This window comes from Rhodococcus sp. ACS1, from assembly GCF_002300155.1.
GTDB classification, from domain to species: Bacteria; Actinomycetota; Actinomycetes; order Mycobacteriales; family Mycobacteriaceae; genus Rhodococcus_F; species Rhodococcus_F koreensis.
This window is the reverse complement of the sequence record NZ_NSDZ01000004.1, coordinates 401584-459254: the sequence shown is the minus strand read 5'-3', so window position 1 is coordinate 459254 and position 57671 is coordinate 401584. Positions and strand designations below refer to the sequence as shown.

51 protein-coding genes (1 of these 51 running past the window's edge) are annotated in these 57671 nt (G+C 64.8%); 17 read left to right on the top strand and 34 right to left on the bottom strand.

The features are described 5' to 3' along the window. Window positions 1–115, top strand: partial view of an HpcH/HpaI aldolase/citrate lyase family protein gene (locus tag CJ179_RS14430; protein ID WP_241031347.1) — the end only. It extends 629 nt beyond the left edge of the window; only the last 115 of its 744 coding nucleotides appear in the window; its start codon lies beyond the left edge, outside the window; the stop codon is at window positions 113–115. A gap of 93 nt (window positions 116–208) precedes the next feature. Here the strand turns inward: CJ179_RS14430 and CJ179_RS14425 are convergent, their stop codons facing one another. Next, the gene (locus CJ179_RS14425; RefSeq protein WP_257015525.1) at window positions 209–1351 is read right to left on the bottom strand and encodes a mandelate racemase/muconate lactonizing enzyme family protein; all 1143 of its coding nucleotides are present in this window, start codon (window positions 1349–1351) and stop codon (window positions 209–211) included. Between the two features lie 366 nt (window positions 1352–1717). On the opposite strand from CJ179_RS14425, the gene CJ179_RS14420 reads away from it, so the two are divergent. Beyond that, window positions 1718–2218 carry a flavin reductase family protein gene (locus CJ179_RS14420; RefSeq protein WP_072936881.1) on the top strand — a complete coding sequence of 167 codons (501 nt, stop codon included), beginning with the start codon at window positions 1718–1720 and terminating at the stop codon, window positions 2216–2218. 37 nt (window positions 2219–2255) lie between these two features. Continuing rightward, window positions 2256–3083, top strand: coding sequence for an IclR family transcriptional regulator (locus CJ179_RS14415; RefSeq protein ID WP_072936880.1), 828 nt, complete (start codon window positions 2256–2258; stop codon window positions 3081–3083). 43 nt (window positions 3084–3126) lie between these two features. Here CJ179_RS14415 and CJ179_RS14410 read toward each other — a convergent pair whose 3' ends face one another. From CJ179_RS14410 to CJ179_RS14400, 3 genes are read right to left on the bottom strand one after another with little or no spacing between them, the layout of a single operon-like run. After that, on the bottom strand, window positions 3127–4308 hold the full coding sequence (locus CJ179_RS14410) for a CaiB/BaiF CoA-transferase family protein (RefSeq protein ID WP_095862019.1): 1182 nt from the start codon (window positions 4306–4308) through the stop codon (window positions 3127–3129). After that, window positions 4305–6020 (bottom strand): acyl-CoA dehydrogenase family protein, encoded by a 1716-nt coding sequence (locus tag CJ179_RS14405; RefSeq protein WP_095862018.1) that lies wholly within the window; start codon window positions 6018–6020, stop codon window positions 4305–4307. The genes CJ179_RS14410 and CJ179_RS14405 overlap by 4 nt, the downstream gene beginning before the upstream one ends. After that, window positions 6017–7384, bottom strand: coding sequence for an MFS transporter (locus tag CJ179_RS14400; RefSeq protein ID WP_095862017.1), 1368 nt, complete (start codon window positions 7382–7384; stop codon window positions 6017–6019). The genes CJ179_RS14405 and CJ179_RS14400 overlap by 4 nt, the downstream gene beginning before the upstream one ends. Before the next feature lie 139 nt (window positions 7385–7523). Between CJ179_RS14400 and CJ179_RS14395 the strand changes: the two genes are divergently transcribed. Beyond that, window positions 7524–8426: a LysR family transcriptional regulator gene (locus CJ179_RS14395; RefSeq protein WP_095862016.1), complete on the top strand. Its 903-nt coding sequence runs from the start codon at window positions 7524–7526 to the stop codon at window positions 8424–8426. A gap of 118 nt (window positions 8427–8544) precedes the next feature. Here CJ179_RS14395 and CJ179_RS14390 read toward each other — a convergent pair whose 3' ends face one another. Together CJ179_RS14390 and CJ179_RS14385 are read right to left on the bottom strand one after the other, a co-directional pair. Further along, on the bottom strand, window positions 8545–9948 hold the full coding sequence (locus CJ179_RS14390) for an acyl-CoA reductase (RefSeq protein ID WP_095862015.1): 1404 nt from the start codon (window positions 9946–9948) through the stop codon (window positions 8545–8547). Beyond that, on the bottom strand, window positions 9945–11294 hold the full coding sequence (locus CJ179_RS14385) for a hypothetical protein (protein WP_095862014.1): 1350 nt from the start codon (window positions 11292–11294) through the stop codon (window positions 9945–9947). The genes CJ179_RS14390 and CJ179_RS14385 overlap by 4 nt, the downstream gene beginning before the upstream one ends. A 298-nt stretch (window positions 11295–11592) precedes the next feature. Between CJ179_RS14385 and CJ179_RS14380 the strand changes: the two genes are divergently transcribed. Continuing rightward, entirely contained in the window at window positions 11593–12501 is a 909-nt protein-coding gene (locus tag CJ179_RS14380; RefSeq protein WP_179377591.1) for an SDR family NAD(P)-dependent oxidoreductase, read from the top strand. Between the two features lie 146 nt (window positions 12502–12647). On the opposite strand, the gene CJ179_RS14375 is transcribed toward CJ179_RS14380, so the two are convergent. The 5 genes from CJ179_RS14375 to CJ179_RS14355 all read right to left on the bottom strand — a co-directional run bounded on the left by CJ179_RS14375 (window position 12648) and on the right by CJ179_RS14355 (window position 17315). Further along, entirely contained in the window at window positions 12648–13385 is a 738-nt protein-coding gene (locus tag CJ179_RS14375) for an SDR family NAD(P)-dependent oxidoreductase (protein ID WP_095862013.1), read from the bottom strand. 141 nt (window positions 13386–13526) lie between these two features. Then, the gene (locus CJ179_RS14370; RefSeq protein ID WP_257015523.1) at window positions 13527–14453 is read right to left on the bottom strand and encodes an NAD(P)-dependent oxidoreductase; all 927 of its coding nucleotides are present in this window, start codon (window positions 14451–14453) and stop codon (window positions 13527–13529) included. Continuing rightward, complete coding sequence (locus tag CJ179_RS14365; protein WP_095862011.1) at window positions 14416–14811, bottom strand: carboxymuconolactone decarboxylase family protein; 396 nt, start codon at window positions 14809–14811, stop codon at window positions 14416–14418. The genes CJ179_RS14370 and CJ179_RS14365 overlap by 38 nt, the downstream gene beginning before the upstream one ends. Before the next feature lie 50 nt (window positions 14812–14861). Continuing rightward, on the bottom strand, window positions 14862–16289 hold the full coding sequence (locus CJ179_RS14360; protein ID WP_257015522.1) for an aldehyde dehydrogenase family protein: 1428 nt from the start codon (window positions 16287–16289) through the stop codon (window positions 14862–14864). A gap of 81 nt (window positions 16290–16370) precedes the next feature. Then, window positions 16371–17315 (bottom strand): SDR family oxidoreductase, encoded by a 945-nt coding sequence (locus CJ179_RS14355; RefSeq protein ID WP_257015520.1) that lies wholly within the window; start codon window positions 17313–17315, stop codon window positions 16371–16373. Window positions 17316–17433: 118 nt separating this feature from the next. On the opposite strand from CJ179_RS14355, the gene CJ179_RS14350 reads away from it, so the two are divergent. Further along, window positions 17434–18081, top strand: a complete 648-nt coding sequence (locus CJ179_RS14350; protein WP_095862008.1) for a TetR/AcrR family transcriptional regulator — start codon at window positions 17434–17436, stop codon at window positions 18079–18081. 85 nt (window positions 18082–18166) lie between these two features. On the opposite strand, the gene CJ179_RS14345 is transcribed toward CJ179_RS14350, so the two are convergent. From CJ179_RS14345 to CJ179_RS14330, 4 genes are all read right to left on the bottom strand, one after another. Then, window positions 18167–18907, bottom strand: coding sequence for an alpha/beta hydrolase (locus CJ179_RS14345; RefSeq protein ID WP_257015518.1), 741 nt, complete (start codon window positions 18905–18907; stop codon window positions 18167–18169). Window positions 18908–19297: 390 nt separating this feature from the next. Then, entirely contained in the window at window positions 19298–20440 is a 1143-nt protein-coding gene (locus CJ179_RS14340; RefSeq protein WP_095862006.1) for a helix-turn-helix domain-containing protein, read from the bottom strand. A gap of 28 nt (window positions 20441–20468) precedes the next feature. Beyond that, complete coding sequence (locus tag CJ179_RS14335) at window positions 20469–23747, bottom strand: protein kinase (protein WP_095862005.1); 3279 nt, start codon at window positions 23745–23747, stop codon at window positions 20469–20471. A gap of 107 nt (window positions 23748–23854) precedes the next feature. Further along, the gene (locus CJ179_RS14330) at window positions 23855–24361 is read right to left on the bottom strand and encodes a MarR family winged helix-turn-helix transcriptional regulator (protein ID WP_095862004.1); all 507 of its coding nucleotides are present in this window, start codon (window positions 24359–24361) and stop codon (window positions 23855–23857) included. A 125-nt stretch (window positions 24362–24486) separates the two neighbouring features. Between CJ179_RS14330 and CJ179_RS14325 the strand changes: the two genes are divergently transcribed. Continuing rightward, window positions 24487–25929, top strand: coding sequence for an MFS transporter (locus tag CJ179_RS14325; protein ID WP_095862003.1), 1443 nt, complete (start codon window positions 24487–24489; stop codon window positions 25927–25929). 625 nt (window positions 25930–26554) lie between these two features. Here the strand turns inward: CJ179_RS14325 and CJ179_RS14315 are convergent. The 11 genes from CJ179_RS14315 to CJ179_RS14260 form a co-directional block, all read right to left on the bottom strand. Further along, the gene (locus tag CJ179_RS14315) at window positions 26555–27757 is read right to left on the bottom strand and encodes an NAD(P)/FAD-dependent oxidoreductase (RefSeq protein WP_095862001.1); all 1203 of its coding nucleotides are present in this window, start codon (window positions 27755–27757) and stop codon (window positions 26555–26557) included. An 818-nt stretch (window positions 27758–28575) separates the two neighbouring features. Then, entirely contained in the window at window positions 28576–29052 is a 477-nt protein-coding gene (locus CJ179_RS14305) for a hypothetical protein (protein WP_143548901.1), read from the bottom strand. Between the two features lie 325 nt (window positions 29053–29377). After that, complete coding sequence (locus CJ179_RS14300) at window positions 29378–29791, bottom strand: nuclear transport factor 2 family protein (RefSeq protein WP_095861998.1); 414 nt, start codon at window positions 29789–29791, stop codon at window positions 29378–29380. 12 nt (window positions 29792–29803) lie between these two features. After that, the gene (locus CJ179_RS14295) at window positions 29804–30757 is read right to left on the bottom strand and encodes a cyclase family protein (RefSeq protein WP_095861997.1); all 954 of its coding nucleotides are present in this window, start codon (window positions 30755–30757) and stop codon (window positions 29804–29806) included. 13 nt (window positions 30758–30770) lie between these two features. After that, window positions 30771–31697, bottom strand: a complete 927-nt coding sequence (locus CJ179_RS14290) for an SDR family NAD(P)-dependent oxidoreductase (RefSeq protein ID WP_095861966.1) — start codon at window positions 31695–31697, stop codon at window positions 30771–30773. Window positions 31698–31726: 29 nt separating this feature from the next. Next, window positions 31727–33325 carry an NAD(P)/FAD-dependent oxidoreductase gene (locus tag CJ179_RS14285; protein WP_218834821.1) on the bottom strand — a complete coding sequence of 533 codons (1599 nt, stop codon included), beginning with the start codon at window positions 33323–33325 and terminating at the stop codon, window positions 31727–31729. 28 nt (window positions 33326–33353) lie between these two features. Then, entirely contained in the window at window positions 33354–34358 is a 1005-nt protein-coding gene (locus CJ179_RS14280; RefSeq protein ID WP_218834826.1) for a hypothetical protein, read from the bottom strand. A 135-nt stretch (window positions 34359–34493) separates the two neighbouring features. Beyond that, window positions 34494–35474, bottom strand: a complete 981-nt coding sequence (locus tag CJ179_RS14275; RefSeq protein ID WP_306454243.1) for a cytochrome P450 — start codon at window positions 35472–35474, stop codon at window positions 34494–34496. Window positions 35475–35774: 300 nt separating this feature from the next. Further along, window positions 35775–35969 (bottom strand): ferredoxin, encoded by a 195-nt coding sequence (locus tag CJ179_RS14270; protein ID WP_095861995.1) that lies wholly within the window; start codon window positions 35967–35969, stop codon window positions 35775–35777. A 173-nt stretch (window positions 35970–36142) separates the two neighbouring features. After that, entirely contained in the window at window positions 36143–36883 is a 741-nt protein-coding gene (locus CJ179_RS14265; protein WP_257015517.1) for an SDR family NAD(P)-dependent oxidoreductase, read from the bottom strand. 33 nt (window positions 36884–36916) lie between these two features. After that, on the bottom strand, window positions 36917–37315 hold the full coding sequence (locus tag CJ179_RS14260; RefSeq protein WP_095861994.1) for a carboxymuconolactone decarboxylase family protein: 399 nt from the start codon (window positions 37313–37315) through the stop codon (window positions 36917–36919). 456 nt (window positions 37316–37771) lie between these two features. On the opposite strand from CJ179_RS14260, the gene CJ179_RS14255 reads away from it, so the two are divergent. Further along, entirely contained in the window at window positions 37772–38197 is a 426-nt protein-coding gene (locus tag CJ179_RS14255) for a nuclear transport factor 2 family protein (protein ID WP_095861993.1), read from the top strand. 92 nt (window positions 38198–38289) lie between these two features. Continuing rightward, complete coding sequence (locus tag CJ179_RS14250) at window positions 38290–39099, top strand: TetR/AcrR family transcriptional regulator (RefSeq protein WP_095861992.1); 810 nt, start codon at window positions 38290–38292, stop codon at window positions 39097–39099. A gap of 151 nt (window positions 39100–39250) precedes the next feature. Here CJ179_RS14250 and dmpG read toward each other — a convergent pair whose 3' ends face one another. From dmpG to CJ179_RS14235, 3 genes are read right to left on the bottom strand one after another with little or no spacing between them, the layout of a single operon-like run. Then, entirely contained in the window at window positions 39251–40273 is a 1023-nt protein-coding gene (gene dmpG, locus CJ179_RS14245) for a 4-hydroxy-2-oxovalerate aldolase (RefSeq protein ID WP_095861991.1), read from the bottom strand. After that, complete coding sequence (locus tag CJ179_RS14240; RefSeq protein ID WP_095861990.1) at window positions 40270–41256, bottom strand: acetaldehyde dehydrogenase (acetylating); 987 nt, start codon at window positions 41254–41256, stop codon at window positions 40270–40272. Before CJ179_RS14240 ends, dmpG begins: the two co-directional genes overlap by 4 nt. A gap of 2 nt (window positions 41257–41258) precedes the next feature. Beyond that, window positions 41259–42062, bottom strand: coding sequence for a 2-keto-4-pentenoate hydratase (locus CJ179_RS14235; RefSeq protein ID WP_095861989.1), 804 nt, complete (start codon window positions 42060–42062; stop codon window positions 41259–41261). Window positions 42063–42175: 113 nt separating this feature from the next. Here CJ179_RS14235 and CJ179_RS14230 point away from each other — a divergent pair, with 113 nt between their 5' ends. Beyond that, entirely contained in the window at window positions 42176–42904 is a 729-nt protein-coding gene (locus tag CJ179_RS14230; protein ID WP_373560148.1) for an IclR family transcriptional regulator, read from the top strand. Between the two features lie 72 nt (window positions 42905–42976). Here the strand turns inward: CJ179_RS14230 and CJ179_RS14225 are convergent, their stop codons facing one another. Continuing rightward, window positions 42977–44086, bottom strand: a complete 1110-nt coding sequence (locus CJ179_RS14225; RefSeq protein WP_095861987.1) for an enoyl-CoA hydratase/isomerase family protein — start codon at window positions 44084–44086, stop codon at window positions 42977–42979. Between the two features lie 238 nt (window positions 44087–44324). Between CJ179_RS14225 and CJ179_RS14220 the strand changes: the two genes are divergently transcribed. The 4 genes from CJ179_RS14220 (at window position 44325) to CJ179_RS14205 (ending at window position 49860) form a co-directional block, all read left to right on the top strand. Further along, window positions 44325–45374 (top strand): CoA transferase, encoded by a 1050-nt coding sequence (locus tag CJ179_RS14220; protein WP_257015516.1) that lies wholly within the window; start codon window positions 44325–44327, stop codon window positions 45372–45374. Continuing rightward, entirely contained in the window at window positions 45371–46786 is a 1416-nt protein-coding gene (locus CJ179_RS14215; RefSeq protein ID WP_095861985.1) for an amidohydrolase family protein, read from the top strand. Before CJ179_RS14220 ends, CJ179_RS14215 begins: the two co-directional genes overlap by 4 nt. 315 nt (window positions 46787–47101) lie before the next feature. After that, window positions 47102–47971 carry an IclR family transcriptional regulator gene (locus tag CJ179_RS14210; RefSeq protein ID WP_095861984.1) on the top strand — a complete coding sequence of 290 codons (870 nt, stop codon included), beginning with the start codon at window positions 47102–47104 and terminating at the stop codon, window positions 47969–47971. A 737-nt stretch (window positions 47972–48708) separates the two neighbouring features. Continuing rightward, the gene (locus CJ179_RS14205) at window positions 48709–49860 is read left to right on the top strand and encodes a thiolase family protein (RefSeq protein WP_095862681.1); all 1152 of its coding nucleotides are present in this window, start codon (window positions 48709–48711) and stop codon (window positions 49858–49860) included. 76 nt (window positions 49861–49936) lie between these two features. Here the strand turns inward: CJ179_RS14205 and CJ179_RS14200 are convergent, their stop codons facing one another. Further along, a complete protein-coding gene (locus CJ179_RS14200; protein WP_257015515.1) occupies window positions 49937–51019 on the bottom strand; it encodes a CaiB/BaiF CoA-transferase family protein in 1083 nt (360 codons plus the stop codon). Window positions 51020–51134: 115 nt separating this feature from the next. Here CJ179_RS14200 and CJ179_RS14195 point away from each other — a divergent pair, with 115 nt between their 5' ends. The 3 genes from CJ179_RS14195 to CJ179_RS14185 are packed head-to-tail and all read left to right on the top strand — an operon-like array spanning window position 51135 to window position 53889. Continuing rightward, window positions 51135–52295, top strand: a complete 1161-nt coding sequence (locus tag CJ179_RS14195; protein WP_095861983.1) for an acyl-CoA dehydrogenase family protein — start codon at window positions 51135–51137, stop codon at window positions 52293–52295. Window positions 52296–52348: 53 nt separating this feature from the next. Next, window positions 52349–53116, top strand: coding sequence for an SDR family NAD(P)-dependent oxidoreductase (locus CJ179_RS14190; protein WP_095861982.1), 768 nt, complete (start codon window positions 52349–52351; stop codon window positions 53114–53116). Further along, a complete protein-coding gene (locus tag CJ179_RS14185; protein ID WP_095861981.1) occupies window positions 53113–53889 on the top strand; it encodes a crotonase/enoyl-CoA hydratase family protein in 777 nt (258 codons plus the stop codon). Before CJ179_RS14190 ends, CJ179_RS14185 begins: the two co-directional genes overlap by 4 nt. Window positions 53890–54050: 161 nt before the next feature. Here CJ179_RS14185 and CJ179_RS14180 read toward each other — a convergent pair whose 3' ends face one another. The 3 genes from CJ179_RS14180 to CJ179_RS14170 are packed head-to-tail and all read right to left on the bottom strand — an operon-like array spanning window position 54051 to window position 57502. After that, on the bottom strand, window positions 54051–55031 hold the full coding sequence (locus CJ179_RS14180) for an ABC transporter ATP-binding protein (RefSeq protein ID WP_095862679.1): 981 nt from the start codon (window positions 55029–55031) through the stop codon (window positions 54051–54053). Next, a complete protein-coding gene (locus CJ179_RS14175) occupies window positions 55021–56034 on the bottom strand; it encodes an ABC transporter ATP-binding protein (RefSeq protein ID WP_095861980.1) in 1014 nt (337 codons plus the stop codon). Before CJ179_RS14175 ends, CJ179_RS14180 begins: the two co-directional genes overlap by 11 nt. A 55-nt stretch (window positions 56035–56089) precedes the next feature. Continuing rightward, entirely contained in the window at window positions 56090–57502 is a 1413-nt protein-coding gene (locus CJ179_RS14170; protein ID WP_257015514.1) for an ABC transporter substrate-binding protein, read from the bottom strand. Window positions 57503–57671 lie beyond the last annotated feature (169 nt).

The following is a 57671-nucleotide window of genomic DNA, read 5'->3' as shown; positions in this document are numbered from 1 at the left end:
GAACGGAATCCGGACCGTCGCTCTCGCCGCGGACTACGAGCTGCTTCACGAAGGCGCGCAGGCGGCCTTGGCGCTGGCACGCGGCACATTCGCAGCCGAGGGTGTCCGCCTCTGACCTCGTTTGCCGTGACGGTGTGGGTGCCGGAACAGATACGCCGCGTCGGGGTGAGTCGCAAGACTCACCCCGACGCGGCTTTTCGGTGTTACCTCAGTCGCTCCACACGGCCACCGGGTCGCCGAGCACCGTCTCGTCGACCTCGATCCCGAGTCCGGGAGCGTTCGGGGGCAGGATGCCGCCGTCCTCGGTCAGCACGTCGAACCTCGCGGTCGGCAGCGTCACCATGTCCTCGCAATTGAGGACGCAGCGCAGCGTGCGCGGCGGGACGGTGGCGCCGAGTTGCACGATCGCCGCGAACGCGATGGACGAGCCGACCGTGTCCTGCACGCTGACGGTCATCCCCGCGGCGCGCGCGATGTCGCGGTGACGACGGCCGCGGGTCAGACCACCGGCCTTGGAGATCTTCAGTCCGATGCCGTCGGCGACGTCGTGCGCCGAAGCGAACGCGATGTCCTCGTCCTGCTGGGCGAGTTCGTCGACGATGATCGGGTACGGGCACCGCTGGCGGAGCGAGATCGTCTCCCGCCATGTGGCGCAGGGGGCCTCGAGCACGAAGTCCAGACCGGACGGCAGCATCCGGAGCATCCGCAGCGCGGTCTCCGGCAACAGTCCACCGTTCGCGTCGACCAGGAAGAACTCACCGGGCTGCTTGTCGGCCAGGGAGGCGGCGATCCGCTCCGCATCGAGCGCGGGCCCACCCTCGCTGTCGAGTGCGCCGATCTTGATGGAGTGACCGCGGTATCCCTTGGCACGGTGATCGGCGACGCGGCGGCGCATTTCCTCCGGTTCACCGGCGTAGATCGAGGAGATCATCGACATGGGAACACCGGTCGAACCGCCGAGGAGTTCGGCGACCGGAAGTCCGACGGACTTGCCGAAGACGTCCCAGCACGCGACGTCGAGGGCGGTCTTGGCGTGGTTGTGGCCGACGAGTGCCTCGTCCATCGCGTCGTTGATCCGGTCGACCTGACGTGGGTCCCGGCCGAGCAGGTGGGGTGCGATCTCCGCGATCCCGGCGCGAGTGCCGAGAGCATGGGAGGCGATGTAGGTGGAGCCGAACGGTGTGCTCTCGCCCCAACCCTGCTGGCCGTCATCGGTGGTGATGCGGACGATGGAGGCATCGAACGAGGTGTACGAACGGCCGCCCGAGAGTAGATAGACACCGCCCGAGTACGGCAAGTCCACCTGGAAGAGTTCGATCTGCGCGATCTTCACCTGTTCTCCTTCGTTCATCTGTTCTCGTGTGTGCCGGGCCGAGGTTCCACAGGACTATTGATGTTCATATCTTGAACACTGTGATCGAAATTGTGACATTGGCCCTCAATGGCGGTCAACACGGCCCGACGTCACGCCTTGCCGTCGCAGTTCCGCCCGCGCCCGGATCCAGTCCGCGCACGGAATACCCTGTCGAACAACACCACGACAGGTCATCTGCACGAAGAGACAGTCGCCCGACCGGTGACCCCGAAACGCTTGACAGGGTGTGATCCAGGACGCAATACTACATCAGTTTGAACATCCCGTTCATAAATTGAACGTCAATGACCTCGGTCTTAGACCGGCACCCGCGCCGCGCCGCGACCCCGAAGAGGAGCCACCATGCTTACCTCCACCATCGACCAGGCCCACTACCGCACCGTCATGGGACACCTGCCCACCGGCGTCGTCGCCCTCTCCGGCATCACCCCCGACGCCGAACACCCCTGCGGCCTCGTCGTCGGCACCTTCCAATCACTGTCCCTGGACCCACCCCTGGTCAGCTTCAGCGTCGCCCACACCTCCACCAGCTGGCCCAAGGTCCGCGCCGCCGGCCGACTCTGCGCCAGCATCCTCGCCGCCGGCCAGGAACCGATCTGCCGCGCCCTCTCCAGCAAACAACCCAACAAATTCGCCGACATCGACTGGACCCTGTCCCAGACCGGATCACCCCGAATCACCGGCGCCCACGCCTACGTCGACTGCGACATCACCCACGAACTCGACGGCGGCGACCACACCATCGTCATCGCCCGCATCCTGCACATGGACACCGGACACGGCGAACCCCTCGTCTTCCACCAAGGCAAACTCGGCGGAATCCGGCAACTCACCGCCGCCTGACCCACAACTGGGACACACGAAAGGATCGGGGGCGCAAATGAACGAGCCGAGGACGGCCACAGTGATCGCAGTGAATCCCAGCGAGCCGGCGGAGATTGCCAACAAGTCGGTGACCAAGGCTGTCCGTCTTCTGCGCGAACTTGCATCCCGGCCCAGGACCGGTGCGACGGTGAGCACCCTCGCCAAAGCCGTCGGCATCTCCCGTCCCACCGCATTTCGTCTGCTCCACAGCCTCGAGCGGACCGGCCTGGTGGATCGCATCGACAACAACTACATCCTCGGCTCGGAGATGTCCCGACTCGGACGGCACGCCGACCCCTATGCCGGTCTGGCCGCCCGCGCTCGGCCGTTGCTGCAGGAGCTGGCCGACACGTTCGACGAAACGGTGACCTTGTCGGTGCCGAATGCAAAGGACGAGCTCGACCTCATCGCCGAGGCGGCCGGCTCACACGTCGTGGGCACGACATCCCGGATGTCCCCTCACATGATCGGCAAGCAGTATCCCCTCCACGCCAGCTCCAGCGGCAAGGTTCTCTTGGCCGAGTGGCCGATCAAGAAGGTTCTCGGCCGCCTGCCCGAAAGACTCGAGGCATACACCGCGCACACCGTCACCGACCGCGCGGCCCTGCTGGCCGAACTCGATCGGATCCGCGAAAACGGCTTCGCTCTCATCGACAACGAGCTCGAGGAAGAGTTGATCTCCCTGTCGCGTCCCGTCAGGGATTCGTCCGGAAACCTGGTGGCGATCGTGTCCCTCAACGGTCCCCGGTACCGGTTCGGCCCCGACCGCATTCCCGAAGGCCTGCAACAGATGCAGCGGCTGGTCGAGCGTCTCGCCGATGTGTTCTGGCGGGATTCGGAATAGATCCGCACTGAACGGGAGCGTAGCGCGCCCGGAGTAGCCGGGTCTATCCGCCGACCACCGACTTCGGCCGGTGGGCACCCAGTACCGCATCCGTGTCGGCGCCGAGTACCGGCGGCGCGGACGTCAGGTGCGGGCGTTCGCCCGCGAAGCTGACCGGGAACGCGATCTGCCGCAGGCTGCCGATCGTCGGGTGGTCGACCGTTCCGATCATGCCGAGCGCAGCGGTGTGCGGGTCGGCGTAGATCTCGTCGAGGTGCCGGATCGGCGACACGGGCACGGCGTGCGCGGTGAGCGTGTCGCACCACTGCTCGACGGTGCCCGACGCGAAGGCCGTCGACAGTTCCCGCTCGAGATCGCCGCGATTCGCCACCCGGTCCCGGTTGCGCTCGAATCGCGGATCGGCCGTCAGATCGTCGCGTGCGATCGCCGAGCACAGGCTCGCCCACTGCGTGTCGTTGCCGACCGCGACGACGAAGTATCCGTCGCTCGCGGGGAACGCTTGATAGGGAGCGAGATTCGGATGACCGGAACCCAGCGCGCCGGGACGCTCCCCGGTGGCGAAATAGTTTGTCGCCCAGTTCACGTGCAGCGCGAGCTGGCACTCGAACAGCGACGTCGTCACGTACTGCCCCCGGCCGGTCCGCGACCGCTCCACGAGGGCAGCGAGCACGCCGACCAGTCCGAACAGCGCCGCCCCCAGATCGCCCATCGCGAATCCGGCCTTCATCGGCGCCCCGCCCGGTTCACCGGTCAGCGACATGAGGCCACCGGCGGCCTGCGCGATCATGTCGTAGCCGGGTTCGTCGCGCAGCGGACCTTCCTCCCCGAACGCGGAGATGTGCAGCACGACCAGATGCGGGTACCGCTCGGACAGCGTCCGGTAGTCGAAGATCCGCTGCAACCCGCTGCCGGGTTTGAAGTTCTCGACGACGACGTCGGTGTCCTCCAGGATGCGGTGGATGAGGTCCTGTCCCTCTTCGGATTTGAGGTCGACGGTCACCGATTTCTTGCCCCGGTTGATCGCGAGGTAGTACGTGGCGTCGACGCCGACGAACGGCGGCCCCCACGACCGTGTCGGGTCGCCGCCGTCGGGGTGTTCGACCTTGGTGACGTCGGCGCCGAGGTCCGCGAGCGACATGGTGGCGTACGGTCCGGCGAGGATCTTGGAGAGGTCCAGCACCCGCACCCCCGCGAGGGGTGCCGGTCCGGTGCGGGTGGTGTTCACAGGAGAACCCCTGTCGCAGAGTCGGTTCGGGGTGCGGCGGCGTGCGCGACGTCCTCGGCGACGTCGGTGCCGTCGACGACGGCCGCGAGGTTGCGGAGGGCGGCCTCGGGAATGTCTCCGGACTCGCCGGCGAGGTAGGCGTTCGCGACGAGCAGCGACCGGTAGCCCCTGCCCGACGTGACGGCGGAATCGGCGAGGTCGTAGAGCAGGGTGGCCATCGCCGCACGGGCCAGCGCGTTGGCGTAGCGCGCGCACCCGGCCTGCGCGGTGTCGTCGTCCCCGGCGACCAGCAGGTCGCCTTCCGCGACGAGGTCGTCCCACCGCCGGCGGAGAATCTCGGCGCCGCTGCCACAGTCCGGTCCGAGGCCGTCGAGGATGCCCCGCATCGTGTCCGCCAGACCGCGATGCGCACCGAGTTTGCGCATGCACCGCAGCACGTCCAGGGCGATGACGTTGCTCGACCCCTCCCAGATCGACCCCAGGTGGGCGTCGCGGACCAGCCGGGCGTGTGCCCATTCCTCGATGTAGCCGTTGCCCCCGCGGATCTCCATGGCCTCGCCGGTGACGACGCGCGCCCGCTTGCAGATGTAGTGCTTCGCGAGCGGGGTGAGCACCCGGATCAGGGACCGCGCGGAGTCGTCGCCGGCGTCCGCCGACTGCAGGCACTGCGCGCTGTACGCCACCAGGGCGAGCGCCGCCTCGGCGTCGAGCGCGAGGGGTAGCAGGGTGGCTCGCATCAGCGGCTGGTCGAACAGGTTCTTGCCGAACACGACCCGCTCCCGTGTGTGGTCGACGGCGTCGCGCACGGCCCGCCGCATCAGGGCGCTCGACCGCATCGCGTTCGACAGCCGCGACGTGTTCACCATCTCGGCCATCTGCCGGAACCCGCGGTCGAGTTCGCCCACCTGCAGCGCGTACGCCCCGGTCAGCGACACCTCACCGCTGGGCATCGAGCGGGTACCGAGCTTGTCCTTCAGCCGGTCGATCGTGTAGCTGTTGCGCTCGCCGTTCGCGAGAACCTTGGGGACCATGAACATTCCGACGCCGCGGGTGGAGCCGTCGTCGCCGCCGGGGAACCGGGCGAGCGTCACGATGACGTCGGCGTCGGGATTGGACGCGAACCACTTCTTCCCGGTCAGCCGCCACGCGTCGCCGTCGCGTTCGGCCCGGGTCTCCGTGCGGGCGATGTCCGTGCCGGCCTGCGGTTCGGTCATGAACATCGCGCCGGTCATCGCGCCGTCGAAGTCCGTCGAGGTCAGCGCGTCGATCCACGGCCCGAACACCTCGGGGTCACCGAACATGCGGAGCGTGCGGGCGGCGGCGTCCGTCATCGACACGGGGCACGCCAGCCCGAACTCGGCCTGCACGAAGACGTACGACGCGAGGTACTTCACCAGGTGCGGCGGGACGGCGTCCCAGCCGTGCAGGCCGCCGCGGTGCGACAGTGCGGACAGTCCGTATTCGCTGTAGGCGGCGCGGCACAGTTCCTGGTAAGCCGGGTGATACGAGATCCGGTCGATGCGTTCGCCGTCCCGGTCGAACTGCTGCAGCACCGGCGGATTCTTGTCCGCGGTGGCAGCGAGGGCGTCGAGTCGGCCGGCGGCGTCCGCGCCCAGCCGGTCGAGCAGGGCGTTCAGCGTGTCGCGGTCCGACGGTGTGGTCCACCGGTCGACGACGGCGCGCAAGGCGGGATCGATGTGAGCGAAATTCATGAGTGGGCAACATCTTTCCGGGTCGAGGTGTGTTCGGGACGGGGCTCGGTGTCGGCTCCGCCCGAGCGAGCTTTGCCGCGGCGGAGCAGCAGCGTCATGCAGACGAGCGAGAGCACGACGTAGCCGAGTCCGAGGGCGACCACCGGCCAGATCGAGTCGGTACGGGTGAGCAGGAACTGGCAGAGCATCGGGGCGGTTCCGGCGAAGATCGCCGTGGACAGCTGATACGACAGCGAGATTCCGGTGTACCGGACGTTGGTCGGGAAGACCTGGGCGAGGATGCCGGCAAGGGCGGCGTAGTACATCGCGTGCGGCGCGGTGGCCAGCACCATGCCGAGCATCGCGAGTGGCACCGACCCGGTCTGGACGAGGAGGAACATCAGGGGCAGCAGGATCAGTTCGGGCAGCAGCATCCAGCGCACCGCCCGCGACGGATCGATCTTCGTGGCCAGCACGGCGCCGAACGGCTGCACGAGTACCTGCGCGACGAGCGCGATCGTGATCACGAGGAGGAAGTCCCCACGGTCGAATCCGAGGTCGGCGGTGGCCCAGGCGAGTGCGAATGTCGTCTTGACGTAGGTGATGGCGACGCCCGCGACCACCGCACCGACGCCGAGGACGAGTTCCATGGGGTGCGAGCGCAGCACCTCCACGAGCGGCATCCGGGTGCGCTCCTGCGCGACGACGGCCTTCTTCATCTCCGGCGTCTCCGAGATACGCAGCCGGATGTACAGCGCGACGACGACGAGCGCGGCGGACGCGAGGAACGGCAGACGCCAGCCCCAGGATTCGAACACGCTGTCCGACAACAACGTCAGCGCGAGGAAGGCCAGGGTCGCGAGCAGGTTGCCGACGGGCGATCCCTGCTGCGCGAACGCTCCGTACAGCACCTTCTTGTTCGGTGGCGCGAATTCGGTGGCGATGAGGACGGCGCCACCCCACTCACCGCCCATGGCGACGCCCTGGACCACGCGGAGCGCGACGAGGAGTACCGGCGCCCAGATCCCGATCTGCGAGTAGGTGGGGAGGCAGCCGACCCCGACCGTTCCGATCCCCATCAGGATCAGCGTGATGACGACGGCATTCTTGCGTCCGAACTTGTCGCCGAAGTGACCGAACACGATCCCGCCGAGTGGGCGGGCCACGAACCCGATCGCGAACGTCGCGAAGGCGGCGAGGGTACCCACCGCGGGCGAGGCGTCGGGGAAGAACAACCGGCCCAAGACCAGCGCAGAGGCGGTGCCGTAGATGTAGAAATCGAACCACTCGATGGTGGTGCCGACGAAGGCGGTGACACCCGCCTTGCGGGCCTGCCGGGTGCTGTATTCGGGTGGTGCCGCGTCGCGGCCGGGATCCGGATTCACGGTTCTCCCTGACTTTCGTGCTCGGGGCGTCACACCGATATGAGGTGGTGCGCATCACTATGGCCGGGATTCCGTGTAGAGTCCAAGACTTAATTCAGCTTGTTTAAGTGATCCAGACACATAGTCCCCGAGGAGCGTCATGGAACTCCGTCACCTGCACGCCTTCCTCGCGGTGGCCGAAGAACTGCACTTCGGGCGCGCCGCCGAGCGTCTCCATGTCGCGCAGTCCCCGCTCAGCCAGACCGTGCGGGCCCTCGAACGGGAACTGGGCACCGACCTGTTCGTCCGCACCACGCGATCGGTCCGCCTCACGGCCGCAGGCGAGGCGCTTGTGGGTCCGGCCCGGACCATCGAGGCGCAGATCGGGATCGTGCGCGGCATCGCGCAGGCGGCGGCCGCGGGGGAAACCGGCCGCGTGACCGTCGGGTTCGGCGGCGCGGGCGGCTACACGGTGCTGTCGGTCCTCGCCCGCTCCCTTGCCGACGCCTACCCCGGCATCGAACTCGACCTTCGCCCGCAGATGTACTCCGGCGAGGTGCTCGACGCCCTCGCCCGCGGAACCCTCGACATGGGCATCGTCGGACTGCCGGTCCCGCGGGGTTTCGCGACGCACACGGTGCTCGAGGAGGCACTGATGGTCGCGGTCCCGGCCGGCCACCGCCTTGTCGAGGCGGGTGCCGTCGTGCCGCAGGAACTGGCGAGCGAACGGTTCGTGATCTATCCCGCCGAACACGGTTCCGTGGTCCGCGACGCCACGCTCGCGCTGTGCGCAGCGGCAGGATTCGCCCCTGTCGTCGCGCACGAGGCGCCCGACCCGTACAGCCTGCTCGCGATGGTCGGCGCCGGCGTCGGGGTGGCCGTCGTGGTCGATTCGACGGCACACCTGACGATGGCCGGGGTCGAGTACCTTCCCATCGCGGGCGAGGCCCCGACCCTCCCGATCGCGATGGCCTGGCAGGACGCGAATCCGTCGCCCGCGGTGCAGACGGTCACCCGGGTGCTGCGTGACGTGATCGGAAAGGTCGGCCATTCAGTCGCCTGACCGAATTACTCGTGCGCCGAACCCGCTGCCGCTACGCGCGTTGCGCGTGATTTCCTGGACGGCGCGACCTCGGAGTCACCGAGGTTGCGCCGCCCTTGCACAGCGTGCAGCACGATCGCTAACCGGCCTGCACCCCATCCTCGTGCGCCATCCAGTGCACGAAGCGATGCAGCGGATACATGGCATCGTGAGGGTTGCCGATCGTGCTGGGCCCCGCCTCCCCGAGCCGGACGATGCGCTGCGCGCCGGCGCTCGCCAGTCGGTCGCGATAGTCCGGCATCCGTTCGAACGGGTAGCAGCCGACGGTCTGCGTAGCGACATTGACGTACTTCACCACGTCGTCGAGCGAGTCGACGCGAACCACGTTGGCGGTCTTGTTGATCGGATGGAAGTCCACGGGTTCATCCGACCGGATCACCAGACCCTTCCCGTCGGTCCTCCCCCAGACGCGGAACTCGTCGCCCATCATCGCCAGCATGTCGACCTGCTCACGCAGGTCCAGGTCCAGCGGCCGCGAGTCACCCGAGGCGGCCGCCTTCTCGACGATGCGCGTATGCACGCGTTCACAGAAGCGATCGGCGTCTTCGCGATTCGCCTCGACAAAGATGAAACGACTCGCGACGCAGGCCTCCTGATTCAGAACCATGACATCGGTGGCCGCCAGCTCGGCGGCCGCCTCCAGCGCCGCACCGGAGGCGAACGCCTCCCTACCGACTATCGAGATCGACGTCTTGGGGTCGAACGACACCAACTGGAAACCCGGACCGAGATACTTGACGACGTTGTCGATCGCGTCGCCGCCACCCCACGCGACAATCTTGTCGAAGTACTGGGGCCGATACAGCACCTGCTCCACCGCATCGTCGCCGCCGCGCCAATAGACGGCCGACATCGACCGCACGATGGGATGGTCCGGATCGATACCGGCCATGGTCCGCAGGATCGCGACGGTGGTGAAGGGATCACTCGACGCCATCTTGAACAGATTGACGGCCTTCACCAGTGCACCCTGCGCGATGGACTTCACTGCCACCCCGGGGGAATTACCCGGCAGCACATGAATCAGCCGCGGCGCAAAGGCGCGAACGAAGCTCTTGCGGCCCTTGAAATCCTGCTTGGGCACCCATTCGTCCAGGGCCTTCGGGTCGGGGAAGTTTTGCTCGACCACGGTATGCAGAAGCCGTTTGTCGAGATACGTCGTCGCGCCGTAGACCTGCGCTCTCAGCACCGCCCGCGGCAGTACGTGGGTGGCGGCCATCCGGTCGATGCATTCCTGCACGAAAGGGTTTTTCGGATCGCGGATCCGCTCGCCGGTCTCGACCAGGAAATCGATGATCTCCGACAGCGGGACGTTGAGCAGTGGCGGCACCTCGGTCCGTGGATGCACCGCACGGTCCAGGTCGATCGCCGGCGTCGCGAAGACGACTCCCAGGTCACGCGAGCGGTGGGTGACCGACTGGTCTTCCACCAACTCGCCGCGCAGGAAGAACGGCGCGGCGACAACAGGTTCGGTCATGGTCATGATAGGCCCCTCACGTATGCGTCGACGGTTCCGGCGCAGCCGATTTTGTCGTCGTCTTTGACATCCGAATAGCGAACAATGTTGTTGCGGATCGACGGTCCCGCGCAGCCGCAGGCACAGGGATCGAAATCGAGCGAAATCTTGTCGCCTGTGATGACGCCGCCCCAGCGTCCGTCGAGGGAGAGGTCGAAAAACGCTGCGCGACCTTCGATCTCACCGGCCTCGTGCGGCAGCAATGTCTCGCCCTTCTCGTCGAGGATGAAGGGCACGATCCACGGAGGAACGTGATAACGGTCGCCCGCTCGGCATTTGGGCATACCCGAGTTGAGCTCCTGCATGGAGTAGTTCTGGAAGTTGCGGTTGTCCGGGATATTGAAGGTCTCGTGGACGAATTCCCGGTAGTCCGGCGGCAGTTGCGCGCGCTTGAGTCCGCCGCCGACGTATATGCAGTTGTCCGGATGGAAGTCTTTTGCCGAGAACCCACGCTCACGAACGATCTTGGCGACCTGGTAGAGCGCATTCCACATGCCCGAGACGAACAGCTTGTCGGTGCGGTACTCGATGAGTTGCTCGGCGGCCACGATCATCGCCTTGTCGAGGGCTTCCTGCCGCTCGGCCGAGGTCCGCTCGAATTCTGCTAGCTCCTCGGGCCGCGCTGTGCCGTCGGCGATCCTCCTGCGAAGTACGACCATCGTGGTCAGCGAGCCCACGGTGATCGGCGGAATCGGCAGGCGGAACGCGGGTCTGTCGGGATCGCCGAACGCCGCCGCCTGCGCGTCGCCGATGATGATGTTCTTCGGCACTGCAGCGATGGGCGCGACACCGATCCTGCGCCGGTCTTGCGCCGGCGCGACGCCCGAACCCCAGGCGAAGACGTTGACCGTGTCCTTACGCGACCAGTCCATGTCCTTGTCCGAGGCGAGCAGCATCGCCGACTTGCCGGTCGTGCCGCTGGAACAGGAAAGGAAGTGCCCCTTGGCCTGCAGACGCGCGATCCACTCGTCGATGTCTGCAATATCCGAGGTCTCGATGGGGCTGATCGGATAGGGGGAGACGGTGCCGAGCCACATGCCGAGCCGATCCCAGCGTTGCTCGGTCAGGAAGCTTTCGGGGTAGCTCTTGTAGGCGGTGTGCGGGAACAGCAACGGCACCATGTCGGCGCGGTCGCGGATCTCGGTGATGCCGGCTTCGCGTGCTCGATGACCAAGCAGCTTGATGCGGTCCCTGCGCTCCTGGAACCTCTCGTTCAACGCCTCGACCTGCGCCTCGCGGAGTTCGGAGTGGGAGTAGCGGAAACGGTCCTCGGCGTCCACCAGCCGAGTCAATTGCTCCGGGGGTGAGTTCACGGGGCTTCCCTTCGGTTATCGTTGCCAGAAATAGCAACTCATGCGTATCATTAATTCGGTAACCTCATCATGACGAAGGCAAGGGTGTTATGCAAGAGCGAATTTCAGCGAGACCGACGTGACGAGAGCGGCGCCACTCTTGCGCCGCGGCGCCGGACGACCCACCCGTCACCACGCCGAAGTATGCCGGGGGAATTGCTCGATACCCACACGCGACGACGTGGACCAGAGGGTCCACTTCACCGTTCATCTATTACTCGACGGCCCCGGGCCGCGCTGAACACCTAGGGAGAATGCCTTGCATATCGACAGGAACAGACCGGTCGCGGTCGTCACCGGAGCCAGCTCGGGCATCGGCGAATCGACCGCCCGCCAACTCGTGGAACTCGGCTGGCAGGTGATCGGCGTCGGCCGCGACCGGCAACGCAGTGCCGCCGCCACCGCGCGTATTGCTGTCGCCGCCCGCAATGGCGGCGCGTTCACCATGCTGCGCGGCGATTTCACCCTGATGTCGGAAGTCGAGCGAGTCGCGGGCGAAATTGCGTCACTCACCCCTCGCCTCGACGTCCTCGTCAACAACGCCGGCGGTGTGAGCGATCAGCGGATCGTCACCGACGAGGGCACCGAGGCGACGTTTGCCGTCAATCACCTCGCCCCATTTCTACTGACGCGGAGACTGATTCCGCTCCCCGGGGAGGACGCGGCAGCTCGGCCTGGCCGCTCGGTCCGCGTGATCGCCGTGTCGTCGAACGCGCACCGCATGATCCAGGAATTCGATTGGGACGATCTACAGAGCCTGAACGAGTTCGATCCCATCGTCGCCTACGGCCGGGCGAAGCTCGCGAATATCCTCTTCACCCGCGAGCTCGCGCGGCGTGGAACCACAGCCGGGATCGTCGCCCAGGCCATGCATCCCGGCGTGGTGGCCAGCAACTTCGCCTCCCACGGGACCGATGCACTGCAGGCACACATGGCCACCGCCGACACGGTCTCGCCGGACGAACCGGCTGAAACGCTGGTCTGGCTGGCCACCGCCCCCGCGCCGGGCCGCGACGGCGGGCGCTACTTCCACCGCAAGGCCGAGGCGACACCCGCAGCGGCCGCACAGGACGATTCCGCCGCTACTCGCCTCTGGAACGAGAGCGAAAGACTGCTGGCCGAACTCGGCTTCCGGATCGCGGATACCGCCGAGTCAGGACAGAAATAGCCGTTCAGGGTACCGGCAGGCGACCCGAAGCCTCCGGCTCGTCACCGAGTCGCTGACCGGCGGGGCCATCCTCCCAGATCGGACAGGATGTCCTCGCCGGGATCGTCCAGCTCGGCTTGCCCGGCTCGAAACGTCGGCAACCCGACTCAGACGAGATACCGTCCGCCATTGACGCTGAGCGTCTGCCCGGTCACGTACCCGGCCTCATCCGATGCCAAGTATGCGACGGCGTACGCGATGTCCTCCGCGCTGCCGACGCGTTTCATCGGAAGCCTGGCCGCGAGCTGATCCGGATCGTGGCTTTCCCGCAGCAGTGGCGTGTCCACGGTGCCGGGCGGGACGTTGTTGACCGTGATCCCCTTCTCCACGAACTCGACTGCCAGCGCCTTGGTGAAACCGATGACGCCGCCCTTCGACGCCGCGTAGTGGGCCACCGCCGGGGCACCGGTCTGCGCGGACGACGAGGAGATATTGATGATCCGGCCCCAGCCGGCGTCGAGCATGTCGGCAACGAGTGCCTGCGTGACCAGGAAAGGTCCCTTGAGGTTCACCCCGATTATCCGGTCCCAGTTCTCCTCGGTGAGGTCCAGGAACGGCGAATACTTGGTGACCCCGGCATTGTTCACCAGGATCGTGACCGGGCCGAGCTCCGCGCGGGTCCGGGCCGCTGCGGCCGCGACAGCCTCGGAGTCCGCCGCGTCACCGGTGATGGCGACCGCCTTTCCGCCCGCCTCGCGAATCCCCGCAACCGTCTCGTCGGCGTCGGCGGCATTCAGATCCCACACCGCGACCGCCGCGCCCCGGGCCGCGAGCACTGTCGCTATGGCGCGCCCGATTCCGCGGCCACCGCCTGTAACGACCGCATTTCTTCCTTCGTGGGCCACCAGGGCCTCCTCTCCGTCGAGTGAATGAATGTCTTCGCTACTCGCCCAGCGCAGCGCGCGGCCTTCCCGGCCGACACCGCGCGGGGAACCCCACGTTGCCGCTGGAGGGTAGATCCTCGGCGATCTCGACCGATGGGGACATCACGCATCCTTGGCTTCGGTTCCGGCCAGAGCCCAGCGGGCGATCTCCATCTGATCCGCACTGGGCCCCAGGTCGGTGTCAGCCTGCGACCAAACCTGTACCGCCCAGTCGCCGAGTGCGGCGCCAATCCCGAGCTCTGCTGCCAGGCCCGTGGCAATGCGCATGTCTTTGAGCATGAGGCGCAGTGCGAAACCGGAGTTGTAGGTCTCGGGGAGGACGAAGTTCGGGAACTTGGTTTCACTCGCTGCACTGCGCCCACTCGCCGCGTTGATCGTCGAGACAATTACCTCCGGGTCGAGGCCGAAGCGGCGGCCGATGGCGAAGCCTTCGGCCGTAGCCAGCAGTTGAACCGCTGCGAGTAGGTTGTTGATTGCCTTGAGAGCGTGCCCCGCACCGGTATCGCCCACTCGGAGCCAAGTACCCAGCGGCGCCAGCATCGAACTTATCTGCGCCACAGCGGTTTCGTCCCCGGCGGCCATGATGGTCAGGGTGCCGGCCGCAGCGCCGCCGATGCCGCCGGATACCGGTGCGTCGATCAACGTGACGCCTCGTTCAGCCAGTTCGAGAGCAAGCCGGCGGGTCGAGGTGGGCTCGGACGACCCCATATCGATGATGACGGTGCCGGAGCGTAGCGCGTCGAGCACGTCGACGTCGTCGAGTACAGCCTCCACCACAGTGGAATTCGGCAGCATCAGGATGACGATGTCTGCTCCGGCCACGGCCTGCGCTGGAGTTGGGGCCACGGTTCCCCCCGTCTCGGCAAGTGATCGGCGGGCGGCGTCCTGCAGGTCGAATCCCACTACCTGGATACCGGATTCGACCAGTCGGCGTGACATGTGCGCACCCATGTTGCCCAGGCCGAGGAAGGCGATGTGTCCGTTGCTTGTTTCAGGCATCAGTGCGCTCCGAGAGAATTTCGTCGGCAATACGGAAGGATTCGATGGCGGCGGGAACACCAACGTAGACGGCGGTCTGGAGGAGCACCTCACGGATCTCGTCGTGCGTCGCCCCATTGGTCACGGCGCCGCGCACGTGGGTAGCGAACTCCTTGGGCCGGTTGAGCGCAGTGAGCATCGCCAGGTTGATCAGAGATCGGGTGCGGCGGTCGAGGCCCGGACGAGTCCAGATGGCACCCCAGCAGTATTCGGTGACGAGGTCCTGCATAGAAGAAGAGAATTCGCTGGCGTCGGCGAGGGCTCGGGTGACGTATTCCGCGCCGACGACCTCGCGGCGGACTTGCAGGCCCGCCTCGTAGGTCTCACGGTGTGTGCGATCAGTGTGCATGTTGTGGATCCTTCGATCAGTCGAGGAACAGGTCCGGGGTCGGGTAGAGGTCAGAGTTTGACGATCACGGTCTTGGTCTCGGTAAACGCGTCCAACGCCTCGTACCCCTTCCCACGGCCGTATCCGGACTTCTTGAAACCACCGAAGGGCAACTCCACCCCACCAGCCGCCCCGTACGTGTTGACATAAACCTGCCCGGCCTGAATACCAGCAGCCAACCGATGCGCGCGCGAAAGATCCCTCGTCCAGACCGAACCGAGCAAGGCATATTGCGTCCCGTTCGCCAACGCGAGCGCCTCCTCCTCGGTATCGAAGGTATTACATACCAACACCGGCCCGAATATCTCTTGCTGAGCGATATCGGACCGCGGATCGACACCATCGACCAGCGTCGGAGCGAAATAGGCGCCACCCGCAAGACCCGGTTCATCGGGAATCGAGCCGCCGGCGACCACCTCTCCCGTGCTCAGATCGCTCAGGAATGCCTGGACCCTGGCCTGCTGTTTGAATGACACCAATGGTCCGAGGTCCGGGTCGGCCGAACCGGGGCCGATACTCACCACGGCGAACAGCTTCGCCACCGACTCCAAAACCTTGTCATGAACCGAAGAATGCACTAACAGACGCGAACCGGCCGAACACGTCTGCCCAGCGTTCTGCAGAACCGCCTTCGCCACGAAGGTGGCCGCACTGTCCAGATCGGCGTCGGGGAAAACGATCTGAGCCGACTTGCCACCGAGCTCGAGGACGACCGGCACCACCCGATCTGCGGCCGCGTGCGCGATCACCGATCCGATCTGGGTGGACCCGACGAATCCGATATGGTCGACCCCGTCGTGGGCGGTCAACGCGGCACCCGCCTCGACCCCGAGGCCTGGCACAACATTCAACACCCCCGCCGGGATTCCCGCCTCGATCGCCAACTCGGCGACGGCGACCGCGGTACGCGGCGTTTCATCTGCGGGCTTCACCACACAGCAGTTGCCGGTAGCAATCGCCGGAGCCACCGAACGCGCGAATAGCTGCATCGGATAGTTCCAGGCAACGATATGCCCCGTCACACCGTATGGCTCGCGGCGAGTGTAGGCATGCACATCAGGACCCAACGGGATGGTGATCCCGTAGTAGGAATCGATCGCGTGACCATAGAAGCGGAAGTAGCGAGCACACACCATTGCATCGGTTCGCGCTTGCCCCAGGGGTTTACCCGAATCCTCACTTTCCAACAACGCCAACCCAGCTGCGTCACGTTCGATCAGATCCGCCAGCCGGGTCAACAACCCGGCACGGGTCTCCGGCGACGTCTCCCGCCACGACCGTTGCGCGGCACGGGCCGCACACACCGCCCGATCCACTTCATCAGGTCCACACCTGACCACGGCCCCCAGCGACACACCGGTCGACGGATCGATGTTGTCGTAAGTACCCGACGTGAGCACCCGACGTCCATCGATGAAGGCCGCAACTGTCTCCACCACTCAACACTCCTCACTCTTTCGCTTTCATGGATGGCGTCGACGGCGGCGCCATGAAGTACTCCGACGGGCCGCCCGGCACCGTCATGCCGAGAATGCCGATACCTGACTCGCGGCACAGGTTGTACAGGCCGCTGTCGCGCGATTCGCAGGCACCACCGTCGCGGCAGCCCGCGCCGTCCCGGAACCGTCGGCCGCGCGGGCGGCAGCACTGGCCCCACCGTCGACCAGCAGGTCGATGCCGTTGAGGAAGCTCGCCTGTTCCGAGAGCACGAATGCCACCACGGCGGCGATCTCCGCGTCATGCCCCCTGCGCTGCACGATCCGATCGATGCGCGAGTGTTCGGCAGTCTCGGACCGCACCGGCGAGCTGTCGATGTTGCCCGTGGACACCGAACAGATGCGCGCGCCCACGGACCCGAGCCGCACCGACTCCCGCCGGACGAAGCGTTCCAAGCCGAGTTTGGCCCAGGTGCGGGCCGCGGCCGGATCCTCGATGCCCGGTCCGAGCGCCTCGCGCAACCTGTGTGGGAACTGTTGGGCCAGCGGGTCGTCGAGGACAGCTTGCGCAGCCGCGTCGGGAGTATCCGGGCCCAGCATCGGGGACATACCCGCCAACACCACCATGGCGGTGCCGTTGTCGGCCAACGGCCGGAGCGCATCCGCGAGCCGCGCAGGGGCGACGAGGTCCACGGTGAGAATCTCCTGCCAGTCGGCCGAGGTGGGCGAGCAGGCATCGGCGTGCGCGACTGCCCGCAGCGTGCCCATGTCCCCGATTCGCGCGACCAGGCGCGCGAGACCCTTGCGGTCGGTGACGTCGAGGCTGAACGGCTCGGCGTCCACACCCGCATCATTCACGAGTTCGCGGGCCACGGCCGCGGCGGCGTGCGGGTCCCGGTCGGTGAGCAGCAGTGTCTCCACATGATCGACGAGCTGCCGCGCGCAGGCGGCTCCCAGTCCGTAACCCGCGCCGGTGACGACACCCACGGTCTTGCTGTGCAGTGCGGATTGCTCCGTGGGTGAGTTCACGGGGCGTCCCTTCGGTAGACGTTGCCACAAATAGCAACTAATGCGTATCATTAGTTCGGCAACCTCATAATGACGAAGGCAAGGGTGTTATGCAAGAGCGAATCTCAGGGAGGCCGACGTGACGAGAGCGACGCCGCTCCCGCGCCGCGGCGCCGGACGCCCCACCCGCGAGCAGGCCGAGGCACGCCAGGACGAACTGCTCGATACCGCACTCGAGCTGTTCCTCGAGCACGGCTTCGAGATAACGACGATCGAGATGATCGCCACCCACGTTGGCATGACCAAGCGCACGGTGTACGCCCACCACCCCGACAAGGCGTCCCTGTTTCTCACCGCGGTGCAGCGGGCAATCAACAGGCAGATCGTGCCCCTGCACGTCCTCGAGGACTTCGATCGCGGTGATCTCACCCAAACACTGGAAGCGATCGCCCGGCTACACGTCGGCCAGGTGATGACGCCCGACGGTCTGCGCCTGCAGCGGATCATCAACACCGAAAGCTACCGATTCCCCAGCATATTCGCCGCCAACTACGAACAGCGCTCCAAACCGGTGCTCGACTTCGTCGCCGGCCTGCTCGACCGGGCCATCGCCGCAGGCGACATCGCACCCACCACAACCGAACTCGCCGCCATCGCGTTCATGAACATGGCGGTCGGCGGCTCCGTGCGCTCGATCGTGAGCGGCCAAACACCCACCCGCGACGAAGTCGATCAGAGAGTGCACTTCACCGTTCATCTGCTACTCGACGGCCTCAGGCCGCGCTGAACACCTGGTATAGCGCCGGTTTCAGCTTGCGATAGTCGTGCTCGATACGCCAGCGAAGCTCGGCGCGCGCGCTGGAATACTCGAGTCAGCTCAATGCGCGCGCGATATAGGCTCTGCGGGTTTGTCCCGCGGTCTTGGAAATGTCTGACGTGACGACTACTTCGAATCCGTGAAACGCACCGGGCCACACGTGCAGTTCAGCGAGGACACCGGACCGGGACAGGCGGGCCGCGAAGTCGATGACCTCATCGCGGAAGGTTTCGACCTGGCCGACATCGAGGAATGTCGGAGGTAGTCCGGAGAGGTCGGTGGCGCGCGCCGGCGCAGCATAGTAGGACACGTCGGGTCCACCTGCCGCATCTCCGAGGAGAGCACCCCAGCCTGTCCTGTTCGAGGTACGGTCGAACACTCCGATACCGTCGAGTTCCTGACTCGACGGCGTAATTCCCCGATCGTCGAGCATGGGGCACCCCAGCACCAAGTGGGAGATTGTCGGGCCGTTGTGGTCGCGGGCAAACAAGGCGATTGCCGCGGCCAGTCCACCTCCTGCGCTAGCGCCCATGACGATGATTCGCGCGGAGTCGATTCCCAGGTCTTCCGCGTTCTCGGTTATCCATACCAAACCCGCGTAGCAGTCTTCCACGGGCGCGGGGTGGGGGTATTCCGGGGCGAGCCGGTATTCAACTGAAACCGCCACCACACCGAGTTCGTCCACCAAATCAGCCAGGCCTTCTACCCCAGTGAACCTGTTTCCCATGACCATCCCCCCACCGTGGATGTAGTAGATCGCCGGGGAAGGGACGGTCCGCGGGTTCGTCGGCGCCATGATCAACACGGTGATGTCGGGTCCGCCGAGGGGGCCAGGAACTTCTCGTTCGGTGACCTCGATGCTGCCATCCCGACGCAAGTGCTCGAGTTGGACATCACGATCGGGCAGCTGATTCAGGCGGCGTTCTCGAGCACCGAGGATCTCGTGCGGGTGGAGCGTGGAGGACATGAGTGGGATTCGTGCCAGCCCGGCTGCCAGTTCCGGGTCGAGCGGCGGAGGGGTACTTGTACGGATGGCGTTATCGAGAGTCATCGTGTCTCCTCAGAATTTGCGATGTCCTCCCACTATCGGATTTCATCTCCGTCGACGCTACCGCCGATCGTCTGTTCCTTGCCGCGATGTATCAGACGACTGTCGGTTCGGACTCTCGGCGGCGCCGGTCCGCTACTACGATTCGCCACTATTCAGAAAATGGAGGGACTGCAATGCGATTCGGGCTCGCAGTATTCCGTCCGGAGTGCCAAGGTCCCACCCCAGTCGCTCCTCCGCTCGTGTAACCCGAGCCGCAATTGAACTGTGGTGCATATGCAGGGAGTTCGCGGCCAGTCGGAGCGATCCGGTGCGGCAGAGAGCGTCCAAAGCACGTAAGTCGAGTTTCCCACTCTCTGTCTCCGAAATGGCCTGGAGTGCGACCACGTCCACGTTTGCCGCGATCTGACCTATCGGAACATCGGCAAGCAATGTGAGGGACCCGAGTGATGCATGGTCGACGACCGCCGAGTTCTCGCCATGAACCGTAAATCTCAACGCCAAGAGTGCTTGCAACCACGAGGTACGAGCATCCTGCGGCAGGACCTGGTTGCCAATGCCCACCCGCAGGTCCAAGCTCCGCCCTGACCCAGGATCTCGCTCTTGAAGGCGATCTCGGACGCTGCTGTGGAGGTCTGGGACGACGAGGTCCGCGTTCTGACGTGGCTGCAGGATCAATCCGGCGGTCCGCCCAACCGTGGCCACACGCAGGGACTGCACCGGAAAGCGGGTTCTCGCTACAAGCGCTACTGCTTCCGTTCCTGGGTCCCGGTCGTCAGATGTAGAGACGGCAACGATGCGTATCGGGAGGTTCGGTAGGAGGCCGAGAAGTTGAATTGCGCGCGCCCGTTCCTCGGTTCCGGCGGACTCCGAAATCAGCAGTTCGGTCAGTGCTGGATCAGCAAGATTTGCGGCTGAAATCACGCGGGGCGGAGTGACCAGCACCCGAGTTGCCAGAGCAAAGCGCTCGAGTATGAGGTCGTCCAGGGCCTCCGCATCACCTTCGCGTTCGAGCCAGACTGCCCGGCCATTGCCCACGTCGATACGACTGCGTGGAACATCTCGATCCGAAGAATCGACGGTCCCGCTGTGAGCGACGCGCAATGCAGTCCCATCGAGAAGATGCATCCCGGCAGTGCATTCGGCGAGGGCTGCAGTCGCTCTGGTCAGGGTCGATGCCGAAACCCGGCCTTCGACCAGAGCGTCGAACGCAGCGATGACTCGAACGGCCGCTTCGGCTCGTGAGTCGATCTCGGACAATCGCGCGAGCAATCCGAACATGGGCCCAATCCTAGCTCTCGTCCGAGCGCTACGATCGACGACCGGTATGAGGATCGCTGTGGGCTTGCTCCACAATCCAAGCCGCGACCTGGGTCCTGGAGTGGAAACCCAACTTCGCGAGGATGTGCTCCACGTGTCCTTGGACAGTTCGATCCGAAAGCACCAATTTCGCCGCGATCGCCCTGTTCGTCATGCCCTCTGCAACCAGGTCTGCGACCTGACGTTCTCGCTTGGTCAGACTCACTGTGGGACTGACGGGTTCGGCGGCGGAGGGAGCTTGTTCGCCGAGCGCGAATGCTGCGGCCGCGTCGAAATCCATGAGGCGCCCCTGGCGGCGAGCAGATTCGAATGCCCTCGATCCCAGTGCCGAGCGAGCGGCTCTCTCGCATTCGTCGTGGTAGGTCATCAGGTCGGGAAACTGGACGGCGCCGCCGACCGACCGCCCCAGTTCTTCTGCGGCTCCCAGAAGCACTGCTGCACGTTGCGTATCTCGGACCTCCGCACAGATCCAGGCGATGGATTCAAGGCATGATATGGCAATTCGGAGAAACCGTGCGGGCCAGGTCAACTGCAATGATTGTTCGAGTAGTTCCCTTCCACGACTGGGGTTTCCCTCCTGCCACACGGCAAGGCCCATTCCCCACAGAGAGAACGATCGACACAAGGTTTCGCCGTACTGTTCGGTGAGCTCGAGTACTTGTTCATGGTATTCGATCGCCCGCCCCATGTCCTCGCGCAACTCGTGTGCCATGCCCAGCATGCCTAGTGGGCCGACGCGATAGATGGGTTCTCGCCGGGTGTCGGGCTCCGCTACCGCTTTCTCGAGGTACGTGCAGGCTTGGGTGAGATCACCGCGGAGCAGGGCTAGGAGCCCGTCGACATGTGCGATGAAGGCGTGTAATCCGGGGTCGTCGATGGATGCTGCAAGTGTGTGCCCCCTGTCTACCGTCATATCGCTCGTCTGACCGCCTGTTTGCGCCGCATCGAAGAAGGCACCGCTGAACAGGGCCTTTACGAGCTCGACGGTGGGTGGGCCTGCGTATGCGGCCAGGAGTCTGTCGAGCCAACTTCTCCCCTCGCTGTAGTACCCCTGGGAACTCCACAACCCGAATAGCGCGCCCGCGACGCGGAGCCCGGCAGCCGGATCATTGGACACACAGAACTTCAGGGTTTCTCGAATGTTCGGTAGTTCCATACCCATGCGTTCGATCCAGTCGAGCTGTCGTGCACTCATCCAATTCGACGCTGCTTCGAGAACCAGCGATTCGTACCACTCCAGATGCCGATGGTGAGCGGTGTCGTCGTCGATCAGTGCGAGGATCTCGCGGCCGTAGTCCCGCACTGTCTCGAGCATTCGAAACCGCACCTCGGTACCGGATTCCTCTCTGAGGAGGATCGACTTCTCAACCAGTGAGGTCACCGCGTCGAGCAACTCGTCCGGACGGATACCCGGACCACCGACGTGCGCCGCCGCGTCGAGCCCGAAACTGCCTGCAAAGACCGATAGCCGCGTCCAGAGGTGCTGTTCCTGTTCCTCGCACAGGTCGAAACTCCAGTCGAAGCACAGTCGAAGAGTCTGTTGTCGCGTAGGGGCGCCACGTGTTCCGCGCGTGAGCAGCGCATAGCGGTCGGACAGGCGCTGGAGGATTTGTTCGGGCGACAGTGCCCGCAAGCGGGCCGCTGCCAACTCGATCGCCAGCGGCAGACCGTCGAGCCGATGACAGATCTTGGCCACTGCGTCCTTGTTGTCCTCGGTGAGTTCGAAATCGGGAACCGCCGTGGCAGCGCGTTCAGCGAACAGCGTCACCGCGTCGTACCTCGGCAATCCTTTCAAGGCCGGCTGACGGTCGGTAGATGGGACTGTCAGCGGCGTGACTCGCAGTACGGCCTCTCCGGGTATACCGAGAGACTCCCGGCTTGTGCTGAGGATCTTCAGCGAAGGACAGACCTGCATCAGCGTCGCGGACAGCTCGGCTACGCCGGCGACCACTTGTTCACAGTTGTCGAAGACGAGCAAGAGGTTCCGCGTCTCGAGAAACTCTTCCAGTACCTCACCCAACGGCCTCGCGGAGATATAGCGCAGCCCCAATGCACCGGCCACCGTGTCGATCAGCAAGGATTCGTCATGAAGTTCGCCGAACTCGACCAGCCATACACCGTGCTCGAACTCGCGTTGCATGCTTGCTGCGATTCGCAATGCCAGTCGCGTCTTGCCGACGCCACCGGGTCCGGTCAGCGTCACCAAAGGTGAAGACGTCAACATCTTCTTCGCTTCGGTCAGCTCCCGGCGACGTCCCACGAAACTCGTCAATTCAACAGGCAGATTTCCTGCTGCGCGCGGGCGGTGATCGTGCGCCCGGCGTCCCGCGACTGCAGGCGGGCGGCCACGGTGTTGTTCTTCGCTACCAGTACGCAGGGCCATGTCGTCGACAGTGAATTCATGGTGATGTTGCAGTCGCTGCAGGTCTTCACCGAAGCTTGCGGCAGTGGCATGGCGCCGGCCCGGTGCCCGAGCCATCGCGCGTGCGATCGATTCGGCAACATCGTCGGGGAGTCCCTGCTCGCGGAGGTCGGGCACAGGTTCCGTCGTAATCCTCAGGAACTGTGCTACTACCTGTTCTCCGCTCTGCCGTTCGAATGCGGCATGCCCGGTGACCGCGCTGAACACGGTGGCACCTATGCCGTAGATGTCAGTGGCCGGTGTCGGTGGATCGCCGGCCAGTACCTCGGGCGCGGTGTACGCCGGCGTGCCGGTGACTGTTCCGGTTCCGGTCTCGAATCCGCCCGCCACATGCGCGATACCGAAATCGGTCAGCACCGGCTCACCGTAGTCGTCGAGCAGGATGTTCGCGGGTTTGATATCGCGATGAAGTACTCCGAGCCGATGCGCAGTCTCGACTGCTCCTGCCACCCTGATCCCCAACCGTAAGGCTTCCGGCAGCGACAGCGGTCCACCTCGGCGAAGTCGCTGATCGAGAGAGTCCTGCGGGTAGTACTGCATCACAATGTATGGGAGGCCGGTCCCGGTCTCGCCGACCTGCAGGATGTTGACGATGTTCGGATGCCCGGTGAGTCTGCCCATCGCGCGTTGTTCTCGAAAGAACCGCGCCCGGTTCTCCTCGTCGAGATCTACGGTGAGCACCTTGACGGCAACAATACGGTCGAGGGCACTTTGCGTACAGCGATAAACCACTCCGAATCCGCCTCGACCGATCTCGTGTGCCGCATCGAACCCCGCGCCCTGCAGCTCTGCAACGACGTCGGGTGAACCGTATCGCTGGGTGCCCAGTGGATCCCCGTCATGCATCGGATCACTGACCCGCGCCGTCGAACAACGGTGAACGTAGCGACCTCACGAGATACGACATACAAAACCTCTCGACACCTACCCCCAGCGTATCGCTCGCGCGCTGCTCACGAGTGCCGTTCCTTCCGGTCGCCGCGGTCGGAAGAAGCCGAGGGGACAACCGGACGGGGCCACGGGTGTCCTGTAAGGCGCTCGATGTCGGTGTTGAATCGCTCGAGCCAACGAGCGAACTCGGCGACTTCGTCCGGATCCCAATCAATTAGTACGCGTTCCAGGCCTGCAATGGCCCACTCGCGGTCGGCCTCGAGATGGCTGCTGCCCTTCTCGGTGATCCGAAACTTGCGAGCGATCCCACCCTCCGGATCAGGAATGCGCTCGACGAGATCGGCCTTGAGGAGGGCGGCGGTCTGTCGGTTGAGCGTCGAAGTGTCCAACGCGAATGCCTCGCTGAGCTGGCTGATGGACATCGGCCCCTGCACGCTCAGACGGCTGAGCACCGTGTATGCACTGCGGTCCAAACGCTCGGGAGTGTCGCGTCGCGCCGGACCGAGAAAGTGAAGGTGTCGGCCGAGCAGCATCGTCTCGAACTCGATCAGGTGCGTGGGCTTTTGCATGTGTCTCTTCCGTCACTCCAACCAGCGACCGTATGGCACATCAATGTGCACTATGCATACTCTATGCGCAATACACATTTTATGCATAGGGCAACCTCGCCCGATTTCGAGACTGGAGTCAACTAATGAGCAGTGCGGTGACAGCCGAGGCCCGCTCGGCACCACCCGGCGTACGGCCAGGCGCCCTGGTCGCCGTTCTGGCCTTCACCGGCATTACGTCCGCCTTGACCCAGACCCTGGTCGTTCCGCTCATCGCAGACCTTCCTTCGATCCTGAACACGACCTCGGCGAACGCATCATGGGTGATTACTGCGACGCTGCTGGCAGCCGCTGTCGCCACCCCGGTTACCGGACGGCTCGGCGACATGTACGGGAAGCGGCGGATGCTGCTGCTCTGCACCCTGCCGCTCATTCTGGGTTCAGTGGTGTGCGCGCTGTCCTCGTCGCTGGTACCGATGATCGCCGGTCGCGCGATTCAGGGCCTGGCCGCCGGCCTGATACCTCTGGGAATCAGTGCAATGAAGGATCTCCTTCCGCCGGAGCGCCTGAACTCCTCGATTGCCCTGATGAGCGCTTCGTTGGGAATCGGAGGCCTCCTCGGCCTCCCACTTGCCGCCATTGTCGCTCAGAACGCGAACTGGCGAGTGCTGTTCTGGGTCGTCGCCGTGCTCGGCGTCGTGGTCTTCGGTCTGTTGTGGCGAGTCGTTCCCACGATCCCCATCTACGGCGAGTCCGGCAGATTCGACATTGTTGGGGCAATCGGCTTGGGGACGGCGCTGGTATGCCTGCTGCTCACCGTATCCAAGGGCGCTACCTGGGGATGGACGAGCACGATGACACTCGACCTGTTTGCCGCCGCGGTCATCGTGCTGCTCCTCTGGGGATGGTGGGAACTGCGACGGACCGACCCGCTCGTAGACCTACGGGTGACTGCACGTCGGCCGGTGCTTCTGACCAATGCGGCCTCGATCGTGGTGGGATTCGCGATGTACGCCCAGTCGCTGATCGTGCCGCAGCTCCTTCAGCTGCCCGCTCAAACCGGCTACGGACTGGGGCAGTCGATGCTCGCCATGGGGCTGTGGATGGCGCCCGCCGGACTGGTGATGATGGCGGTATCCCCCATCGGCGGCAAGCTCTCCTCCGCGCGCGGGCCGAAGATCACCCTGTTCATCGGCTGCCTCATCATTGCCGTCGGCTACGGCTCTTCGATGCTACTCATGGGTTCCACATGGGGTCTGGTGATCGTCACGTGCATCGGTACAGCCGGAGTCGGCTTCGCGTACGGCGCGATGCCCGCGCTGATCATGAGCGCAGTACCGCAGTCCGAGACGGCCTCGGCCAACAGCGTCAATACCCTGATGCGTTCGGTCGGAACATCGGTGGCCGCAGCGGTTGTCGGCCTGGTCCTGTCTCAGATGAGCATGCAGTTCGGTGAACACAGTGTTCCCTCGGAGGCCGGATTCCGTACGGGCATGCTCATCGGCTGTGGCGTCGCGCTCGTCGCAGCCGCGATCACACTGGCGATCCCGACCGCTCAACGTAGCCACTCTCCGATGGCCAAGGCCTGAGGGACACGACGGACGCCACCAGCCGGACTGCCCCCCGCCGAGGGCAGCCCGACTGGTGGCGTGAATACACAGATCGAGAGCCGCAGAAGCGCTCACCCGAGCGAACTCGAGGGCAGCAGTCCGGATCGAGTCAAGTCATCATTACCTAGGGGTTCGATGGGCCATCGACGTATCGATCCTTCTCTGGCACAGCGTAATCAACGCGCTCTGAGTTTCAGGATCAATCCTAGGACCACCCCCCTGCAGCAGTATGGTCAGCACTCGCCGATAGAAGGCGGCCACAGAGATCCCGAAGTCCGGGAAAATGTACTCGTCGCCGCCGAAGGGGCCCCAGCGAATAGCAAAATCAACCATCTCGGCGGCACGAGCGGCCCCAGGTGTGGGTCCCTGCCGGCGCCCATCCTCAGTTCGAGAAGACAGCTGGAGGGCAGCAGTACGTGCGCTGCCCGGTGCCGAGGTGTCCATGAGATTCCCCAAGGTTGTGAGTTCGGATATGACAATCGAGATGGTGGGCTGACGATCGAGGAGGCGGGGCGACCGTCGAGTGAGCGCTCCAGGCGTCCGTCTCTCTCGGAAGCTGCGCGGAGCAGCCGCCCGGCTCAATCGCGAGATTCCCTCCTGATGTTCAGTGACTCGGGCCGGAAGCACCGACAGCGTCGAGTGAATCGAGAATGTCCTGGCGGCGGAGACGGACTTGCTTGGGCATGTTCCACCCGAGGACACCGGTGACCCTGCCATTGCTGCGGTAGCGGGCGACGAATCGGCGGCTCGAGACCTCACCGTCGACGATGTCGACCTCTGCGCCAGTAGGCAGAGACCCGTAGACCTGGAGCTTGACGTCGAACTGGTCGGTCCAGAAATAGGGCACCGGCACGTATGGCTGATCTGCACCAAGGATTGTGGACGCAACGGCGGCAGCTTGTTCGGTGGCATTGGTTCGGTTCTCGAGCCGGACCAATTTGCCGAGGTGCTCATGGTGCCACCGGGCAACGTCGCCGACCGCGTAGATGCCTTCGGCGGCTCGGCAGCGCGAATCGCACACCACCCCGTCGTCGAGGGTCAGTCCGCTCTCGCGGAGCCAATCTGTCGCGGGGACAGCACCGATCGCGACGACCACCACATCGGCGGGCAGTACCTCCCCGGTACCGAGTTGCACCCCGCTCACGTGTCCGTTGTCGGCGGTCAGACTGGTGACCGTGGTTCCCAGGCGCAGCTCTACCCCACGTCCGGTGTGTAGTTCCGCCAGCAGACCCGAGACGAAGGGGCCGACCTGCAACGCCATCGGCGCCGGCTGCGGCCCGGTCATGGTCACGTCCAGTCCAAGCGCTCGGCCAGTGGCTGCAATCTCGGCGCCGAGGACGCCTTCTCCGACGACTACCAGCCGCGACCCGGCCAGCATGTCGGACCGCAGAGCCAGGGCGTCTTCGAGAGTGCGCAGAACGTGCACCCCGGATAAACCGTTGTGCCCAGGCAGCACCCGTGCACGCACGCCGGTGGCAATCACGACGGCGTCTGCCTCGAGTCGACGTCCGGACTGCGTGAGGACAGTCCGAGCACCTGGGTCGAGGGCAACCGCCCGCTCGCCGAGGATGAAATCGGCGGTCAGCACCGAGAGGGCTTCCGCGGTCCGCAGTGTAGACCGCTCAGGCGCCCATGCCCCCGACAGGACTTGCTTGGACAGCGGCGGTCGGTCGTACGGGGTGTGCAACTCGTCACCGACAACGGAGATTTCACCCGTGAATCCCTGGCGGCGCAGGGCCTCTGCCGTGCACAACCCGGAGGCCGATGCGCCGACCACCAACACCCGTTCGGGTGTCGGGGCGGTCATGCCATGCCTCCGTCCGCCGCAGTCGACAGGCACTGTTGCGCCAAAGGTCGAATCTCCCTCACGGAAGCCCCGAAGCGCAGTGCCGTACGACAGGCACCGGCTTCTTTCCTGCGTTCGTCAAGCCTCATGTGCAACTCCCGCTTCCACTTTGGTGTGCAGCGCATCAGTTGAGTAATTTAGACTAATCGGTCAGTACAATCAACGGCACCGAATCGTCCGTTGCGCGGAGCGCCGTGTGCTAGCCTACATAAGATGTACCGATCGGTCGAGTTATCGACCGATCGCATCAGACACGGGCCTCGAGAGGTCTCCTCTCAACGGCCCCGACACACGAATGGTCGATGGACACACGGACATGTCGGAGGCCCCTGCCGACCTCACCTGAATCGATCTTTTCCGGCTACAGAAGGCTGACCGATTCATTGCCGCAGACCTAGGAGGTCTTCCCAATGCGCTTGCTCATCATTGACGCTGCGATTGCGTGCGCCACTCTGATCGCGCCTCGACGAACAGCCGTATCAATCAAACGAATCCTCACGGATATCGCGGTCGCACGAGCCGATGCACGGTGGTTGGCTATGGTCGCGAGCACACAAGAAGAGTCGTTTTCCAGCCATTCTTCTTTTCACACCGAACTGGCCGAGCCAAGATCCGCGACCCGTTAGGCCTGCATCGCACTGATCCATAGCTCGACTTCCGCCGATTTCCCATAAGAAAATTCGGCGTGCCCCAGGCGGGCACTCGCCCTCAGCAAGACTCCCCCGACGCCGCTCGCGCGATGCCCGCAAACATGCTGGACCACATCACATCACGACTTGTCAGGGCGCAACTTCGCTGACGATCAGCTCTGCGAACTCGGCCGCGATGAGTTCCTCGGTCGGGTTCGGTGCCAGTGGTATCAGAACGACCCCGTCGGCGATCCCCACCGCACAGATGTCCTGAATCAGGCCGCTCAGCCCCTGGACGGTACCTATGTATCTCATGGGGCGGCGACGCGGGTCGCAGGCATGCAACTCCGCGTGGGGAATTGCTCCGATATTTTCGAGGCGTGCAAGGGCGCGACGTGCCTCTCGGGCTGTCGTGTCGATGAGCACCTCGATCTCCAGCAGTAGAGGGCTGGCCTCCCGGTCCTCGATCGGAATCGAGCTGGATTGCCGTTGCGCGTCACCGAGGTCGGCTGCTACCAGCCGAGTGCTGGACGGGCTCACGCCTTTGCTCGGGTTCCCCGTGACCCAGACAATCTGAACTTCGTCTCGGTGCGTCATGTACACCACTGGCTCGGTCTTCATCTGCATGGCACCCATCTCGATTGCGGATCTGCCGGAAAGGCTTGACGTCACGCGGCCGTTCAGGCGGCCGGAAGTCGATTGTGCGGTGGCAGCGATATGCGTCCGCGGCTCACACGAGGGACACCCTGTTGAGCGCACACATCAACTTGCTCCGTTCCAGTGCAACAGCAAGACCAGAATCCCGCCACAACCGTTCTCGCACAGCGTATCCGCCCTCCGGCGTGAACATGTCATCCGAACGGCGTGCGCTCCGTACGAACGAGCACAGCCGCTGGGCGGCCCCGACGAGAGCATCCCCGCCGGGGGCCACCTGATGTGCGGTACAACCCAGTCAGGGCTGGAAGCCGATGTACTCGTCGGACCTGCGCCGTAGGAGCCAGCGTTCTCCGGACACCTCGAACTGATCGTGGTAGCGCGCGACGATCGCCACCGACCACCCGACGCCATCATTCTTCAGCATGATCACGTCACTCGTCGCCTTCGCTGTACGGTCGTTCCATTCGGTGAGGACCGTATTGGTGACCACGTGACGTTGGGGCTTGGCCGGATCCGGCTGCCAGCCCGGTTGCGAGAACGCCGCCCGGATGGCGTCGGTGCCCTCGAGCGTCTTGAAGCCGGGTATCTCGACCACCCCGTCCGGCCAGTACAACGCGACCATGTCGTCGACCCGGCCGTCGTCCTGTGCCTGGGCATGCGCGGCGATCGTCGCCTGAATCCCCGAGTGCACCTGTGCGTGTGTGCTCATCGGCCCGGTCTCCTACTTGAGCACGATCGGGGTGACGGGGGATCCGGCGGAGTTGGTGACCTTCAACCCCGGAGCGCAGAACAGGAACTCCCACACCCCATCGGCCTCACAGTCCGCCGCCAACTCCTCGAGGTTGAACATCTCCCCGAGCGTCAGACCCATATCCCGGATCACCACCTGATGGAACGGAATCGTCGCACCCGGAACCGGGCTCGGCCACACCTCACCCGAATGATTATCGATCGCCAACGCCGCCACCTCCCGGTCATAGAGCCACTGACAGGTATCGAGGCACGGACCCGGAGCATTACCCAAAAAATGCTCACGATCCCCCTCGAGGAACCACCGATACGACCCGGTCCGCAACAACACCACGTCACCGGACTCCACCCGCACCCCCTGCCGCTCCTCCGCCGCCAGCAGATCCGCCTCGGTGATCTCATACGAGTCCGCGAGCCGATCCACCCCCTTGAGCCGGGCGATGTCGAGCAACACCCCCCGCGAGATCAACCGATCCACCGCCTTGTGAAAGGAGTTGCGGGACGCACCCACAAAGTTGTTGACCGCACCCGCGGGCACACCGTTGTAGAACATCCCGCCATACCCCACATGCGCGAGCCCATCCCACTGCGTCGCCGACTGCAACCCGGTGATGATCATGTCATCCGCCGAGATCAACCCGTCCGCCGTCTTCGCCGTGTCCGACGGCAACAGCGTCATCACATGGATCGGATTGGTCCGCAACCCCCCACCCTTGAACGGGCCGTCCTTGTCGAACGGCATCCCCAGATCGAACGCCTTCCCGGTCCGCACCAACTGCGCCGCCGAAACCCGTTTGCCGGGGGTGACGAAGTTCAGCGTGCCGATCTCGTCGCCCTCACCCCACCGCCCCCAGTTGCTCAGCTTGCGACCGAGCTCCTGGTGCGGCCACACCTTCTCACCGCTGCCATCGCTGCCATCGCTCATGGTGTCGTCCTCCTCATCGGTGTGCCATGTAGTGCGTCACGCAGTCCATGAGACTGTCGGGAATGTAGTAGTCGGAACGGTTCTCGATCTGCGGCAGGTTGTCGACGACATCGGCGATGGTGGCATGGTGCGGATCGGGGTGCAGGTACCCCTCCGTGGCACCGAGGAACAGGTGCGCGAACCGCCCGGCCCCCGCCAGATAGGTCTGCCCGCTGACCTCACACGCCTCGTGCGCCAGGTAACCCACCATCGGAGCCACCAGCGCCGGGTCCATGTCGGACTTCGGCTCGTCCCTCCCCTTCCGCACCTGGTCCATGCCGTCCGACGGGGCACCACCCATCCGCGTCATCGCATTCGGTGCGATCACATTGATCTTGATATCGTGCTCGCCCGCCGAGAGCGTCATGCTGTTCGCCATCCCGATCACCGCCGCCTTCGCCGTGGCATACCCGAGGTTGTCCGGCAACCCGAACATCCCGATCGAGGTGGTGATGACGATCCGCCCGTAGTTCTGCTCGAGCATGTGCGGCCACGCCGCACGGGAGGTGTGGAACGCACCCATGACGTGGACGGCGAGGTGACTGTCGATGTTGTCCGCGTCCACGTCGGGCAGACCACCGAACCGGACATTGCCCGCATTGTTGACGACGACATCGATCCGCCCGAAATGCTCCACCGCCGTCTCGATCACCCGCCGGCCACCGGCGACGGTCGAGATGTCGCTGACGTCGGCGACCGCGACTCCGCCGGCGTCGACGATCTCCTGCGCAACGATCTGCGCCGGAGTGGCGTCCGCACCCGCCCCTGCGATCGAGCCGCCGAGATCGTTCACCACCACCCTGGCACCCAACCCGCCGAGCAGATGCGCATAGGCCCGCCCGATCCCGCGACCGGCCCCGGTCACCACCGCGACCCGACCGTCGAACCTGTATTTCTCCATCGCCAAAACCTTCTGTGTTGATTGCCGATTCACGACAGGAAACGCGCGTACTTCGAGTCCAGGACCCCGCGCAACGCCTCCCGCAACTTCGGCCGGCCACCCGGGTTGAGCAGGAAACTGCGGGGCTTACCCGCAATGTTGGTGCCGTAGAAGTAGCTGGCCTCCCCGAACGAGGAATGCACGGCCAGTTCTTCGATCATCTGGTTCCACTTCTGCTCCAGATCCGCGGGCACCTCCATCACCGTGGACCCCCGCTCACGCATGAACTCGATCGCATCGGCGACGAAGTCCACCTGATCCTCGGCATAGCGGGGGTTGTTGCCCGCCGCGCCGTGCGGGCCACCCGGGAAGAAGAAGTTCGGGAACTGCCGGCACATCGTGCCGGCGAACGTGCGCGGACCACCCGCCCAGTACTCCTCCAACGCCAGACCACCACGCCCACGAACACCCATCCTCGTCAGCGCACCGGTCCCGAAGTCGAACCCCGATGCCCACACGATGATGTCGAATTCCTCGAGCCCGTCCGCCGTTTCGATGCCGGTCTCGGTCACCCGCAGGATCGGAGTCGCCGTGATGTCGACCAGCGACACCCTCGGATTGTTGTACGCCTCGAAGTAGTCCGTCGTGAACGGTGGCCGCTTCGCCGCCCAACCATGATCCCGCGGGATCAACTTCTCCGCGGTCTCGGGGTCCGTGACGATGCCCCGGATCTTCTCCGCCATGAACCGGCACCAGTCCTCGTTGGCGGCGGAGTCGGTCATCGTGTCGGCGTAATTGCTGATCACCTTCGAGAAGCCGGGGCTGGTCCACATCTTCTCGTACCGCGCCCACCGCTGCTCCTCGGTGTCCTCGAACGCCTTCCGCGTGTCCCGCTGATGCAAAAAGCCGCTGTCGGACGCGTTCAGGATCTCCCGCATCTGCTCGAAATCCGCTTTGAGCTGCTCGTACTGCTCGGCCGAGATCGGCTCGTTCGCCAACGGAGTGCACCAGTTCGGTGTCCGCTGGTACACCGTCAACGATTCCACCTCGTCCGCGATCACCGGAATGATCTGCACACCACTCGAACCCGTCCCGATCACCGCGACCCGCTTACCGGTGAAGTCCACCGGCTCGTCCGGCCACAACCCGGTGTGATGCGACACCCCCCGGAAATCCTCCCGGCCCGGCACCGCCGGGAACGCCGGAACCGACAACACCCCCGTCGCAGCGACAACGAACCGCGCCCGCACCACGCTGCCATCGCTCGCGGACACCAACCAGGTGCCCGACTCCTCCTCGAACACCGCCGAGATCACCCGGGCACCGAACCGGATCAGCCGACGCAAATCCAACGCGTCGACCACATAATTGAAGTACCGCTCGTTCTCCGCCTGACCGGCGAACCGCTCGGTCCACTCCCACCCGTCGAACAACTCCCGCGAAAACAAGTACCCGTAGGTGTAACTCTCCGAATCCAACCGCGCACCCGGATACCGATTCCAGAACCACACCCCACCGACCCCACCACCCGCCTCCAACGCCAGCGTCGAAAACCCCGCCTCACGAGCCCGATACAACTGATGGACACCGGTCACCCCGGCACCGACCACCAACACATCAACGGACGTAACAGCATCCACCGCACTCATCAACATTCCCTCTCATCGCATCCCGCAATCACCGCGCAACCCGCCGATCGCCCGACATCACGACAGTCGTGAACCCCCACGGAATCCCCAGGCTCGAAGCCGGATCCGTGACGATGACCTCATCGGTGCGGACCCGCAGGTCCACACCCTGCTCCTTCAGATGCCGCTCCACCCGATCCAGATCCACGACCTTCCAGGTGATCGCATGATAGGTATCGTTTGGGGCCGCCCCCGCCCAGTCCGCATACGCCGCGGTCCCCGCATCCGGGACCGCGTACTCGAACACCGCATCCGCCAGCTGCACAAACGTGCTGCTCGCACCGAGCACCTCGTTGCGACCGCGGTGAATCACGTTGCCCCCCAATCCGTCCACCATCACCCGCAACGCCCGCTCCGGGCGATCGGTCAACACCGTGTGATGCGAACACCGCTCGATGCCCAGCGGATCATCATCGGACACCGCCGGCACCTCCCACCCCGGCACCAGCCGATGATCCAGGGGGAACGGAATCTGCGGCAAGAACTCGTACCGCAAACCCGCACTCTCCGGCACCGTGAAAAAGATCGGCATCGGCGACCCCGGCGCCGACGGCGGATCGTCGCCGTCGGCAACCTCCCCCCGCTGCCCCACCATGGCGATTCCGAGCTCCCTGAGCCGGCGATAGGCATCGGCGATGCCGTCGACATACCACCCGAACCCCTTCAGATGCGGCCGGTCGACACTCGCATACTGCTGAACACCATCGAGCACATACCGTTTCGGATCAATCGTGTCGAACAGCACATCACTGATCGGAGTGAACGTCGAGTAATCCGTCGGATACCCCTCACTCGCCGGAGCCTTTTTCGTCATCTCCGCAATCGGCCGGCTCGGTCGGCCGAAGACCCGCCCGAACCACGCCTCCGCCTCGCGGAGATCGGTCACGTGATGACTCGGATGATACAACCGCGTCAGATGAAACTGCTGTTGGTCGGTACCCGACATAGATGTCCTCCTCCACTTCGCTTCGGGCGTATGGCCGCCCGGTAGCATTTCGTAATCAAACGGGTGTGATCCCTTGCGACCGAGCCTGGTCAGTCGATCGCCACCGAGGTCTCAGGTCTCCTCATGGCCGTTGGTGATCCGAGATCTTCTCTGCACCACACGGACACAGGACGGAAGCAGGTACTACCAGGCGACTGGCAGCTCGTAGATCCCGTAGGCCTGCGAATCCTCCTTGAATTTCAGCTCGGAGATGTCGGCGTCGAGCCGCAGCGTCGGGATACGACGGAAGAGCGTGCTGAAGACGACGTGCAGCTCGATGCGCGCCAGCTGCTGTCCGACGCACTGATGCGGGCCCCACCCGAAGGCGAGATGATGCGACGAGGTACGGGTCAGATCCAGCTTCCCGGGTTCGGGAAACGCCTCGGCGTCCCAGTTCGCCGCCGGAAGGGAGACGATCACGCCCTCGCCCGCCCGGATGGTCTCGCCGTCGAACTCGATGTCGTCGATTACCGCCCGACGCGCCAGCAGATGGGGAAGGGTCAAGTACCGCAACAGTTCCTCGACGGCGTTGGTCACGAATTTCGAGTCGTCGGATTGCTCCCGCAGGACTGCAAGCTGCTCTTCATTCTGAAGCATTAGTGCGGTGCCCAGGGTAATCATGTTGGCGCTGGTGTCGTGACCGGCGACGAGCAGGATGAGCCCGAGGCGAGAGGCCTCGTCGAGCGTCAGCTCGGCGTCCTTCACGCGTGTCCCCAGGTCGGACAGGAGGTCCTCGGCGGGTTCGCCCATCTTTGCGTTGATCAGCTGCGATATGTAGCGGCGAAGTTCGGCGATCGTTTCGGCCGCTTCCTCCGGGGTCTTGTTCACTGAATTGGTGACGCCGGCATGCCTGTGGAAGAACTCGTGATCCTCATAAGGCACTCCGAGAAGCTCACAGATCATCAGTGACGGCAGCGGCAGCGCCAGTGCCTCGTTCAGCTCTATCGGGTTGGGGCCGGCCAGCATCTGGTCGATGAGGTCGTCGGTGATCTGCTGAATCGCAGGCCTGAGCTTCTCCATCCGGCGACGGGTGAAGGAGCTCGTCAGCATCCGCCGCCAACGGCTATGCTCCTCTCCGTCGGTGTTGTTGATCGACGGTTGCATCTCGCCGGCGTGCGCCTTCATCGCGGGGGTAGTGTGCGGGTACCCCGGGCGCCAGATGTTCGCACTCACCCTCGGGTCCGTCAGTATCCGACGCTGCGCTGCGTGACTGGTGATCAGCCACGGTGTGCTGCCGTCCCACGACCTCACGCGACGAATGGATTTTTCGTCCTCGTGCAACTCGAGCAAGCCCGGGGGTGGCGCAAATGGGCATTCGCCCGACCTGGGCATCGGGTACTCCGGGATCTCCGCAGTCTCGACGGTCTCCGTCATGTTTGTCCCTTTTCTTTGCCGTCTTATCCGAATGGCGATTGCAGAACCGGGCTATTCCTCGATACTGATGGCGAGAGCCGGACACACCGCCGCTGCCTGCCGGACGTCGTTGGCCAATTCGGCTGGAGGAGAAGGGTTCAGGAGCACGACGATTCCGTCCTCGTCGCGCTGGTCGAATACGTCCGCCGCAGCGCTCACGCACTGTCCGGCAGCGACGCACTTCTCCTCGTCAATGACAACCTTCATGGTGCTCCTCGTGATTTTTCGGTGAAATGGGAGTGGGGGGTCGCGAGCGCAGCATTCCCTCCGACACCGTTGCGATTCAAAACGTGACCGCGATCATATCTCGACCGGTCGGTCTAATCAATAGGAGATGCTTGTAGCCTCCGACTCGATCAGAATTTCAGCTGCCGATAACCTCAGACGAGGTAGCGACCACCGTTGACGCTGAGCGTCTGCCCGGTCACGTACGCAGCCTCCTCCGATACCAGGTAGGACACAGCGTGCGCGATATCCTCGGGCTTCCCGGGACGCTTCATCGGCATCTTCGCCGCCACCGCGTCCAGATCGAAACCCTCACGGAGCAGAGGCGTGTCCACGAAGCCCGGCGGGACGTTGTTCACCGTGATCCCCCGTCCGGCAAACTCGATGGCAAGCGCCTTGGTCAAGCCGATGACACCGCCCTTCGACGCCGCATAATGGCCGAGCGCCGGCGCGCCGGTCTGCGCGGACGACGACGAAATGTTCACGATCCGCCCCCACCCGGTCTCCAACATGTCGGGAACGAACTCCCGGGTGACAAGGAAGGGCCCCTTGAGGTTGATCCGCATCATGTGATCCCAGGACTCCTCGGTGAGGTCCGTGAAGGGCACGTAATTGGTGATACCGGCATTGTTGACGAGAATCGTGACCGCACCGAGCTCCTCCCGGGTGCGGGCCGCCGCCTCCGCCACCGCGGAGGCATCGGCCGCGTCACCGACGACGGCGATCGCCTTTCCGCCGCCCTCGCGAATAGCGCCGACCGTTTCCTCCGCGCCGTCCGCGTTGATATCCCACACCGCCACCGTCGCACCTCGACCTGCCAGCACCGTGGCGATGGCACGCCCCAGCCCCCGGCCACCGCCGGTCACGACCGCACTTCTTCCATCCAGCGTCATCATGGTTCCTCTCCTTTGATTGATCCGCCGCGCCTGCTATTCGCCGAGCGCCTCACGCGCAGCCTTCCGGGCAGCCATCGACCGAGGGAACCCGGCATAGCCGCCCGCGTGGTAGATGACCTCGGCAATTTCATCCCTGGTCAGACCGTTGTTCAACGCGATCCGCACGTGACTCTCGAGCTCGTCGCTGGCGCCCAGGGCAATGAGAATCCCCAGCGTAACCAAGCTGCGGTCGCGTCGCCCAAGCCCTTCGCGGGCCCAGAGAGCCGACCAGACACTGATCAAGCCGATTTCGACAATGTCCTCGCCCAGACGTCCATCGCGCAGGTCGCCGTCTCCCATCGATGACGCCCCGGGCACGATCGAGCGCATCGTCTCGAGCCCCAAGGCACGCAAGTCGGTCGACTGGGTGCTCTCAGTGGTGCTCTCAGTCATTGCTCAAGTCTCCTGTCGCGCAGCGTTTCCGGTGCGGCATGTTCACGCGGGGCGCTTCCAGCTGATTGAGGGCCGCCTTGACGCTTGGCGACGCGTAGCCCGAATGACTCTTATACCGATCGGTCGAATTTACTATCGATTCGACCTTACGGGAGCGCGGTGGGTACTTGCAATGCCCGCGGTACGGCAAATTTGTTGAGGCACAGCTGAAGCGGAATGGTGAAACGGTCAGGCGATTCAGCTGGAGCCCCATTGATTGTATCGACCAGTACATCTATGATTGCCGATGCCACGTTGTGCGCCTCGCGTGTCCGCTGCTGACGGATGATCGTGCTCGGTGAGCACCGCTCGGGGTCTCCCCGGCGGCCGACCGGGCCGGTGCGCGTGCCGACGTCCGGCGACATTCGCCCCGACTCCGCCACCTCCGGCGGCGGCCCGACGACACCCAGGAGCCCCATGACCCTCACAACTGCGCAGGGACCCGAAGGCCAGACCGAGGCCGAGGTCACCGAGGGGGTTCGTCGCGCAATCGCGGCGTACTGCCACGCGCTCGACGACGGCCGAGTCGACGATCTCGTCGCGCTCTTCACATCCGACGGCAGGTCCGCGTTGCCCGGCATGGACACAGTCGAGGGACACGATGCGCTGCGGGATCTGTATCGAGCACTGGTGCCACAGGCTCCCCAACGTCATCTCGTCTTCAACACCGTCATCAGCAATCGGGAGGACGGGCGAATCGGCGCTGTCAGCGACCTCGTATTCCTGACGAAGAGCGAATCCGGCTGGACGATCACCCTGGTCGGCCGGTACGAGGACCTCCTCCGCCGCGAGGGGGAGTACTGGCGTTTCGAGCACCGCGCGCTCGCGTTCACCGCACCCTGACGGTCTGGGTGGCCGACTCCCTCCTGCGACACGCCGCCAGATGCACCGAGGGGGTTCGCGATGCCGGTGGAGACCGCATAAGCTCATAAGCCATGCCAAGACCACCAGGGCACGGACCGGGTTACGAGATCAAGCGCCAGGACATCATCGACCAGGCCGCCGCGCTGTTCGCCAAGAACGGCTACGCCTCCACCGGCATCGCTGAGATCATCGAAGTAACCGGTCTGGCCAGGGGCGCCCTCTACTACTACATCGGATCCAAGGAGAACCTCCTCGTCGAGATCCAGAACCGGGTGATGGAGCCCCTGCTGGTCTCGGTACGCCGCATTGTCGCCCTCGACGAAGACCCCGTCCTGTGTCTCCGGATGCTGTCCCAGGCCCTCCTGGAAAACATCCTCGCCAGGCTCGACCACGTCTGGGTCTACGAACACGACTACCGCAACCTGCGGGGAGCCAACCTGTCACGGATGCTTCGGCAGCGCCGCGAATTCGAAGACCTCGTCGAGGAACTTCTGGTCGCCGCCATGGAAGCCGGATCCTTCCGCAAGATGGACCCTCATCTGGCTACACGACAGTTCCTCAACATGCACAACCACACGTATCAATGGGTAGAGCCCGGCGGCGATTGGGATGCGGAATTGCTCTCCCGGGAATACTGCGCCACCCTCTTCTTCGGATTCCGCAGCCCGGACTACCACAACGAGCACCTCGACGACCGCATCCGCGAATACAACGCCAAACGACAGACCGCCATCCCGCAACCGATCGCCACAAATGACGAGCCCGCAGGCGCAGGTGCTCCCGTCGAGCAGCGAGGAGAGCCCGGCACGCGGAGCAAGAAGCGCGGGCAAGCAGGTGCTCGAAGTTCGGGAGGTCGCACCCGACGCGCTGATCCGGCCTGACCTCAGCACCGAGGTCGGCAACCCAGCCTGCAGCACTCTGAGATCGAGCCGCCTACTTGGAGTCAGCGACGCACGTGTCTCCCCGATTCCAGAACATCGGGGAGACAACGTAGTCCGCAGAACGGAGGAGATCGGCCCTGAGCGTTTCAGCTCAGTTCGATTGCAGTTCCCGCTGAGCGATCAGGTCCAGTGCGATGTCGATCAGCATGTCCTCCTGTCCACCGACGAGGCGGCGGCGACCTACCTCGACGAGCAGATCGCGGGTGTCTACCCCGTATTCGTTCGCGGCGTTCTCGGCGTGCCGCAGGAACGACGAGTAGACGCCGGCATATCCGAGTGTGAGGGTCTCCCGGTCGACTCGGACCGGCCGATCCTGCAGTGGGCGGACCAGGTCGTCCGCCGCGTCCTGGAGTTTGAACACGTCACAGCGGTGGTCCCACCCGGTGAGGTCCGCGACCGCGATGAAGGCCTCGATGGGGCAGTTGCCCGCTCCCGCACCCTGCCCCGCCAGCGACGCATCGACCCGATAGGCGCCTTCTTCGACGGCGACGACCGAGTTGGCGACCGACAGTGACAGGTTCTCGTGTGCGTGGATGCCCAGTTGGGTCGTCGGGTCGAGCACGTCACGGTATGCGCGGATGCGGTCGCGGACACCATTCATGGTCAGTCGCCCGCCGGAGTCGGTGACATACACGCAGTGCGCTCCGTAGGACTCCATGAGTTTGGCCTGTTCGGCCAGCTCTGCCGGTGGTGCCATGTGCGACATCATGAGGAAGCCGGACACGTCCATCCCGATGTCGCGGGCGGTTTCGATGTGCTGTTGCGCGACGTCGGCTTCGGTGCAGTGCGTGGCGATGCGAACCGAACGCACTCCGAGGGAGTAGGCAGTTCTCAGTGACTCCGCGGTGCCGATGCCAGGGACGAGCAGGGAGGTCAGTTTTGCATTCTTGATGGCCGCGGCCGCCGCCTCGATCCATTCCCAGTCGGTGTGGGAGCCCGGGCCGTAGTTGATCGATCCGCCGCCGAGGCCGTCACCGTGCGTAACTTCGATGGCATCGACACCGGCGTCGTCGAGTGCCGTGACGATGCGCGTTATGTCGGTGGGATCGATGCGGTGCCGGATGGCGTGCATACCGTCGCGGAGGGTGACGTCCTGGATGTAGAGATCGGTCATGCCCTGGCACTTTCTGTGTGGTTGGCGTTCAGCCGCTCGGCGATCCGTTCGCCGGTACGGAGCGCCGCGGAGGTCATGATGTCGAGGTTGCCCGCATAGGCCGGCAGGTAGTGCGCGGCGCCCTCGACCTCGAGGAAGACACCGACGCGGTGGCTTGCCCGGACCTCGCCGACGCCTTTGCCGAGCAGGGTGTGGATGGGTTCGCCGTCGGGGATTCGGGTGAATTGAACGGCTTGCTTGAGGCGATAGCCGGGCACGTATTCGGCGACGGCGGCGACCATCTCCTCGATCGACGTGCGGATCTGGTCGAGTGCGGTTTCGTCGGGGTCGTCGATCAGGCAGAACACGGTATCCCGCATGATCAGGGGCGGCTCGGCCGGATTGAGGATGATGATCGCTTTACCTGTCCAGGCACCGCCCACAGCTTCGATCGCGTTGGCGGTGGTCTCGGTGAACTCGTCGATGTTGGCGCGGGTACCGGGACCGGCGGACTTGCTCGAAACCGAGGCGATGATCTCCGCGTAGGGGACGTCGGTGACGCGGGAGACGGCGTACACGATCGGGATCGTCGCTTGACCACCGCAGGTCACCATGTTGACGTTGTCCTCGTCGATGGACACCTCGCCGTTGACGGGTGGCACGACGAACGGGCCGATCGCTGCGGGGGTGAGGTCGACGAGCTTCTTGCCGAACGGGGCGAGTTTGGCGGCGTTGGCGCGATGGGCGCCCGCCGAGGTGGCATCGAAGATGATGTCGATGTCGGCGAACCCGTCCATGTCGATCAGGCCGTCGACTCCCTCGGCGGTGATCGGCACTCCCAATCGGGCGGCGCGGGCAAGTCCGTCCGACGCCGGATCGATGCCCACCATCGCGGCCACCTCGAGTGATTCCGAAATCCGGATGACCTTGATCATCAGGTCGGTGCCGATGTTGCCGGAACCGATAATGGCGACCTTCGTCGTCCCTGAGCTTCCAGTTCTCATATCTACTCCTTGGAGAAGTTTGCGGTCACGGAGCCGAGACCGCTGACCGTCGCGGTGACGAGGTCACCGGGCTGGACTGCCGCCATCGGGCCGAGTGCCCCGGAGAGGATGACCTGGCCGGCGCGTAGCGGATCCCCGAAGGTGCTTGCTTGGCGTGCCAACCACACGACAGCATTGATCGGATCGTCGAGGCACGCGGCGCCGTTGCCCTCGGACACCTGCGTTCCGTTGACGGTCATGGTCATCTCGACGTTTACTGGTTCGATCTCGTCAAGTGTTTTGCGGGTCGCGCCGAGGACGTAGAGGGCGCTCGACCCGTTGTCGGCAACGGTGTCACCGAAGGTGATGTCCCAGTTTTGGATTCGGGAGTCGACGATCTCGATGGCGGCCGTCACGTAGTCGACCGCCGCGCGGATCTGCTGATCGTCCAGCGGTCCGGTGTCGAGGTCGCCCTTGAGGACGAAGGCGACCTCGGCTTCGACCTTCGGCTGCAGGAGCCGGCTCATCGGGATGGTGTGGCCGTCACCGTAGGCCATGTCGTCGAACAGGTAGCCGAGGTCGGGCTGATCCACACCGATCTGTGCCTGTACGGCGCGTGAGGTCAGGCCGACTTTCCGGCCGACGACCTTCGCGCCGGTGGCGAGCCTGGCCGCTGTTCCGCGGGCCTGCACAGCGTAGGCCGCGGCCATGTCGGTAGATCCGATCAGATCGCGGACGGGCTGACAGGGCACCCCGGTTGCGGCCGCCGCCAGCAGGCGGTCCGACGCCGCGTCGATCTCATACGAGCGAGTTTGCATGGTGCCCATGCTGGATGGTGCACAGATCTCGCGCCACCATTTAGTTCCTCTCAGTGGAACCAGCGCATAAAATGGTTTGTGTGTCCGTGGATTTGGATCCCTCATCGGTGCTCGGGAAGGTCATGGTGATCCTGCACGCCTTCGCACCGGAAGACCATGGAGTCGGTTTCGCGGAGTTGCAGCGGCGCACGGGCATGCCCAAGGCGACGCTGCACCGGACAGCCGGCGATCTGGTCGCCGCGGGGTTGCTGGACCGGGTGGACGGCGTCTTCCACCTGGGCTCACACCTGTTCGAATTGGGGATGCGCGCATCCGTCGAGCGCACTCTCGTCGAAGTCGCGACACCGTTCATGGAGGATCTGTACGAGCGCACCCACGAGATCGTTCATCTCGGGGTCCGCAACGGCGCCGATGTGCTCTACCTCGCCAAAGTGGCCGGCCATCGAGGCCCACGGGCACCGTCTCGGGTGGGAGGACGGATGCCCGTGTACGCCACGGCATTGGGCAAAGCACTTCTCGCCCACGCACCCGAGGCCGAGCGAATCGAGGTGCTTTCGGCGCCGATGCCGCGGCGAACCCCGCGCACCATCACCACCCCTGATCGGTTGCGGCAGCAGCTCGACCGCGTGCTCGAGACCGGGGTCGCGTTCGAACACGAGGAAGCGACGGTCGGTGTGCTCTGCGTGGGCGCGCCGATTCTCGGACCAGACGGCCGACCGGTGGCCGCAATCAGCATCGCCGGCCAGGCCACCCGGTTTCGCCCCTCCGATCACGTCGCACCCGTTCTGGCCGCTGCCGCCGGCATCGCTACCACGCTGAAACGACGCGCCGAGATGTCAGAAGGACACTGACCGTATGCCGTTCGAGTAATTCCGGACCACCAGCAAATCCCGCCCCAGATGACCCGAACGTCCCGCTCCGGGCTAAGCCGATGGCGGCGGCAAGGTCGACAGGCCAGACACGCGATGTGCATCAGTGATCTCGTCGACGAGACCCCACGCGAGTGCAGTGTGGGCATCGAGAGGAGCCCCGGTCGAACTCATCCAGAACGCGCGCCATCGACCGATTCGGCGCGGCACGCTCACCGTTCCCCCGGCTCCGGGGATCAACCCCATCGACACCTCCGGCAGCCGGAAAACAGCGTCCGGAGAAGCCACGATTCTGCCGGCGAATGCCGGAACCTCTATTCCGGCTCCAACGCAACTACCGTGCACCCGGACCTCGATCCGACCGGCTATCTGCGCCATCAGCCGTCCGGCGCCGGCGCGAGTGCGGATGAGATGGGCAGTCGCCAGATCAGGGGTGGTGCCGAACTCGTCGAGATCGCCACCCGCACAGAACGAAGGCCCGGATCCGGCAAGAATGATCTCGGAGATAGTCTCGTCCGCGATCGCCAGCATCAGCGCTTCGACCAGCCCGTCTCGGACCTCGGCGCCGTAGGCGTTGCGGCGCTCCGGCCGGTTGAGAGTGATCGACAACTGATCGTTCTCCCGCCAGAGCAATACGGGTTCCTGCGGAGATGGCGGCGGCAACGGACGGGGGCCTCGACGTTCGAGCCAGCGCCGAAATCCCGGGGTGCCGAGAAGGGTGGAATAAGCCAGCGATTCGACGTCGATTGCCTGCCGCACGGGAAGTCCCTCGGACAAACGCAGAACCTGACCGAGCAGCATCGCAGCGTGCACGTTTGCGGACACTACCTCGAACAGTTCGGCGATCGCAGCGTCTGGATCGATCGCTCCGACGAGCCGACGGTCGCTCGGCATGGCCTCACCGACGATCGTGGTGTCGAGAGCGGAGACGAGGCCTTCGACCACCTCCGGCAATGGTCCCGGCTGACGGCGCAACCCGACAAGCAGCCGGTCGGCACTCAGTGCTCGTTCGGTCGCACGGGCAGCGGTACCAGCATCGACTGCTGCGTCGAGATCCACAATTATCATCGGAGTGTCAACGGCCGCCTCTTCGGCGAGCAACGCGGCATCGGCGGCACCGTCCGCGAGATCGCGAGGAGAGAATGAAGCCTGCGCAGTATCCATACGGAACAGCTTGCCAGCATAGGATCGAGAAGTGTCACCCACTCCGTCGCTCACGCACTCGGCGCAGGATCCGGTACGGGACTGGGCCCGAAGCGGTGTCGTCGCCCTTACGGGCCACCCGAACGGGCCACCGGTGATCCCGCCGGGTCGGGCTGCGACATTCGCAAATGAAATGTCATCGTGGATTGCAGACACTTGCGCCATCAGTGGTCGACGCATCGATATCGACGGTGCCAAGATGCTCTCGGAGCGTGCAGCCTTCACCGGTTTCCGGCGGCGCGGAAACGTGTCGGCGGGCGGCAGCTGTCGCCTGCTGCCCACCGCCGACGGGTGGGCGGCCGTGTCGTGTGCCCGCACCACCGACGCTGCACTATTGGGTGCGTTGGTCTGCGAAGTCGTCGACGAGGACAACCCCTGGCCTATCGTCGCCGACTGGCTCGCACATCACCGCGGTGCCGACTTGGCCGAGCGGGCCACACTCCTCAACATCGCAGCAGCTCCGATTTCGCGAGCGACCACACCCCCACCTGCCCCCAAGCCATTACACCCCCGCCCCGTCGACGGGTTACTCGTCGTCGACTTCAGCGCCTTGTGGGCCGGCCCTCTGTGCGCGCATCTTCTCGGACTCGCGGGCGCCCGTGTAGTGAAGGTCGAGACACCCGATCGGCCGGACGGTGCCCGCCGCGGAAATTCTCACTTTTACCAACTGTTGCATGGTGGTCACGAGTCAGTTGTCCTCGATCCCAGTAGATCTGAGGGGCGCAGGGCCCTCTCCGCACTCGTCGACGCCGCCGACATCGTGATCGAGGCCTCCCGCCCACGCGCCCTTGTCGGATTCGGACTCGATGCCGACGCCGCGGTCGCCCGGGGTGCCACGTGGGTGTCGATCACAGCAGCTGGACGAGCCTCCGACCGAATCGGTTTCGGCGACGACCTTGCCGCCGCAGCTGGACTCGTCGCAACCGCTCACGACGGCAGCCCTCTCTTCGTCGGCGACGCCATCGCCGATCCGCTCACTGGAATTACCGCCGCGGCATTGGTGATGTCCGCCCCCACAGACGGTTCCGGACACCTCTGGAACTTGTCCATGTCCGACCTCGTCGCGTCGACCTTGACCGACCACTCCGCTCCGACGCCTCGATGGTCAGGCCGCGAGTGGATCGTCGAGACAGCCTCGGGCGTCGTCCCTGTCGCCGAGCCACAGGAGCGGGCACCCGCAGGACACGTCGCCGTCTCCGGTGCCGACACCGCCTCCGTACTACGCACACTGAAAATCGCGGCACCGTGACCGACCTTGTGATCCGGAACGCGGAGGTCGCCGGTGTTCCCGGTATCGACGTCGTGATCTCCGGCGGACGGATCAGGACCGTCGGCCCGAACCTGTCCACCCGGCTCGGTGAGGTCATAGACGCCGATGGCGGCGCTCTGATCCCGGGTCTCCACGACCACCACCTGCATCTCCATGCAATGGCCGCCGACGCCGCCTCTGTGCGCTGCGGGCCGCCGGACGTTCGGGACGCTGCCACCCTCGCGGACGTTCTCGCACACACGCCGGGCGACCAGAACGGCTGGGTCCGCGGCGTCGGATACAGCGAGACTGTCGCCGGCGATCTCGACGCGGACGGTCTCGACCGTCTCCACTCCGTCCGACCGGTCCGGATGCAACATCGCAGCGGCGCGATGTGGGTTCTCAATAGTGCAGCCATCGCCGCTGCGCACCTCGACGGGGCATCCCATCGCGGCGTCGAACGCACCCAGGACGGCCGACCGACCGGGCGCGTATGGCGCGCCGACACCTGGCTGCGTGACCGACTCCCCCGGTCACAGCCGCCGCGTCTGGGAGCGATCGGCACTGCACTGGCCCGATGCGGCATCACCGGGGTCACCGACGCAAGTCCGGACCTCAGCCCGCTGTCCCAGGCGTCACTCGTCGCGGCCAGCGCGAGCGGTGAATTTCCTCAACGAATGCACCTGCTCGGGACACCGCTCAGCGGAGCGAATTCTTCGGTTGAACGGATCTCGGTCGGCCCCTACAAGATTGTGCTGGCAGACTCCGAACTGCCTGACCTCGAGAATCTGACCGACCGGATCAGGGAGGTCCGCAGCCGGGGTAGGGCGGTCGCCGTGCACTGTGTCACCCGCGAGGCACTGCTGATCCTGCTGGCGGCGCTCGACGAAGTCGGAACCCTGCCCGGAGACCGGATCGAGCACGGGGCCCTCATCCCTCGCGAAACGATCGACGACCTCCGCCGGCGTGACCTCCGGGTCGTCACCCAGCCCGGATTCCTCGCCGACCGCGGCGACGATTATCTACGCCGGGTCGACCGAAGAGACCAACCGGACCTGTATCGCTGCCGGTCGCTACTGGACGGAGGTGTACGGGTTTCGTTGTCGAGCGACGCCCCGTACGGGCCGGCCGATCCATGGAGCGTGATAACCGCCGCGGTGATGCGGCGCGCCCCGACGAACGAGATAGTCGGACCCACAGAACGCATTACGAGCGCACAGGCATTGGCCGGATACCTGGCGGTCCCCGAGGATCCCGGCGGGGCTCCACGCCGCATCCAGACGGGTGCGATTGCCGACGTGGTGCTCCTCCGCGCCCCGCTCGCCGACGTCCTCGCCGCGCCTTCGGCCGAGGCAGTTCGTACCACAGTGATCGGTGGGACGATCGCCTATCCCGCCACCTCTCGTGGTTAGTACACACGCGAAACACCTCTCGGTCACGGCCTTGCGTCGACTCGTCGACAGCCCCATCATCCGGGTCTTTTGCCCGGCGCGGTCCGACCGTCGAGGGCGCACCGCACGCCCACTCTCACAGGCGCAGCGACCTCTCCTACGCGCAGATATCTGACGCGTCACCGCGGGCACTTGACAGGCCGACGCTTGAATGTGATCCTGCTTACACGAGATTAAAGTGCACTAAATAGGGATCAGCACCCGGGTTGCCCACCTAGTTTGCCAAGTACTGCTGGTTCTTGCTGAAATAAGTGACCTCAATGGAAGGTGGCGGCAATGTCGTTAAACTTGAAACTGGTTACCTCCGGACTCGAGGTCGACCCAACCGATGGGCCACTGGACGGACCGGGCGGCTCGATCACCGGCAGCCACGCCGCAACGGGCAACGGGCAACGAAATCCGGAGCGCACCGTCCTCGGACGGATCGCGTCGATCATGGAGGCCTTCGACGGCAGCCGACAGGTGCTCGGCCTCGGCGACCTGAGCGAGCGCACCGGCCTCCCGAAGTCGACACTGCACCGGCTGGCAGACCAACTCTGCCAAGTCGGATGGATGGCAAGGGATTCCGGCGGGTACCGACTCGGCATTCGAATGTTCGAAATGGGGAGCCTCGCCATCGAGGAGAACACGCTCCACGAGGCCGCACTGCCGCACCTGCAGACCCTCGCCGCCAAGACCGGGATGTCGGTGCACCTCGGCATTCTCGATCGGGCCGAGGTCGTCCACCTCGAAAAGGTCACCGCCGGACCGCCTCGCCTCACGGCGCGCCGAGGAAGTCGCGCGCCTGCCTATTGCACTGCACTCGGCAAGGCAATCGCGGCGTACGACGACGATGCCCTCCGCACCATCCTGTCGGCGCCGATGCCACGCAGGACTGCGAACACCATCACCGAGCCCTTCACTCTCCGCGCCGAACTCAGCCAGATCCGCAAGAGCGGAGTCGCATTCGACCGGGGTGAACTACACGACAAGATCGTCTGCGTTGCGGCTCCGATCGGCCAGTCCGGCGACACGCTCGGCGCCGTCTCGTTGACTGGAGTTGCCGGCCGAATGCGTTGGGGCCTCGCCGCGGAGGCCGTCCTGAGCACAGCGTCCGCCATCTCGAACGCGACCTACAGGTGCAGAAACGTGGGAACTCGACTGTAGCCTGGACCTCCGGCTCGAACCCGGACCCTGATGCCGGCCGTTGAGTTCCTCCATGGGCTTGCAGGATCGCGGCGGCACGGCCGCGTTTGGACTGCGTTCACCGAAAGACGGTGGCCCTTTGCGGACCATCCGCGCCAGCGACCTCGACCAGTCGGGCCAACTCCGCACGGTGCGACTGCGGCAGCACTCCACGCAGGCATCGGACCGCTCGACCCAACGGCAGTCACCTAGTTAACTATCTATCGCATCTCTGCTGCGCGAGAACGCGATGGGGATCACTCACATCGGTGCGCGACTCGAGCGGGTGCGGCCCGCCCAACGGGCAACGCAAGGAGCGCCGAGCCAGAGAAACATCCTTCTGTAGTGCATATACAGCACTCGGGACGATCGAACCCCAATCCATTGAGCACAAGGCTGCAGTGACGCGCACAGCAGCTCCTGCTAGAATCCAGATCGCTTACCAAGTAACCGTCTTCTCTCTGCGTGATGCGGATAGTTCAGGAGGATTCGTGCCCGCTGCAAAACCCATGCACCTGATCGCCACGGGCGATCATTCGATCGAGCACCCGAGCGTCTGATCGGTTCCCGAGGAAAATCCTCGACGCCGACACCGGGATCATCGAGAAGGGTCGCTCGGTTCATGCCGGCGACGGTGGCAGCGGCAGAGCCGGAACCACACTCGTCGAGGTGTGGTCCTGGGTCGCCTCATCTCATCCACCAGCATCACAGGAGCGAACATGCGAGTCAGAGAAGCAGTCATCGTCGAAGCGGTGCGCACTCCCATCGGGAAACGCAACGGCGCGCTGAGCAGCGTCCACCCGGTGGACCTTTCCGCACTGGTGCTGAACGAACTGGTCACACGGACCGGCGTCGATCCGGGTTCGATCGACGACGTCATGTGGGGATGCGTCACCCAACTCGGTGATCAGTCGAGCAACGTCGCACGGTTCGCCACTCTGGCCGCCGGCTGGCCGGAGAGCGTTCCAGCGGTCACCATCAATCGTGCCTGCGGCTCGGGTCAGCAGGCGATCGAGTCCGCCGCGCACGCCGTGATGTCGGGAGCCTACGACATCGCCGTCGCAGGTGGAGTCGAAACGATGTCCCGGGTGCCCCTCGGGGCGGCACGCGCCAGCGGGTTCCCCTACGGTCAGACCGTACTCGACCGGTACGAGACCGATCACCTCGACCAGGGCACGGGCGCCGAGTTGATCTCCGAGAAGTGGGGTCTGTCGCGGCAGATGCTCGACGAGTTCGCGTCTCGATCGCATCAGCTCGCAGCAGACGCAATCGACCGTGGCGCCTTCGATTCCCAACTGGTCCCGGTCGCCATCGGCGAAGCGAAACTCGACGTCGACGAGGGCCTGCGACGCGGCACCTCGCCCGAAACCCTCGCCAAGCTGAAGCCGGCGTTCAGTGAGAACGGTGTGATCCACGCGGGCAACGCTTCACAGATCTCGGATGGCGCATCCGCCGTGATGATCACGACGCCGGAGAAGGCGGCCGCACTCGGTCTCACGCCCATCGTCCGCCTGCTCGCCGGCTCGGTTGTCGGTGCCGATCCGGTGATGATGTTGACCGCCCCGATTCCCGCAACGCAGAAGGTCCTCGCGCGAGCCGGTCTCACCATCGACGACATCGGCGCGATCGAGATCAACGAGGCCTTCGCGCCGGTTCCGCTGGCCTGGCAAATCGAACTCGAGGCCGATCCCGAACGCATCAATCCACTCGGTGGCGCCATTGCCGTCGGCCATCCGCTGGGCGCGTCCGGGGCCATCCTCACTACTCGACTCGTTCATCACATGCGCGAGAAGGGAATCCGGTACGGACTACAGACCATCTGCGAAGGTGGCGGGACTGCCAATGCCACGATCTACGAACTCTTCGAGTAAACCGGCCGAAGCGGCACAACTGATCCGTGGGGGCCGTTCCGGTGTCCACGCTCGACCATCGGAACGGCCCCGGCGATCACGACGTGACCGACCGACCTGCCCGGTCCCCCGCCGCCACCCACGAACGGAGCAGATCGTGCGCAGAGGTGGCATCGTCGCGATATCCGATCGGAAGCCGTGGCGTCCACCCGCCCCTGCCGTCCGCGGCGAGGATGTCACGGTCACGAACCTGCGGATGGTCCGGGGCCTCCGCCAGGCCGAGAACAGGCGTGAGGCAGGCATCCGTGGGGCCGGCCAACTCGGCCCATTCGTCGCGCGTCCGAGTGAGTACCGCCGCGGCGATGCGCTCGCGGAGAGAGGGCCACGACGCCGGGTCGTGCCGGCCGTCCGCCAATTCGGCTTCGAGTCCGAGGACCTCGAGCAGCACCGCGAAGAACGGATCCTCCAGCGCGCCGATGGCAACGAACTTCCCGTCGGCGCAGGGATACACATCGTAGTAGGGAGCACCCGTGTCGAGCCTGTTCGTACCGGGTTCGTCGGACCACCGCCCAGTGGAGCGGTACTCGTGAAGCATCGACGTCAGATAGGTCGTGCCGTCGAGAATACCGATGTCGAGCACGGTCCCTCGACCGGTGCGGTCACGCTCGTACACGGCCGAGAGAATCGCAGTGACGAGATACAGTGCACCACCGCCGAAATCGCCGAGGAGATTGGCAGGCGGCATCGGCGTACCGCCTTGTCGCGTCGCGGAGTGCAATGCACCCGACAGCGCAATGTAGTTGATGTCGTGGCCGGCGGTGGATGCCAGCGGTCCGGACTGCCCCCACCCGGTCATTCGGGCGTATACGAGTCGCTCGTTCGCAGCCGACAGGTCGGCCGGACCCAACCCGAGTCGCTCCATCACTCCGGGCCGGAATCCCTCGACAAGGACGTCCGCGGCTTCGATCATCTCCCGGACCAGACGAAGGGTGTCCGCATCCTTGAGATCCACCTCGAGAGTCGATCGGTTACGTACCAGTGCAGGAAGTTCCGAGCCGGGTCGACGCAGCGTCAGCACCTCCGCTCCGAGGTCGGCGAGCATCATGCAACCGAACGGCGCAGGGCCCAGACCGAGGAACTCCACAACTCTCAAACCTTCAAGTGGTGCTTGATATTTCATGGTTTCCAATCCTTGTAATCGAATTCGCCTGCTAGAAGGATTGAACATCAAGCCCGCCACGTCGACAAGCCGGACGCCCGACAAGCCGAAACTGAATGACCCAAGGAGAATCCAAGTGCCTCTAACTTTTTACAACGAAGATCACGAAGGCTTCCGCGAGGTGGTCCGCGAGTTCGTCAAGCGAGACGTCGTCCCCAACCTCGACCAATGGGAAGAGGATCGCAGCACCGGCCGCGAGGTCTGGAAGTCCGCAGGCGCACACGGCGTTCTCGGCATCCGAGTCGCCGAGGAGCTCGGCGGAGGTGGGATGCGCGACTACCGCTTCCGGTGCGTGGTCCAGGAAGAGCTCGCAGCGGTCGGCGCGGCCTCCCTGGCCTCCGGCTTCTCGATCAACGAGGACATCGTCGCGTCGTACCTGACGACGTTCGGCACCGCGGAGCAACAGCGCCAGTGGCTGCCCGGGATGGCAGAGGGCACGATCGTCGCATCCATCGCCATGTCCGAGCCGGCCGCCGGTAGCGACCTCCGCGGGATGAAGACCACGGCGGTCCGCGACGGTGACGAGTGGGTCATCAACGGCGCCAAGACTTTCATCACGAGCGGATTCTCCTCGGACGTCGTGCTCGCCGCCGCCCGCACGAGCGAGCACGAAGGACGCCCCCGTCTTTCCCTGATTCTCGTCCCCACCACCACCGAGGGATTTACTCGCGGACGCAAGCTGCGCAAGCTCGGACTGCATTCCCAGGACACTGCCGAGATCGCCTTCGACAACGTCCGTGTCCCGGTGTCCAACCTCGTCGGCGAGGAGGGCCGCGGATTCCACCACCTCACCGCTCAGCTTCCGCTCGAACGCCTCTCGATCGCCTGGCGTGCACTGTGCGCCGCCGAAGCCGCACTGGACTGGACCGTCAAGTACACCAGCGAGCGAAAGGCATTCGGTGAACGTATCATCGACTTCCAGAACACACGCTTCCGGCTAGCGGAGATGACGACCGAGGTCGACATCACCAGAACATTCCTGGAGCAGTCCATTCTCGCCTACAACGACGGCACCTTCGACGTCACGCAGGGCGCGAAGGCGAAGTGGTGGGCCACCGAATTGCAGAACCGAATCGTCAATGGGTGCCTGCAGCTACACGGTGGATACGGGTACATGGACGAGTACCCGATCTCGCGGGCCTACGCCGACGCCCGCGTGCAGACGATCGTCGGCGGAACGACCGAGATCATGAAGGAGATCATCGGCCGTGAGATTGCCGGTCGGTACCCCGCATAGTCAGCGGGCACGCCGCCCCTACTGATAGACCACATCCACAGAAAGCCTGCCTCATGCAACTGAAAGACAACACTTTCCTGGTGACCGGTGCCGCTTCCGGGCTCGGTGAAGCGACCTCCGCCGCGCTCGTCGCGGCAGGCGCCCACGTCGTCATCGCCGATCTCGCCACCTCCGACGGCGCGGCGACAGCGGACCGCCTCGGCGACAGGGCCACGTTCGCCCCCATCGACATCACCAACGAGGCATCGTTCTCCCCCGCCCTCGATACGGCGGAGTCGTTCGGTCCCCTGCGCGGCGTGGTGCACTGCGCCGGCCGAAGCGGCGACCGCCTCCGCATCCTGGACAAGGAGGGCAATCCGAACGACCTGGACAGCTTCCGCAACATCTTGGAGATCAACCTCATCGGCACCTACAACGTGTTGCGTGCCGCCGCCGCACGGATAGCACGCAACGAGCCTGTCGACGGCGAGCGCGGCAGCATCGTCCTCACCGCCTCCGTCGCGGCGTTCGACGGCCAGATCGGCCAGACCGCCTACACCGCATCCAAGGCGGCTGTCCACGGCATCACCCTCGTTGCCGCACGCGATCTCGCAAGTGTGGGGATCCGCGTCAACACGATCGCCCCCGGCACGTTCGACACGCCGATGCTCGCGCGCCTGCGCTCGGACATCCGCGAGGGCCTCGCGGCAGGAGTTCCCTTCCCGAAGCGTCTCGGCCGTCCCGAGGACTATGCCGGCATGGCACTTGCCCTCTTGGAGAACGGCTACGCGAACGGTGAGACAATCCGTCTCGACGGTGCGATCCGGATGCCTCCGCGATGACCACCACCGCTGCCAGTGAGGTTCTCGTGGAGGCCGATTCCGGAATCCTCACCATCACCATCAATCGACCCGAACAGCGCAATGCGATGAGCCTGTCTGCGGCCACTGTCATCGCGGAAGCCCTGACACGTCTCGACGACGATCCGGAACTCTCCGTTGCGATCCTCACCGGAAGCTCAGGAACATTCTGCGCCGGGATGGATTTGAAGCGATTTCGCTTGGGGGAACGCCCGATTGTCGAGGGCCGCGGCTTCGGCGGACTCGTCGAGGCGCCTCCGGCGAAGCCACTGATCGCCGCAGTCGAAGGGTGGGCACTGGGCGGCGGCTTCGAGATGGTCCTCGCATGCGACCTGGTCGTGGCCGGTTCTGGTGCCCGGTTCGGTCTTCCGGAGGTCAAGCGGGGGCTCGCCGCCCGCGCCGGAGGCATCTTCCGCGCGCCTCGGGTCCTGCCCCGCGCCGTTGCACTCGAAATGCTCCTGACCGGGGAGCCGATCACCGCCCAGGATGCGCAGACTCACGGACTGGTCAATCGAGTGGTCGAAGACGGTGCCGCCGTCGGGACCGCGCGCGCCCTGGCGGCGTCGATCGCGGCGAACGCGCCCCTCGCGGTTCGTGCGAGCAAGGCGCTGGCTCTCGACTCCAGGACGTGGACCGACGAGGAGTCGTTCGGGCGGCAATCCGCCTACACAGACCCGGTGTTCGCGTCCGCGGACGCAGCGGAGGGTGCCACCGCCTTCGCCGAACGTCGCGCACCTCGCTGGCAGGGCTGCTAGCGCTTCGAAAGCAGTGGCGCCGGGGTGTCCGGATGCGTCCAACCGCGAGTGGTGTCGCACGCGATATGCACCCGTCACACCCGCGGCACGGGCGTCGACAGTTGGCGCGATGCGCCGCCACGTGCCAGGTCTGCCGACGTCGGCAGACCTGGCACTGTCCGTCAGTCGAGGGGGTAGTGACAGGCTGCGTACTGACCGGGCCGGACTTCACGCATGATGGGCTCCTCGACAGCACAGTGGTCCTGCGCCATCGGGCAGCGCGTGCGGAATCGGCATCCCTGCGGTGGCCGCAGCGGTGACGGGATATCTCCTTGGAGAGCCGGACCGGCGAAGCCCTTGTCGGGGTCGGTCAGGGGCACCGAATCCAGCAGGGCCCTGGTGTAGGGATGTGCCGGCTGGTCATACACCTCGACCGAGTCACCGAACTCGCACACTTTCCCGAGATACATCACCAACACGTTGTCGCTGACCGTACGCACCACGCCCAAGTCGTGAGCGATGAACACGATCGTCAGGTCGAACTCCTGCTTGAGTTCCTCGAGCAGATTCAGGATCTGCGCCTGCACCGACACGTCCAATGCCGACACCGGCTCGTCACAGATGAGAAGCCGCGGATTGAGCGCCAGAGCACGCCCGATCGCCAGCCGCTGTGCCTGCCCACCCGACAGTTGACGAGGCACCATGTCAGCGAATCGATCACCCGGAAGACCCACTTGGTCGAGCACCCTCTGGGACGCAGACGCCTGATCTGCAGCCGTCGCCCCGTCGATCGCCAGACCCTCGACGACGATCTCCTTGACCGCCCGACGGGGATTGAGGGACGCCACCGGATCCTGAAAGATCATCTGCATCTCACGACGCAGCTGACGCATGCGCCGCTCCGGAACTGCTTCTATCCACTCGTCGCCGTATCGGATTCGACCGCCGGCGATGGGATCGAGACGCAGAACAGCCCGCCCGGTCGTCGACTTGCCACACCCGGACTCACCGACGATACCGAGCGTCTCGCCCTTGCGGACATCGAAACTGATGCCACCGACCGCCTTGAACGACCCTCCCTTCGTGCTGTACTCCACCTCGAGATCTTGCACGCTCAGAAGCGTGCCATCTCCGCGCAGGTGCGCGGTTCCACTACCGGCCAACGAGTTCACCTCCGAAAGCTGTTTCTCTCACCGCGGGTGCGGTATTGGTACACGCAACTGCGTGGTCCGATCCGACCGAGACCATGGCCGGTCCCGGCTCGATGCATGCCTGCTCCACATATGCACACCGCGGAGCGAAACGGCAGCCCGGTGGCGGACTCGTCGGTGTCGGCAACGAACCAGGAATCAGGTTCAACGGGGCATGCCGTTCATGGTCGATCGTGGGGGTTGCACCGAGCAACGCATGGGTATACCGGTGTCGTGGGGCATCGAAAACCTGTCGGGTGGCACCGATCTCGGCCAGCTTGCCGGCGTACATCACGGCGACGCGGTCGGTCCGGCCGGCAACAACCGCGAGGTCGTGGCTGATCAACATCAACGCCATCCCCCGCTCCATCTGCACCTTGCGCAGCAAGTCGAGGATCTGCCGCTGAATCGTCACATCGAGCGCGGTCGTCGGTTCATCGGCGATGAGAAGATCAGGCTCACACGCCAATGCGATCGCGATCATCACACGCTGACGCATTCCACCCGACAACTCGTGCGGATAGTTGCGCAACCGACGCTCGGGATCGGGAACACCTACCTCTCCAAGGAGATTCAACGCACGATGGCGGGCCTCGGAACGGGAGACGCCGAGATGACGCCGCATCCCTTCCGCCAACTGCCGATCGATGCGCACCACAGGATTGAGAGATCGACCCGGGTCCTGGAACACCATCGCGATCTGCTTACCCCAAATCCCCTCGCGTTGCTTCTGATTCAACGCCAGAAGATCACGGCCCTGGAAATAGACTTCGCCGGTTTGAGCAGCCTGCGCCGGCATCAGCCCCATGATCGCTCGCGCCATCACCGACTTCCCGGAACCCGACTCACCCACAATGCCCAGCGCCTCAGACGCAGCCACTCCGAACGACACATCATCGACCGCCCGCACCACACCTCGCGGCGAGCCGATATAGGAATGCAAATTCTTCACTTCGAGGAGGGGGGGTTCACTCATCGTTTCCTAGCCTTTCGTCGGCGAAGGCGAACATCGTCTTCAGTCATGCCGGTGCCTACTTCTGAATCCAGAGAGTTTCCGGAAGCACCGACCCCATCCCGTACTGCACGATCCCACCGACTTGGGTGCCGGCGATGACTCCCGGTGCAGCGCGGGAGTAGAAGATGACGGGGTTCAGTTCGACGAGGCGCTTCTGGACGGCCTCGTACGCCGCCGTGCGCTCCGCGTCGTTTCCGGCAACGCGGCCTCTGTCGAGGGCGTCGTCGAGTTGAGGGTCCTTGATTCCGCTGTAATTGCCGCTGGAGGTGCTGTGGAATCCGAACCACAACCGCGGCTCCGGGTCACTGAAGACAACCGTACTCGAGATGACGTCGTAGTCCTTCTTGCCCAGATTCTGACCCACCTGAGCGAGATCGATGGTACGAACCTCGACCTTGACGTTGTCGAACACACTCATCTGGGTCTGCACAGCTGCGCCGAGGGATTTGCCTGTGGGGTAAAGGGAGAGTGTGAACTCCAACGGCGCACCCTCACTGGCGAGTTCGTCGAGAAGCCGCTGCGCTGCGTCGTGGTTCGGCTGGGCCAGCGGAATATCCTTGTAGAACGGCGAGGACTCGTCGAACAAGTGCGCCGGAATCTTCCCCGTGCCCTCGTATACCGCGGTGTTGAGCATATCGAGGTTCAAGGCAGTGGCCAGCGCCTTTCGCGCCCGCGGATCGTCGAACGGCGCCTTGGTGTTGTTCAGGACCAGGGACGTTCCACCACCGAGCGGCGCGACGGAGCTTTGCAGCCCGGTGTTCGTCGCCTTGTCCAGATTCTGCCAGATGCCCTCCAGGGCGAAATCGGCTCCACCACTGAGCACTGTGTTGTAGCGCTGTTCCGCATCCGGAATCGCGCGGATTTCCAGTCTGTCGAGGTACGGACGGGGGGCGTCGTAGTAGTTCGCGTTGCGGGTGAGGCTGATAACATCCTGACGCGACCAGTGCTCGAGCGTGTACGGCCCGGCACCGACGGGGTCGGAGTCCTTGTGCGCCTGATCGGCTGCGAGTGTCGTCGGTGAGGCAATCCAGTTCAGCGAGGTCTGGAGAATCGCATTCGCGAAATTCGGAACCGGGGTCACCAGGTTCACCCTCAGCGTGCGTTCATCGACGACGTCGCTGCTGTCGATGAGTCGCGCCTGCGGAATATCCGGGGACGCAGTAGCCGGATCCTTCACGTGTTCCCACGCAGTCTTCACCGAGTGAGCGGTCAGGGGGCTTCCATCGGAAAACCTCAACCCGTCCCGAAGGACGAGGGTGAACGTCTTCCCGCCGTCGGTGGAGAAGAAATTCTCCGCCATCTTGTATTCGATGGCACCGGTCTCGATGTTGTCGATCATGAGTGTGCCGTACAGGGCATTACCCAGAAGCGGGGAATTCGCCCACGAGTTGGAGATCAGAGCCGGATCGAGACTGCGCGGCTCCGCCATCTCGACGATTCGCCCAGTTCCACCAGCAACAGGGTCACCCGAGGGTGCCGCCGCCGCGATCGCACCCACTGAATGACCACCGCCGCAGGCACTCGACGCGAGCATCGCAACAGCACTTACTGCCACGAGCGCGTGCCTTCTGAGGAACATGCCTGACCTTTCACGATTT

Coding starts and splice junctions, on each gene's coding strand:
- CJ179_RS14425 (WP_257015525.1), bottom strand. CDS start 1,351: ATGAACGAAGGAGAACAGGTGAAGATCGCGCAGATCGAACTCTTCCAG.
- CJ179_RS14420 (WP_072936881.1), top strand. CDS start 1,718: ATGCTTACCTCCACCATCGACCAGGCCCACTACCGCACCGTCATGGGA.
- CJ179_RS14415 (WP_072936880.1), top strand. CDS start 2,256: ATGAACGAGCCGAGGACGGCCACAGTGATCGCAGTGAATCCCAGCGAG.
- CJ179_RS14405 (WP_095862018.1), bottom strand. CDS start 6,020: ATGAATTTCGCTCACATCGATCCCGCCTTGCGCGCCGTCGTCGACCGG.
- CJ179_RS14395 (WP_095862016.1), top strand. CDS start 7,524: ATGGAACTCCGTCACCTGCACGCCTTCCTCGCGGTGGCCGAAGAACTG.
- CJ179_RS14390 (WP_095862015.1), bottom strand. CDS start 9,948: ATGACCATGACCGAACCTGTTGTCGCCGCGCCGTTCTTCCTGCGCGGC.
- CJ179_RS14365 (WP_095862011.1), bottom strand. CDS start 14,811: ATGCACACTGATCGCACACACCGTGAGACCTACGAGGCGGGCCTGCAA.
- CJ179_RS14345 (WP_257015518.1), bottom strand. CDS start 18,907: ATGGCGCCGACGAACCCGCGGACCGTCCCTTCCCCGGCGATCTACTAC.
- CJ179_RS14340 (WP_095862006.1), bottom strand. CDS start 20,440: ATGTTCGGATTGCTCGCGCGATTGTCCGAGATCGACTCACGAGCCGAA.
- CJ179_RS14335 (WP_095862005.1), bottom strand. CDS start 23,747: ATGCATGACGGGGATCCACTGGGCACCCAGCGATACGGTTCACCCGAC.
- CJ179_RS14330 (WP_095862004.1), bottom strand. CDS start 24,361: ATGCAAAAGCCCACGCACCTGATCGAGTTCGAGACGATGCTGCTCGGC.
- CJ179_RS14325 (WP_095862003.1), top strand. CDS start 24,487: ATGAGCAGTGCGGTGACAGCCGAGGCCCGCTCGGCACCACCCGGCGTA.
- CJ179_RS14315 (WP_095862001.1), bottom strand. CDS start 27,757: ATGACCGCCCCGACACCCGAACGGGTGTTGGTGGTCGGCGCATCGGCC.
- CJ179_RS14305 (WP_143548901.1), bottom strand. CDS start 29,052: ATGCAGATGAAGACCGAGCCAGTGGTGTACATGACGCACCGAGACGAA.
- CJ179_RS14300 (WP_095861998.1), bottom strand. CDS start 29,791: ATGAGCACACACGCACAGGTGCACTCGGGGATTCAGGCGACGATCGCC.
- CJ179_RS14295 (WP_095861997.1), bottom strand. CDS start 30,757: ATGAGCGATGGCAGCGATGGCAGCGGTGAGAAGGTGTGGCCGCACCAG.
- CJ179_RS14290 (WP_095861966.1), bottom strand. CDS start 31,697: ATGGAGAAATACAGGTTCGACGGTCGGGTCGCGGTGGTGACCGGGGCC.
- CJ179_RS14285 (WP_218834821.1), bottom strand. CDS start 33,325: ATGAGTGCGGTGGATGCTGTTACGTCCGTTGATGTGTTGGTGGTCGGT.
- CJ179_RS14280 (WP_218834826.1), bottom strand. CDS start 34,358: ATGCTACCGGGCGGCCATACGCCCGAAGCGAAGTGGAGGAGGACATCT.
- CJ179_RS14275 (WP_306454243.1), bottom strand. CDS start 35,474: ATGAAGGCGCACGCCGGCGAGATGCAACCGTCGATCAACAACACCGAC.
- CJ179_RS14270 (WP_095861995.1), bottom strand. CDS start 35,969: ATGAAGGTTGTCATTGACGAGGAGAAGTGCGTCGCTGCCGGACAGTGC.
- CJ179_RS14265 (WP_257015517.1), bottom strand. CDS start 36,883: ATGATGACGCTGGATGGAAGAAGTGCGGTCGTGACCGGCGGTGGCCGG.
- CJ179_RS14260 (WP_095861994.1), bottom strand. CDS start 37,315: ATGACTGAGAGCACCACTGAGAGCACCCAGTCGACCGACTTGCGTGCC.
- CJ179_RS14255 (WP_095861993.1), top strand. CDS start 37,772: ATGACCCTCACAACTGCGCAGGGACCCGAAGGCCAGACCGAGGCCGAG.
- CJ179_RS14250 (WP_095861992.1), top strand. CDS start 38,290: ATGCCAAGACCACCAGGGCACGGACCGGGTTACGAGATCAAGCGCCAG.
- dmpG (WP_095861991.1), bottom strand. CDS start 40,273: ATGACCGATCTCTACATCCAGGACGTCACCCTCCGCGACGGTATGCAC.
- CJ179_RS14240 (WP_095861990.1), bottom strand. CDS start 41,256: ATGAGAACTGGAAGCTCAGGGACGACGAAGGTCGCCATTATCGGTTCC.
- CJ179_RS14235 (WP_095861989.1), bottom strand. CDS start 42,062: ATGGGCACCATGCAAACTCGCTCGTATGAGATCGACGCGGCGTCGGAC.
- CJ179_RS14230 (WP_373560148.1), top strand. CDS start 42,176: ATGGTGATCCTGCACGCCTTCGCACCGGAAGACCATGGAGTCGGTTTC.
- CJ179_RS14225 (WP_095861987.1), bottom strand. CDS start 44,086: ATGGATACTGCGCAGGCTTCATTCTCTCCTCGCGATCTCGCGGACGGT.
- CJ179_RS14220 (WP_257015516.1), top strand. CDS start 44,325: ATGCTCTCGGAGCGTGCAGCCTTCACCGGTTTCCGGCGGCGCGGAAAC.
- CJ179_RS14210 (WP_095861984.1), top strand. CDS start 47,102: ATGTCGTTAAACTTGAAACTGGTTACCTCCGGACTCGAGGTCGACCCA.
- CJ179_RS14205 (WP_095862681.1), top strand. CDS start 48,709: ATGCGAGTCAGAGAAGCAGTCATCGTCGAAGCGGTGCGCACTCCCATC.
- CJ179_RS14200 (WP_257015515.1), bottom strand. CDS start 51,019: ATGAAATATCAAGCACCACTTGAAGGTTTGAGAGTTGTGGAGTTCCTC.
- CJ179_RS14190 (WP_095861982.1), top strand. CDS start 52,349: ATGCAACTGAAAGACAACACTTTCCTGGTGACCGGTGCCGCTTCCGGG.
- CJ179_RS14185 (WP_095861981.1), top strand. CDS start 53,113: ATGACCACCACCGCTGCCAGTGAGGTTCTCGTGGAGGCCGATTCCGGA.
- CJ179_RS14175 (WP_095861980.1), bottom strand. CDS start 56,034: ATGAGTGAACCCCCCCTCCTCGAAGTGAAGAATTTGCATTCCTATATC.
- CJ179_RS14170 (WP_257015514.1), bottom strand. CDS start 57,502: ATGGCGGAGCCGCGCAGTCTCGATCCGGCTCTGATCTCCAACTCGTGG.